The organism is Vibrio ouci, assembly GCF_004551525.1.
Classification (GTDB): Bacteria; Pseudomonadota; Gammaproteobacteria; order Enterobacterales; family Vibrionaceae; genus Vibrio; species Vibrio ouci.
This window is the reverse complement of record NZ_SATR01000016.1, coordinates 1-57671: the sequence shown is the minus strand read 5'-3', so window position 1 is coordinate 57671 and position 57671 is coordinate 1. Positions and strand designations below refer to the sequence as shown.

General features: G+C 45.4%; 52 protein-coding genes and 1 pseudogene (1 of these 53 running past the window's edge). 28 read left to right on the top strand and 25 right to left on the bottom strand.

Features of this window, described 5'->3' with window-relative positions:
• Positions 1–64: the 5' end (the start) of a TDT family transporter gene (locus tag ELS82_RS12080; protein ID WP_134835694.1), read on the bottom strand. Its footprint begins 905 nt before the window's first position; the window shows 64 of its 969 coding nt (coding positions 1–64); its start codon is at positions 62–64; its stop codon lies off the left edge, out of view.
• 105 nt (positions 65–169) lie between these two features.
• On the opposite strand from ELS82_RS12080, the gene ELS82_RS12075 reads away from it, so the two are divergent.
• The 8 genes from ELS82_RS12075 to ELS82_RS12040 all read left to right on the top strand — a co-directional run bounded on the left by ELS82_RS12075 (position 170) and on the right by ELS82_RS12040 (position 6653).
• Positions 170–1063 carry a LysR substrate-binding domain-containing protein gene (locus ELS82_RS12075; RefSeq protein ID WP_134835693.1) on the top strand — a complete coding sequence of 298 codons (894 nt, stop codon included), beginning with the start codon at positions 170–172 and terminating at the stop codon, positions 1061–1063.
• Between the two features lie 102 nt (positions 1064–1165).
• On the top strand, positions 1166–1468 hold the full coding sequence (locus tag ELS82_RS12070; RefSeq protein ID WP_134835692.1) for a YebG family protein: 303 nt from the start codon (positions 1166–1168) through the stop codon (positions 1466–1468).
• 145 nt (positions 1469–1613) lie between these two features.
• Positions 1614–2357 (top strand): copper homeostasis protein CutC, encoded by a 744-nt coding sequence (locus ELS82_RS12065; RefSeq protein WP_134835691.1) that lies wholly within the window; start codon positions 1614–1616, stop codon positions 2355–2357.
• A gap of 66 nt (positions 2358–2423) precedes the next feature.
• On the top strand, positions 2424–3371 hold the full coding sequence (locus ELS82_RS12060; RefSeq protein ID WP_134835690.1) for a LysR family transcriptional regulator: 948 nt from the start codon (positions 2424–2426) through the stop codon (positions 3369–3371).
• A gap of 245 nt (positions 3372–3616) precedes the next feature.
• Positions 3617–4669, top strand: coding sequence for a hypothetical protein (locus ELS82_RS26920; protein WP_244230783.1), 1053 nt, complete (start codon positions 3617–3619; stop codon positions 4667–4669).
• A gap of 50 nt (positions 4670–4719) precedes the next feature.
• Positions 4720–5394 (top strand): hypothetical protein, encoded by a 675-nt coding sequence (locus ELS82_RS12050; RefSeq protein WP_134835689.1) that lies wholly within the window; start codon positions 4720–4722, stop codon positions 5392–5394.
• Positions 5395–5533: 139 nt separating this feature from the next.
• Positions 5534–6073 (top strand): porin family protein, encoded by a 540-nt coding sequence (locus ELS82_RS12045; protein WP_134835688.1) that lies wholly within the window; start codon positions 5534–5536, stop codon positions 6071–6073.
• Between the two features lie 64 nt (positions 6074–6137).
• Entirely contained in the window at positions 6138–6653 is a 516-nt protein-coding gene (locus ELS82_RS12040) for a hypothetical protein (protein WP_370447460.1), read from the top strand.
• Here the strand turns inward: ELS82_RS12040 and phoU are convergent.
• From phoU to ELS82_RS12020, 4 genes are all read right to left on the bottom strand, one after another.
• Entirely contained in the window at positions 6650–7348 is a 699-nt protein-coding gene (phoU, locus tag ELS82_RS12035) for a phosphate signaling complex protein PhoU (RefSeq protein WP_004413083.1), read from the bottom strand. The two genes, ELS82_RS12040 and phoU, sit on opposite strands and share 4 nt — an antisense overlap.
• Before the next feature lie 195 nt (positions 7349–7543).
• Positions 7544–8362 carry a phosphate ABC transporter ATP-binding protein PstB gene (gene pstB / locus ELS82_RS12030; RefSeq protein ID WP_134835687.1) on the bottom strand — a complete coding sequence of 273 codons (819 nt, stop codon included), beginning with the start codon at positions 8360–8362 and terminating at the stop codon, positions 7544–7546.
• 2 nt (positions 8363–8364) lie between these two features.
• Positions 8365–10011: a phosphate ABC transporter permease PstA gene (pstA, locus tag ELS82_RS12025; RefSeq protein ID WP_134835686.1), complete on the bottom strand. Its 1647-nt coding sequence runs from the start codon at positions 10009–10011 to the stop codon at positions 8365–8367.
• Positions 10012–10034: 23 nt separating this feature from the next.
• The gene (locus ELS82_RS12020) at positions 10035–12218 is read right to left on the bottom strand and encodes an ABC transporter permease subunit (protein ID WP_134835685.1); all 2184 of its coding nucleotides are present in this window, start codon (positions 12216–12218) and stop codon (positions 10035–10037) included.
• Between the two features lie 172 nt (positions 12219–12390).
• Here ELS82_RS12020 and ELS82_RS12015 point away from each other — a divergent pair.
• A pseudogene (locus ELS82_RS12015) lies at positions 12391–13572 on the top strand (RNA degradosome polyphosphate kinase); the annotation flags it as partial.
• 38 nt (positions 13573–13610) lie between these two features.
• Here ELS82_RS12015 and ELS82_RS12010 read toward each other — a convergent pair.
• From ELS82_RS12010 to phoB, 3 genes are read right to left on the bottom strand one after another with little or no spacing between them, the layout of a single operon-like run.
• On the bottom strand, positions 13611–14570 hold the full coding sequence (locus tag ELS82_RS12010; protein ID WP_134835684.1) for a PstS family phosphate ABC transporter substrate-binding protein: 960 nt from the start codon (positions 14568–14570) through the stop codon (positions 13611–13613).
• Positions 14570–15868 carry a phosphate regulon sensor histidine kinase PhoR gene (gene phoR / locus ELS82_RS12005; RefSeq protein WP_134835683.1) on the bottom strand — a complete coding sequence of 433 codons (1299 nt, stop codon included), beginning with the start codon at positions 15866–15868 and terminating at the stop codon, positions 14570–14572. The genes ELS82_RS12010 and phoR overlap by 1 nt, the downstream gene beginning before the upstream one ends.
• A 25-nt stretch (positions 15869–15893) precedes the next feature.
• Positions 15894–16583, bottom strand: a complete 690-nt coding sequence (gene phoB, locus ELS82_RS12000) for a phosphate regulon transcriptional regulator PhoB (RefSeq protein ID WP_053440626.1) — start codon at positions 16581–16583, stop codon at positions 15894–15896.
• A gap of 208 nt (positions 16584–16791) precedes the next feature.
• Between phoB and rdgC the strand changes: the two genes are divergently transcribed.
• The 3 genes from rdgC (at position 16792) to ELS82_RS11985 (ending at position 19621) form a co-directional block, all read left to right on the top strand.
• Complete coding sequence (gene rdgC, locus ELS82_RS11995; RefSeq protein WP_004413074.1) at positions 16792–17706, top strand: recombination-associated protein RdgC; 915 nt, start codon at positions 16792–16794, stop codon at positions 17704–17706.
• Between the two features lie 260 nt (positions 17707–17966).
• Positions 17967–19364, top strand: coding sequence for a prephenate-dependent tRNA uridine(34) hydroxylase TrhP (gene trhP, locus ELS82_RS11990; RefSeq protein WP_004413073.1), 1398 nt, complete (start codon positions 17967–17969; stop codon positions 19362–19364).
• Positions 19365–19366: 2 nt separating this feature from the next.
• Positions 19367–19621 (top strand): YfhL family 4Fe-4S dicluster ferredoxin, encoded by a 255-nt coding sequence (locus tag ELS82_RS11985; RefSeq protein WP_004413072.1) that lies wholly within the window; start codon positions 19367–19369, stop codon positions 19619–19621.
• A 55-nt stretch (positions 19622–19676) separates the two neighbouring features.
• Here the strand turns inward: ELS82_RS11985 and mepA are convergent, their stop codons facing one another.
• The 8 genes from mepA to queA form a co-directional block, all read right to left on the bottom strand.
• The gene (gene mepA / locus ELS82_RS11980; protein WP_134835682.1) at positions 19677–20531 is read right to left on the bottom strand and encodes a penicillin-insensitive murein endopeptidase; all 855 of its coding nucleotides are present in this window, start codon (positions 20529–20531) and stop codon (positions 19677–19679) included.
• A 38-nt stretch (positions 20532–20569) separates the two neighbouring features.
• Positions 20570–20902: a DUF1904 domain-containing protein gene (locus ELS82_RS11975; RefSeq protein ID WP_134835681.1), complete on the bottom strand. Its 333-nt coding sequence runs from the start codon at positions 20900–20902 to the stop codon at positions 20570–20572.
• A gap of 117 nt (positions 20903–21019) precedes the next feature.
• Complete coding sequence (locus ELS82_RS11970; RefSeq protein WP_134835680.1) at positions 21020–21514, bottom strand: hypothetical protein; 495 nt, start codon at positions 21512–21514, stop codon at positions 21020–21022.
• Between the two features lie 70 nt (positions 21515–21584).
• Complete coding sequence (secF, locus tag ELS82_RS11965) at positions 21585–22532, bottom strand: protein translocase subunit SecF (protein ID WP_134835679.1); 948 nt, start codon at positions 22530–22532, stop codon at positions 21585–21587.
• A gap of 14 nt (positions 22533–22546) precedes the next feature.
• A complete protein-coding gene (gene secD, locus ELS82_RS11960) occupies positions 22547–24403 on the bottom strand; it encodes a protein translocase subunit SecD (protein WP_134835678.1) in 1857 nt (618 codons plus the stop codon).
• A 20-nt stretch (positions 24404–24423) separates the two neighbouring features.
• Positions 24424–24753 (bottom strand): preprotein translocase subunit YajC, encoded by a 330-nt coding sequence (gene yajC / locus ELS82_RS11955; RefSeq protein WP_134835677.1) that lies wholly within the window; start codon positions 24751–24753, stop codon positions 24424–24426.
• Between the two features lie 173 nt (positions 24754–24926).
• Entirely contained in the window at positions 24927–26063 is a 1137-nt protein-coding gene (gene tgt, locus ELS82_RS11950) for a tRNA guanosine(34) transglycosylase Tgt (RefSeq protein ID WP_004413064.1), read from the bottom strand.
• A gap of 310 nt (positions 26064–26373) precedes the next feature.
• Positions 26374–27426, bottom strand: coding sequence for a tRNA preQ1(34) S-adenosylmethionine ribosyltransferase-isomerase QueA (gene queA / locus ELS82_RS11945; RefSeq protein WP_134835676.1), 1053 nt, complete (start codon positions 27424–27426; stop codon positions 26374–26376).
• Positions 27427–27732: 306 nt separating this feature from the next.
• On the opposite strand from queA, the gene ELS82_RS11940 reads away from it, so the two are divergent.
• Entirely contained in the window at positions 27733–28173 is a 441-nt protein-coding gene (locus ELS82_RS11940) for a CBS domain-containing protein (protein WP_134835675.1), read from the top strand.
• A gap of 72 nt (positions 28174–28245) precedes the next feature.
• On the opposite strand, the gene ELS82_RS11935 is transcribed toward ELS82_RS11940, so the two are convergent.
• Entirely contained in the window at positions 28246–29241 is a 996-nt protein-coding gene (locus ELS82_RS11935) for a LacI family DNA-binding transcriptional regulator (RefSeq protein WP_134835674.1), read from the bottom strand.
• Positions 29242–29439: 198 nt separating this feature from the next.
• On the opposite strand from ELS82_RS11935, the gene ELS82_RS11930 reads away from it, so the two are divergent.
• The 4 genes from ELS82_RS11930 (at position 29440) to ELS82_RS11915 (ending at position 35453) form a co-directional block, all read left to right on the top strand.
• The gene (locus ELS82_RS11930; protein ID WP_134835673.1) at positions 29440–30888 is read left to right on the top strand and encodes a glycoside hydrolase family 32 protein; all 1449 of its coding nucleotides are present in this window, start codon (positions 29440–29442) and stop codon (positions 30886–30888) included.
• 16 nt (positions 30889–30904) lie between these two features.
• Positions 30905–32278, top strand: coding sequence for a PTS transporter subunit EIIC (locus tag ELS82_RS11925; RefSeq protein ID WP_134835672.1), 1374 nt, complete (start codon positions 30905–30907; stop codon positions 32276–32278).
• Between the two features lie 92 nt (positions 32279–32370).
• Positions 32371–33294, top strand: a complete 924-nt coding sequence (gene cscK, locus ELS82_RS11920; RefSeq protein WP_134835671.1) for a fructokinase — start codon at positions 32371–32373, stop codon at positions 33292–33294.
• 218 nt (positions 33295–33512) lie between these two features.
• Positions 33513–35453 carry a HAMP domain-containing methyl-accepting chemotaxis protein gene (locus ELS82_RS11915; RefSeq protein WP_134835670.1) on the top strand — a complete coding sequence of 647 codons (1941 nt, stop codon included), beginning with the start codon at positions 33513–33515 and terminating at the stop codon, positions 35451–35453.
• Positions 35454–35588: 135 nt separating this feature from the next.
• Here the strand turns inward: ELS82_RS11915 and aceA are convergent, their stop codons facing one another.
• From aceA to ELS82_RS11900, 3 genes are all read right to left on the bottom strand, one after another.
• Positions 35589–36902 (bottom strand): isocitrate lyase, encoded by a 1314-nt coding sequence (aceA, locus tag ELS82_RS11910; RefSeq protein WP_053440640.1) that lies wholly within the window; start codon positions 36900–36902, stop codon positions 35589–35591.
• A 152-nt stretch (positions 36903–37054) separates the two neighbouring features.
• Positions 37055–38701, bottom strand: a complete 1647-nt coding sequence (aceB, locus tag ELS82_RS11905) for a malate synthase A (RefSeq protein ID WP_134835669.1) — start codon at positions 38699–38701, stop codon at positions 37055–37057.
• A 621-nt stretch (positions 38702–39322) separates the two neighbouring features.
• Positions 39323–40228: a hydrogen peroxide-inducible genes activator gene (locus tag ELS82_RS11900; protein ID WP_134835668.1), complete on the bottom strand. Its 906-nt coding sequence runs from the start codon at positions 40226–40228 to the stop codon at positions 39323–39325.
• 199 nt (positions 40229–40427) lie between these two features.
• Between ELS82_RS11900 and ELS82_RS11895 the strand changes: the two genes are divergently transcribed.
• The 7 genes from ELS82_RS11895 to glpD all read left to right on the top strand — a co-directional run bounded on the left by ELS82_RS11895 (position 40428) and on the right by glpD (position 48738).
• A complete protein-coding gene (locus ELS82_RS11895; RefSeq protein WP_004413049.1) occupies positions 40428–41036 on the top strand; it encodes a peroxiredoxin C in 609 nt (202 codons plus the stop codon).
• 324 nt (positions 41037–41360) lie between these two features.
• Positions 41361–42002 carry a MarC family protein gene (locus ELS82_RS11890; RefSeq protein WP_134835667.1) on the top strand — a complete coding sequence of 214 codons (642 nt, stop codon included), beginning with the start codon at positions 41361–41363 and terminating at the stop codon, positions 42000–42002.
• A 208-nt stretch (positions 42003–42210) separates the two neighbouring features.
• A complete protein-coding gene (dapD, locus tag ELS82_RS11885) occupies positions 42211–43239 on the top strand; it encodes a 2,3,4,5-tetrahydropyridine-2,6-dicarboxylate N-succinyltransferase (RefSeq protein ID WP_134835666.1) in 1029 nt (342 codons plus the stop codon).
• 364 nt (positions 43240–43603) lie between these two features.
• Positions 43604–44458 (top strand): MIP/aquaporin family protein, encoded by an 855-nt coding sequence (locus ELS82_RS11880; RefSeq protein WP_134835665.1) that lies wholly within the window; start codon positions 43604–43606, stop codon positions 44456–44458.
• 56 nt (positions 44459–44514) lie between these two features.
• Complete coding sequence (gene glpK, locus ELS82_RS11875; RefSeq protein WP_134835664.1) at positions 44515–46032, top strand: glycerol kinase GlpK; 1518 nt, start codon at positions 44515–44517, stop codon at positions 46030–46032.
• A 185-nt stretch (positions 46033–46217) separates the two neighbouring features.
• Entirely contained in the window at positions 46218–46997 is a 780-nt protein-coding gene (locus ELS82_RS11870; protein ID WP_053440647.1) for a DeoR/GlpR family transcriptional regulator, read from the top strand.
• Positions 46998–47169: 172 nt separating this feature from the next.
• Entirely contained in the window at positions 47170–48738 is a 1569-nt protein-coding gene (gene glpD, locus ELS82_RS11865; RefSeq protein ID WP_134835663.1) for a glycerol-3-phosphate dehydrogenase, read from the top strand.
• A 59-nt stretch (positions 48739–48797) separates the two neighbouring features.
• Here the strand turns inward: glpD and ELS82_RS11860 are convergent, their stop codons facing one another.
• Positions 48798–49982, bottom strand: a complete 1185-nt coding sequence (locus ELS82_RS11860) for an NnrS family protein (protein ID WP_134835662.1) — start codon at positions 49980–49982, stop codon at positions 48798–48800.
• 249 nt (positions 49983–50231) lie between these two features.
• Between ELS82_RS11860 and ELS82_RS11855 the strand changes: the two genes are divergently transcribed.
• Positions 50232–50792 (top strand): gamma-glutamylcyclotransferase family protein, encoded by a 561-nt coding sequence (locus tag ELS82_RS11855; protein ID WP_134835661.1) that lies wholly within the window; start codon positions 50232–50234, stop codon positions 50790–50792.
• Positions 50793–50825: 33 nt separating this feature from the next.
• Here ELS82_RS11855 and ELS82_RS11850 read toward each other — a convergent pair whose 3' ends face one another.
• Complete coding sequence (locus ELS82_RS11850; protein WP_134835660.1) at positions 50826–51158, bottom strand: tRNA-binding protein; 333 nt, start codon at positions 51156–51158, stop codon at positions 50826–50828.
• 180 nt (positions 51159–51338) lie between these two features.
• Between ELS82_RS11850 and ELS82_RS11845 the strand changes: the two genes are divergently transcribed.
• Positions 51339–52343, top strand: coding sequence for a substrate-binding domain-containing protein (locus tag ELS82_RS11845; RefSeq protein ID WP_134835659.1), 1005 nt, complete (start codon positions 51339–51341; stop codon positions 52341–52343).
• 60 nt (positions 52344–52403) lie between these two features.
• Here ELS82_RS11845 and ELS82_RS11840 read toward each other — a convergent pair whose 3' ends face one another.
• Positions 52404–53285 (bottom strand): aldo/keto reductase, encoded by an 882-nt coding sequence (locus ELS82_RS11840; RefSeq protein WP_134835658.1) that lies wholly within the window; start codon positions 53283–53285, stop codon positions 52404–52406.
• A gap of 195 nt (positions 53286–53480) precedes the next feature.
• On the opposite strand from ELS82_RS11840, the gene ELS82_RS11835 reads away from it, so the two are divergent.
• Positions 53481–54374 carry a LysR family transcriptional regulator gene (locus ELS82_RS11835; RefSeq protein ID WP_134835657.1) on the top strand — a complete coding sequence of 298 codons (894 nt, stop codon included), beginning with the start codon at positions 53481–53483 and terminating at the stop codon, positions 54372–54374.
• 91 nt (positions 54375–54465) lie between these two features.
• Here the strand turns inward: ELS82_RS11835 and ahpF are convergent, their stop codons facing one another.
• Positions 54466–56058: an alkyl hydroperoxide reductase subunit F gene (gene ahpF, locus ELS82_RS11830; protein ID WP_134835656.1), complete on the bottom strand. Its 1593-nt coding sequence runs from the start codon at positions 56056–56058 to the stop codon at positions 54466–54468.
• A gap of 275 nt (positions 56059–56333) precedes the next feature.
• A complete protein-coding gene (gene ahpC / locus ELS82_RS11825; RefSeq protein ID WP_134835655.1) occupies positions 56334–56891 on the bottom strand; it encodes an alkyl hydroperoxide reductase subunit C in 558 nt (185 codons plus the stop codon).
• A gap of 254 nt (positions 56892–57145) precedes the next feature.
• Between ahpC and ELS82_RS11820 the strand changes: the two genes are divergently transcribed.
• The gene (locus ELS82_RS11820; RefSeq protein ID WP_134835726.1) at positions 57146–57490 is read left to right on the top strand and encodes a ribosome recycling factor family protein; all 345 of its coding nucleotides are present in this window, start codon (positions 57146–57148) and stop codon (positions 57488–57490) included.
• Positions 57491–57671 lie beyond the last annotated feature (181 nt).

Below are 57671 nucleotides of genomic sequence, written 5' to 3'. Positions count from 1 at the left end.
CTAGCGCTAAGCCTGCCATTGGAGTTGGAGCTCCCATCACTTTTGCTTTCGCTGCTTGAATCATTGTTGCCTCTCAATCTCTTTAGTACGAAGCCAGTTTACGCTTGCTAATTGTTCGATAATATCTAATTATTTAGAACAGGCGTTCAAACAAACTTAACGAAGGGTTATGGCTACCAATATCTCTCTCAAACAGCTCAAAGTGTTCATTACTATTACTCAGCACGAGACGCTAACTTCTGCCTCGGAAGCACTGTTTCTTTCCAAAGCCGCGGTGAGTATGGCGCTGTCTGAATTGGAAAAGCAGATTGGCCACTCTCTATTTGATCGGGTTAACAATCGCCTCATCCTCAATCAAGAGGGACAGAAGTTACTGCCATTAGCCGATGAGCTTATTGAGCGAGCGCAAGATATTGAGCAACTTTTCGATAATGACCAGACATTAACTGGTGAATTAAAGATTGGCGCCAGTGATACGATAGGCAATCAGGTCGCTCCATATCTGCTGCGAGACTTTCGCGCGGAAACGCAGCACACATCGCAAAGCTTATTGATCTCTAACTCGGCTTTAATCTGCGAAAAGCTGATCGATTACGAGCTCGATCTGGCTTTGATCGAAGGAAAAACTCTTCACCCTCAGTTGATCTCCACTCAATTTAGCGAAGATGAAATGTGCATCGTCTGTACGCCGAATGACCCGTTGGCTAGCAAACTACCATTGACGATTGGCGCGCTTGAAAGTAGTGACTGGATACTGCGCGAGCCCGGTTCTGGCTCAAGGGAGTTTTTCCTGCGTACAGTGGCGCCTCGCATAGAGCATTGGCAAGAGTCCTTTCAGCTCAACACAACTGAAGCGCTCATTAATAGTGTTTCAGCAGGACTGGGATTAGGTTGCCTGTCAAAACTCGCCGCAGAGCCCGCCATCAAAGATGGCCGCGTGGTTGAACTGAAGCTCCCCCTTGATATGAAGCGACGCTTTTGGCTACTAGTACATAAAGAAAAGTACCAAAGCCCATTACTCAAAACATTTATCGAGTACTGCCACCAATGGCGTAAAGACTGACCACTTAGATCCCATAATCAACTTATCGCCTAGACTTAATTGGTCAAAAACTGTATAAACAGACAGTAAATATTTTCAATAATTTGAGTTAGAGGACCAACCATGGCTGTAATCGTCAAGTACGTGGTAGAACGCAACGGAGAAGAGAAAATGACTTTTACCTCTAAAGCGGAAGCTGACGCATATGACAAGATGCTCGATATGGCTGATGAGCTTTTTGAGCTACTGGGTAAAAGTGAACTGCTAGAAGATGAAGGCAAGAAAGAAGACTTGGCTATGTTCCTAGCACAAAACAAAGAAGAAGTGCTTTATGCTCTTGGTGCTAAGCGTAAACCTACGCCGAAAAAGCCAAAGAAAGTAGAAGCCGTTGAAGATGCAGAAGAAGCGCAAGACGACGCTGCATAATTTCACTCTTGCTCAAACGATTCAAACCTCAGCCCTGTGCTGAGGTTTTTTATTTATAGGGAAATGAAAGCACTCATCTTTACCCTAATATCTTGCCCACAGACTGCTAGAATAAACCTTCACCTACCTAATAGAGTGCCCCTTGATGAAATACCATATTGAAGTCTGCATTGATAACCTCGAATCCTTACACTTAGCCATCGCTGGTGGTGCAACACGTATTGAACTGTGCTCCTCTCTCGCGCTTGGCGGACTGACACCGAGTTTTGGTTTTATGAAGAAAGCGGCACAAATCTCGACAATTCCTGTCTATGCGATGCTCAGGCCGAGACAAGGCGATTTTCTTTACGATCAAGATGATATTGACGCGATGTTACTCGATATTGAAGCCGCTGCTGAGGCAGGTCTACAAGGGGTAGTATTCGGTGTATTGACGGCTGATGGACTAATTGATGTGCCGCTCGCTCAACAACTGGCTGAACGCGCAAACCTGTATGGATTAGGCATCACCTTCCACCGCGCGATTGATCAAAGCAGTGACTGGCAGCAAGCCCTTGAGGATATTATTAGCCTCGGTGCTGAACGTGTACTAACGTCAGGTCTAGCGGCAAATGTTGAGCAAGGAATAGACACACTCAAACAGATGGTTGAACAGGCCGACGGGCGAGTTTCGATTATGGCTGGTGCAGGGCTCACGGCTGAAAATGTACAAACGATTGTCCATGCGACTGGCGTTAGAGAAGTTCACTTATCAGGAAAGAGCACTCGCCCGAGCCATATGCTCAATACCAGTGAAGACGCGAAGATGGGTAACCTAAACATTGATGACTTCATCGTTCCAGTGACCAGCAGTGCAGCGATTGAAAAAGTCGTCAAAGCGCTCAGTTAATGGTAAAAAGGAATAGATTCAGAGGGTAACGTGCCCTCTGTTGGTTGAATTAGAGTAGAGTGGAATATGGCAAAGGATTTGTTTTACAGCTTGGACTTAAATTTACTGCGCACTTTTCTTGTACTCTCTCAAGAACTCAATATGCGCAAAGCGTCTCAACGCCTGTTTGTCTCGCAACCTGCAATCAGCCAAGCACTGCAGAAGTTGCGCCACCACTTTGATGATGAGTTATTTGTTAAAGTCCCTTCAGGCTTAGAAGCCACCCACTTTGCCAATGAACTTGCCGAACGTATTACCCCACATTTAGATGGCTTAGCCAGTGCACTGAATACTTCCCAAGCATTCGACCCTAGCCTATATGATTCAAAAATCAAAATAGCTCTTTCGCCTATGGTACTCGCTTGTTTATCTGGAACCTTATTCCATCAATTGAGAGAACAAGCCCCTTTAGCTGAAATCGAGATGGTTGGTTGGACCCATAATACCCTTGATGAGATCAATAAAGGGGATGTGCTCTTAGGTGTAAACTACGATGTCAATGCCCCAAAAGGTATTTATCTAAACCATCTTATCGACCTAAAAGCTCGTGTTTTTGTCCGAAAAGATCACCCTATTCAGAAAAAAGTTGCCGAGCCAATTGATTTTGATGGCTATGAAATCGCCTCTTTCATCAATCCGGGCTGGAATGATAGACATAGTATTGCAGAACGAATCATGCTTTCTCAGGGCTTACAAACCCGAGTAGGATTTCGCTCTGAAATGATAATCGCCATTATTGATGTCGTTCAGCACACCGATATGTTCATGCCTCACTCAAATTTGTTCCCTATAGATCTCTACCCGCAACTACGCGCTATTGATATCATCGTTGATGATGAGAACTTTCAAAATGGAGTTTTTAGCCAATACCATCTTAAAAACCGCAATAACCCATTGATTCATTGGCTTAATAGCGAGATTCAATCCGCATTGGAATTCCAAGCTAATAAAGTCGATTCAACTCTAGCTATCTAATAAGTAAACCTTATCAAGAATGTAAGTAGTAGCCATTAGATAGCCGGCTGCTTATTAACCATACTAGCCACCAGCAGATTAACTCAGCTCAGGATGACGCTGACTCATAATGAGCTACGACTCTGATGGTGCGCTTTTCATATCGCTTTTACCTCAAAGTTCTAGCCAATCAGGCAAGGGAATGGACTGTTCAACGGTGGCTAATAGCAGTCACTAGAATTTTCTAAGACTTTAGGTAGTGGATTATGAAAAAATCACTTATCGCACTAATTGTTGCTGGCTCATTTGCATTGGCTGGCTGTTCTTCATCAGGCGGTTCTGATGTCAACGATCGTGATATCGATCCTGAATGGGGTGTCGCTCCACCACCAGTTCAGCCTCCTGTAGATAACTCTCCGGACAGACCTCAAGCTGATGGCACTCCTGATTGGGGTGTAGATACTACGCCTGATTGGGGCCTACAGCCATCGCAACCACCAGTAGATAACTCTCCTGAACGCCCTCAGCCAGATGTCGATCCAGATTTTGGAGTAGATACAACACCTGAATGGGGACTACAGCCTGCACAGCCTCCTATCGATAACTCCCCAGAACGTCCTCAACCTGACTTCGGAGATACTCCTGGGTGGGGTGGCGAAGTGGGTGATATCCATGTAGATGGCGATGGTGTAATTCGCTTTGAAGGTAAGGAATATCAAATCACAGGCTACAGTGATAGGGACAAAGAGTTCACTATCACAGACCCTGATGGCGTCACCTTATACGCACGAGTTCTTGACGATGGACGAATTGGTATCATATACAATCAAAAAGTGTATTTCTTAAACGGCCACCGCTTTGCCTTTGCTCCTGACTTTGACTTTGGTGTAGATACAACTCCTGATTGGGGAATAGTGCCGCCACCTGTGCAACCACCAGTAGATAATACTCCAGACAGACCTCAACCAGACTTTGGTGATACTCCTGACTGGGGAGTACCTGATACTGGGTACACTCCTGAGCGTCCACGTCCTGATTTTGGCAATACACCTGATTGGGGGGTAGAGCCACCTCTTGACCGCCCGCAACCAGACTTTGGTGAGACTCCTGACTGGGGGGTAGAAGTGGGTGAACGTCCAGAGAAGTTACCACCGACTTGGGGCGGTGAGTGTGGTTCACCAGACGGTGGTGCTAACTGTGACCCTATTCCACCAAAGCCACCAACAGGCATCAGCACTGCTCCAGAAGTGAGCCCTGCTATCAACAATATCGACCGTAACAAAGTTCGTGATGCAGTCCGCTCTCGCTTAAACGGCTAATTCTTATTTGAGCCCTTAGGATCCTAAGGGCTCTTTATCGAAGTGTAATAATGAAAAAACTTTCAATAGCTTGCTTAGCAGGACTACTCAGCCACTCCGCTATGGCAAACATAACCGTATCTATTGAAAAGGACTTCCTAGAACTTGGCGTTTACGCCCCACTTTTTGATGATGCCTACCTGTTTGTTGGAGCTGATACTGATGATTGGCTAGGTGTTGGTGTCGGCTATTACTATGACATCAACCCACAATGGAAATTGGGGGCTTACTACGAGTACGGCTTATACGACGACTGGTTGATGCATGAAATTGGAATCGATGGCGTCAAAACATCTAGCCACCAAGTTGATCTCTCTGCCACTCACTATTTTGGCCATAGCGCTGCGAAAATCGGTGTCACCGCAGAGCGTGTACGCAATGGATTCACTTGGCTCACAGTTGATGATGTAGACAAGTACTCACTCTACCTAAGTGCTTCACACTACTTTCAGCATGTCTATGTTACAGGCAAGTATGAACACTATTTGGCGGTAGATCAGTCGGATATGGAAAACTTCAACCAAGGCCATGCCAATGCATGGGAGTTGTCGCTCGGCTCAATGCACTCGCTGTTTAATTTCTATCCCTATGCGAAAGTTAGTGTTTTTGATCCGAATGGTACTTATTACGGCCAAAGCAATTCTGATGTCACCTTCTCTATTAACGGCACATTTTCGTTCAGATAACCATAGGGTGATAAGTAAAGGTTATCAATCAAATAAGAGCTATTGATTAGAGCTTATAAGAGCAGGCTCTTACTATACACACATCGGAACACAGTTATTTCTAGGAAGGAAAGCACATTAACTTTAAGAGAAATTTACAATGAAACTAGCCTTCACAACCCTTTTAACTGCATCTGTTTTATCTGCACCTGTTCTAGCAAATAACGAAGGCCATCGAGTAGGTATAGGCTTTAATAAAACATCGATAGAACAAGTCTTAAGCCCATCAATTGACTACTCAACCAGTGGGTTCAAACTGGAGTATGGTTATGAGTTTAACCATATTGTCGGTGTAAATATTTCATACAACAAAGGTTCAGGCGACTTCTTACCTTTTATAGATAGCGACAACTCAACCTTTAAGATCGATACAGATATTGGCTACACCTTTAACTTCGATGGTTTTTCAATCAAACCTTACGGGGTTATTGGCTGGGCTAAATTCGAAGAAGAACTTAGCGTAGTTGGAGAAAATCTTGGCTCTTGGGATGATTCATCACTCTTTATTGGTACAGGTGTTCGCAGCACATTCAATGAACACTTCTACGCTGATTTTCGCGCTGACTTTATCAACCTAAAAGACGAAGGCGATGATATTTTTGTTGATCAGTTTTCATTCACTGTCGGCTACAAATTCTAATCACTGTATCACTTTAATTTAACTTATACGCCATGGATGGCTGTATCTAATCCACTGAGTATCCATGATGAAAAAACACCTTCTTGCACTTGCACTCTTAACTCCCTTTACCGCGTCAGCTTCAGGCTTACATCTTTCACCAGAGATAAAAATGGGCCCTTATTTGGGTGCTGGAATTTCAGGTGCTGGATTACAACTTGGTGTCACTGATGTTTTGGGGCTTGATGCTCTCTACGTCAGCTATTCTCATACATCAGCAGAAATACTGCTCGATAAAGATAGACTCAAAACCTATCGAGTTGGTGGGCAGTACCAATTTTTAGATCACCCGATGAAGATGGCACTGCAACTAGAAGGTGGTGTTGTAGAATACGAAGGGAAACGTGACTACGTATTCTCTAGTACAACTCGCCATGAGGAAGGCACAGGTGCAAGTATTTCTGCATCATGGGTAGTATTCGTTAACGATAATGTGGGTTTTAGACTCGGTACCGATTTTAACTACATCGATAGAAGCAATACATTGTTCGAATCAAACTGGTCTGCCACTATCTCGTCAGGTGTAGTTTTTCACTTTTAACGAAGTGCATCATCGATACTCTGTTCGCCCAAGTGGCGAACATCTTTTCCTTTCACAAAGTAGATGATGTACTCACAAATATTCTGACAGCGGTCGCCTACTCGCTCAATTGCACGCGCAGACCACATCACCTGTAAGATGTTTGGAATGTTCTTCGGGTCTTCCATCATATAAGTCATCAACTGACGAATTACCGCTTCGTACTCAGCATCGATTTTATCATCGAGCTTATACACTTCTGCGGCAGCATCGACATCCATACGTGCAAATGCATCAAGTACTTGATGTAGCATGCTGATCGCTTGACGACATAATGGCTCTAAGGAAACTTGAAACTGACGCTCTTTAGAAGATGGGCTTTCGATAGCGACATAGGCGATTTTGGTCGCGACATCACCGATACGTTCAAGATCAGTAATGGTTTTGATAATAGCCATAATCAGACGGAGATCTTTCGCAGTTGGCTGGCGTTTAGCGATGATGCGCGTACATGCTTCATCAATCGAAACTTCCATTGAATTCACTTTATGATCATCTCGAACAACCTTTCGTGCTAGCTCAATGTCTTCTTTGTGTAGCGCTTGCATCGCAAACGACAACTGTTGCTCAACCAACCCGCCCATAGTTAATACATGAGTACGGATCGACTCTAGTTCGACATTAAATTGGCCTGAAATATGGCGCCCAAAATTCATAAATAAAATTAGTCTCTTTTGCTGGTTAATAGGAAAAGTCACATACTGGGTAAGTATCAAGCTGTGATTGTTGTAAATAGTTGGAACTGTAGCAAGGCAACAAGAGATTTCAGCCCTATGAGCATAGCTCGTCTATGTGATTAGGGGGAAATATCGCAGTTAACGCCGCTACGGTTTCAAATATGACCAACAAACCTAGCCGTATCTACCAGTAATGTAGTCTTCCGTTTGCTTTTTCAATGGCGAAGTAAAAATAGAATCCGTATCTGAGTACTCGATCAACTTACCCATATGAATAAATGCCGTGTGATCACTCACGCGAGCTGCTTGCTGCATGTTATGGGTGACAATAACTACTGTATATTTGGTCTTAAGATCGTTGATCAGTTCTTCAATCGTCAGTGTTGAGATCGGATCCAACGCCGAAGTTGGCTCATCCAACAGCAGCACCTCTGGCTCTATCGCAATCGCACGGGCAATTACTAAACGTTGCTGCTGACCACCAGACAGTCCAAATGCATTTTCATGGAGACGATCTTTTACCTCATCCCATAACGCCGATGCTCGAAGAGAACGCTCGACCGCATCATCAAGGGCACGACTGTTGTTGACCCCTTGAAGGCGCAAACCATAGACCACGTTTTCATAGATTGATTTAGGAAACGGGTTGGGTCTTTGAAACACCATGCCAACACGGCGTCGTAAGGTCGCGACGTCCACATCAGGATCATAAACGTTCTTGCCATGCAGTTTCACTTTGCCTTTAACGCGACAACCTTCAACCAGATCATTCATGCGATTGATACAGCGAAGCAAGGTCGATTTACCGCACCCCGATGGACCGATAAATGCCGTCACCTGCCCTTTAGGAATGCGCATAGAAATATCACTTAACGCCTGCGCAGTTTGATAGTGCAGGTCTAACCCCTCAATCGAGATAGCCGTTAAATCATCACTAAGATTATTCACGTCTAATGGGGTTGGGTAGCCAAGAGTTTGATTCACAGAAAACATGGTTAATCTTGTCCTAAGGTTCGGTATTTCTCGCGCAGGTTATTACGAATACTAATCGCAGTCAGGTTAAGACCGATGATCACTGTAACCAGCAATAATGAGGTGGCATAAACCAGCGGTCGGGCACTTTCAATATTAGTCGTTTGGAAGCCAACATCGTAAATATGGAAGCCTAAATGCATGAACTTACGTTCTAAATGCAAGAACGGGAACTGACTGTCTACCGGCAAGCTAGAGGCAAGTTTCACCACACCCACCAGCATCAAAGGCGCAACCTCACCCGCTGCGCGTGCTACCGCTAAAATCAGCCCAGTGATCATAGCTGGGCTTGCCATCGGTAAGACAATGCGCCACATGGTCTCAAACTGTGTCGCGCCGAGTGCCAAAGAACCGTGTCTTACGGAGTTGGGAATTCGGGTTAAGCCCTCTTCTGTTGCCACAATCACAACAGGTAGAGTCAGTACCGCTAACGTCAATGCTGACCATAATAGGCCTGGCGTGCCAAAGGTTGGAGCCGGCAAGCGCTCTTGATAGAACAATGAGTCGATTGAAGCACCTAAGGTATAAACAAAGAAACCTAAGCCAAATACGCCATAAACAATCGAAGGTACACCAGCAAGGTTAATAACCGCGACGCGAATCAAACGAGTGAAGGCATTGTTTTTGGCATACTCGTGCAGGTAAATTGCCGCAATCACACCTAATGGCATCACGATTACGGACATGATCAATACCATCAGCACGGTACCAAACATCGCCGGGAATACCCCGCCTTCGGAGTTCGATTCACGTGGGTCTTCAGATAAAAACTTCCACGCTTGCTTACCCCAGCGGATTAACTTCTCACCCATCGACATTTGGTTTGGATACCACAAGTCTAAAATATGACTAAGAGGAATCGTCACCCTTTCACCTGTCATATCCTCAACTAGCAGACCTTGGTTTTCTAACTTGCCACGTAAGTTATCCAGTTTGGCTTCGACCTTGGCTAAAGAGTCAAGGTACTGCTCATTTTGCCTCTGGTAGTAAGCGAGAAATTCATCATCTAAATTGTCATTCAAACTGCGCTTGCGCTTTTCCAGCCTTAAACGTTCCGCTTGGCCGCTAATCACACGCACTTCTTGTTGAATCAAACGGTAGATTTCTTTACGCAGTGTCTGTGCATAGGCAAGGCCAGAGGTAATATCTTGCGTGACGTCTGTGCTGACTCGACCATCTGGGTGTTGGTAACCGACCGGTTGACCGAAGAAGTCACCGCCCCGGGTACGCTCAATGACCGCCCAGTGCTGCGGCAATGTTGGAGGACTTAAATCGATTTCGAGCAAAGAAACAAAGTCAGCCGAATAGAGATCGCGATTGGCGACTTTGATATTCACCCGCTTCGCTAGGCCTTTTTCTTCAACACTGGCAGGTAAATCAATATCCATCTCGCGAAGGTGAGTAATTGGCACATACTCTTGCGAATAGATTTGTCCAACCAGAAGTTCGCCGTCTTTAGTTTGCCATTGATAGAGCGGCGCTGGCCAAAAATAAGAAAGACCTTTCCAACCAATAAGCAGTAATAGCCCCAACACAGACAACAGGCTGATACTTACTGCACCACCTGTTAACCATATCCACGGAGAGCCTGATTTTAACCACTTAAACACGTACAAGGTTTCCTAAATTCAAATTAGAGAGAACGATATTTTTCGCGCAGGCGCTGACGTACCCATTCCGCAAGAGAGTTAACCGCAAAGGTAAACATCAGCAGCAATAACGCCGCTAAGAACAAAATACGATAATGCGAGCTACCGACTTCAGATTCTGGCATTTCGACCGCAATGGTGGCCGATAATGTGCGCATCCCTTCGAGGATGTTCCAATCCATAATCGGTGTGTTACCCGTCGCCATCAGTACGATCATGGTTTCGCCTACCGCGCGACCTAGTCCCATCATAATCGCAGAAAAGATACCTGGACTTGCCGTCAATAGCACAACATGAGTTAAGGTCTGCCACTGCGTTGCTCCTAACGCCAATGATCCATCAGACAAATGCTTCGGCACTGAAAATATCGCGTCTTCAGCAATGGTAAAGATGGTAGGAATAACTGCAAAGCCCATAGCAAAGCCGACCACAAGCGCGTTACGTTGGTCGAAATTGATCCCTTTATCAGCCAGAAATACTCTGACATCACCATTAAACAACCAAGCTTCAATATTGCCACTTTGCGACAACACCACCACTGCAACAACCACCAGCGCGGGCATCAAAATAGCGGCATGCCAACCATTGGCAAAGCGCCCTGTCCAATGCTTTGGCAAGGCGTGCCACCCCATGCCAAGCAAAATCGTTGAAATAGGCAGAAACAGCATTAAGGTTACCACCGCAGCCAAGTGCGTTTCGACGATTGGCGCAAACCATAATCCGGCTAAGAAACCGATGATAACGGTTGGTAGCGCTTCCATCAGCTCGATAGAGGGCTTGACCACACGTCGCATTTTCGGCGTCATAAAGTAAGCGGTATAGATAGCGCCAAATACGGCAATAGGCACCGCAAACAGCATCGCAAAAGCAGCCGCCTTCAAAGTACCAAATGCGATAGGAACCAAACTAAACTTGGCTTCAAACTCATCACTTGCAGAGGTGGTTTGCCAAACAAACTGCGGCTCAGGGTAACTTTCATACCACACCTTTTGCCACAAAGATGACAGCGAGACCTCTGGGTACGGATTGTCGATTTCAGCAATGCTTAGCTCAGCATCTTTCACCGCCAATAGGTAGTTTTCGTTTTGCGACATCGCTGCTAGCTGTGGCGCTTGCTGATAAGCGCGTTTGAATATCACCAGCTTTTCACTGGTGGTGTAATGGCTTTGAACCGTGCCATTAATATAAAAACTGTAAAAGCCTTTCCGGTAGCTGTCTGGCAATAAAAACTGCAATTCCGAAGCAAGCTTAAACTGACGAATATGAGTTAGAGAACGCTGCCCATCAGCCAGTACATCAAACCACTGCGAGACCAAACCATCTTTATGAGTCACCAGTAGTGAATATGCGCCGGAAAGAAGATCTATGTCCGTTACTGCATGTTGTGGCTTGCCTTGGCTAAGATCGACGATTTCACGCACATTGAAACTATCGTCCTGCTTAGTTGCAATAACCAGTTCAGAGCCCGAGCGAAGATAGATGGTTCTCCCATCTGGTGTGACTAGGATTTGGTCTAGCTGCGTAATGGTCTCGTCAAATTCATAACTGCGTATCCCCTCATCACTTTTCCAACGAACCTTTACCGTATCGTCTTGATACCAGCCCACTAAGGTGAGCGGCTTTTGCGTCGAGAAAGCAAACTTCTTAAGCTCATTTCCTTCAAAATGCAAATCAAACGGCATCGATTTATTCAGCACATTCGGCGCAAACTCTCGGCTTTCTTTGGTCAGTTCTGAGTCCATTCTCGGCTTAAATAACCGAACCTCGCCTTGCTTACTGGCAAAACCATACCAACCGAGAGAACTTAAAGAATCAGCAAATAAGCTATTGGGCGCTGCAACTTGCTCGGAAAGAACTGGCTGAGCACTCTGGTTGTTCAGTGACCAGAAATTAATCCGACCATCTGCAGAAATGACAAATGCATTTTCCCCATACTCATCCACACCTGCCGCAATTGGCTGGGTAATGGTGACCGGAATACTTCTTACATTAGGGGTGATCTTAGCGTCGCTAAACAATGGTAGAACCATGATCGCAAGGTAGACAAAGATCAGAACTAAGGCTGCGAGTACACCAACACCACCTGCAGATACAGCAAATCGAACCAACCGATCTTTGATTAGTCGCTTTCGATCTAGCTCTCGCAATGAGAATTCTGCTTGGGTCATTCCTGTCTCTTACCTATTTTCGTCCGAGGGTATAATATTTCTATTAGGTGACAATTATATTACAGTTCGCATTAAACAACTGAAAACAATGCAATAAAATTTCGCAATAAAAGTGTCATATTAAGACCTTAAGTTGCTAACGCCCCCTCGTCACTCCGCAGAAGGTAAGATTATGAGTACAGAAAAACTGTATATCGAAAAGGAGCTCAGTTGGCTCTCTTTTAACGAGCGTGTCTTACAAGAAGCGGCAGACAAACAAGTCCCCTTAATCGAAAGAATTCGATTTCTTGGTATATTTTCCAATAACTTAGACGAGTTCTATAAAGTTAGATTCGCCGATGTAAAACGCCGAATCTTGATCAATCAAGAACGTGGCGGCAACGATAACTCCAAGCACCTGTTAACTAAGATGCAAACCAAAGCGCTCAAGCTAAATGATCGTTTTGACGAGCTTTACGCTGAGCTAATACGTGATATGGCTCGGCACGGCATCTTTTTAGTTAATGAGCAGCAACTCAGTCCCTCGCAGCAAAAGTGGGTAAAAAAGTACTTTCGCAAAAAGTTACTGCCGCACATTACGCCAATATTGTTACGAGAAGATATCGATGTTCTGCAGTTCCTCAAGGATGAATACGCCTATATTGCCGTCGAAATGCGTCAAGCAGATCGCAGTCAATACGCCTTAATCGAGATCCCAACCGATCACGTGCCTCGTTTTGTCATGGTACCAGAGCAAAAAGGCAAACCACGTAACACCATCATCTTGCTGGATAACATTATCCGTTACTGTCTCGATGAGCTGTTTAGCGGTTTTTTCGATTACGATCAGCTCAATGGCTATGCGATGAAAGTGACGCGCGACGCCGAGTACGACCTCAATTACGAAGTGGAACACAGCTTAATCGAGCAGATGTCTGAAGGCGTAAGTCAACGACTCACGGCTATGCCAGTACGTTTCGTCTACGAGCGAGAAATGCCAGAGCAGATGCTGAGTTTCCTCTGTAACAAACTCCAAATATCCAATTACGACAGTTTGATTCCCGGCGGACGTTACCACAATTTCAAAGACTTCATCGATTTCCCCAATGTGGGTAAGCAGTATCTAGAAAACAAGCCGCTGCCACCCATGCAATGCGCGGACTTTATCGGTTATGCCAACAAATTTGACGCGCTCAAAGCGCAAGATATCTTACTCTATTACCCCTACCACACCTTTGAGCACATTAGCGAATGGGTGCGGCAAGCGTCGTTTGATCCTAAAGTCACTAGCATAAAGATTAACATCTACCGCGTAGCGAAAGGCTCTCACTTAATGCGATCATTGGTTGATGCCGTGCACAATGGCAAGCAGGTTGGTCTTTGAGCTTCTAAGTAAAACGCAACACAAAGGACTTAATTGGTGATACCGACTTTTTCTAGCTCTCTGCGCGCAATCTCAGGGGAGATCGGTACATAACCATCTTTGGCGACTAGCTCCTGACCTTGGCGAGAGAAGATAAAACGAATGAACTCACGCTCTATTGGGCTCAGTGGTTTAAAAGGGTGCTTATTCGCGTATACATAGAGGTAGCGTGATAGTGGGTACTTACCTGATAAGATATTTTCTTGGCTTGCTTCTACGTATTGGTCGCCTGATTTAGCAATCGGTAGCAGCTTCACCCCAGAAACTTGATAACCCACACCTGAATAACCAATAGTGTTGATCGCCGAACCGACTGACTGCACTACTGAAGCTGAGCCCGGCTGCTCATTGACGCTACTCTTAAAATCACCGCCACACAGTGCGTTCTTTTTAAAGTAACCATAAGTACCCGATACCGAGTTACGACCAAACAGTTGCATTCCTCGTTTGGCCCATTGGTAGTCCAAACCTAGCTCAGACCAAGTGTTGATCGAGTCTGTCGAGCCACATCTTAATGTTGCTGAGAAAATGCGATCAAGCTCGGTAAAGTTCAAACCTTTAATCGGGTTGTCTCGGTGGACAAAGATACCAATCGCATCAATGGCAACACGTAGCACGGTTGGTTTATAGCCATGCTCACGTTCAAAAGCTTCTACTTCTCGGTTACGCATCGCGCGGCTCATTGGGCCAAACTGCGCCGTTCTTTCAGTCAAAGCAGGAGGAGCGGTAGAAGAACCCGATGCTTGCACCTGTCCATTAACACTTGGGTAGAGCTGCTTAAACTCTTCGACCCACAGGGTGGTCATCCCGGCTAATGTATCAGAGCCTACCGTTGTTAAATCACCCGTGATTCCGGCAACTTTACTGTAATTAGGTAAGCTCTCACCCTCAGCTAGACTTGGTGCTGATAGAGACAATGAAAGCATTAATGCACCGATGAGCTTTTTCATTAACTCACCACTAAACGGACAGGAAGCGTAAACGAGAACTTACTGCCTACTCCAACTTCACTGCTGATCTCTAGATGAGAGTCATGGTGAGTCAGGGCATGTTTTACAATCGCAAGACCGAGTCCGCTGCCACCCGTATCACGAGAACGCGCTTTATCAACTCGGTAAAAACGCTCAGTCAGTCGATGTAAGTGCTGTGGCTCGATACCATCACCACTGTCTTCCACTTCTAAATGCGCCCCTTGTGCAGATTGATACCAACGTACCATGATGTCTGCACCTGCTGGGGTATATTTCACCGCGTTGTACACTAGATTAGAGATCGCGCTGCGCAGTTGATCATCATCGCCTAGCACTCGCAAATTACTATCAACATTAAATGACAGCTTATGGCCTAAATCACCACTCAAACTCGCCGCTTCTTTCTCCAACACTTCAAGCATCGCTGGCACATTGACGACATCTTCTAGCTCATGCATCGGCGCAGCTTCGATTTTCGATAGCGTCAGCAACTGATTCACCAAGCTATTCATGCGATTAAGCTGTTCAGTCATCACTCCATGCGCTTTGGTCCACATAGGGCCAACCACCATATCTGGATCTTCAGTCATCTCCAGATAGCCTTGCAGCACCGTCATTGGCGTGCGCAGTTCATGGGATACATTGGCAAAGAAGTTACGGCGCATGCCTTCAAGCTGCTTAAGCTGAGAGACATCACGCACCACCATCAAGTGCTCACCTTCTGTGTAAGGTACGATACGTAGCTCAAGCATACGCTCAACATTAAGTGGCGAACGCATCTCTAGCGGCTCGGAGAAATCTTGCTTATTGAGATACTTGATAAAATCAGGGGTACGAATCAAATTGGAAATCGGCTGACCCGAATCATCTGGCCAACGGAAGCCCAATAGGTGCTGAGCAAGCTTGTTACACCAAACAATATTGCCTTCACTGCGAAATACCACGACAGCATCCGGGAGAGATTCGGCACCATTACGGAAACGGCGAATAAGGTTGGTTAACTCTTTACGCTTTTTACGCTGACGCTGCTGCAGACGGTAGATACCGTTAAACAGAGACTCCCAGTTACCACTGCCGGACGGTGGCGTTAGACGCTTCTCATCCCACAACCAGGTCGAAAGACGCATTTGATTGTGTAGATGCCATACAAGCTGCAAAACCGTGGCAGCTAACAGCAACCACGGCATATATCCGAAAATCCAGCCTACTATCACCCATGGGGTGTAAAAAAAAGCCAGCTCCCAGGCTAGCTTTTTCCAAGTTAACCGTTCGACCACTTACCTCTCCAAATGGTAAAACCCATTACGCCTTAGTTGAGAAACGATAGCCCGCGCCGCGAACCGTCTGAATCAACTTATCATGACCTGCCGCTTCTAACGCTTTACGTAGGCGACGAATATGTACGTCTACCGTACGGTCTTCCACATACACGTTGGTGCCCCAAACATTGTTGAGTAGCTGTTCACGGCTGTAAACACGCTCTTGGTGAGTCATGAAGAAGTGCAGCATTTTGAATTCCGTTGGCCCCATATCTAATGGCGCATCGTTTGCTGTCACTCGGTGCGAAACCGGGTCAAGTTTAAGTCCTTGAACATCAATTACGTCTTCTAGTGCGGTTGGTGTCACTCGGCGAATAACCGCTTTAAGACGAGCAACCAACTCTTTTGGTGAGAATGGCTTGGTGATGTAGTCATCTGCGCCTACTTCAAGGCCGCGTACTTTATCTTCTTCTTCACCACGTGCCGTTAGCATCACAACGGGAATGTTGCGTGTCAGCTCTTCACGCTTCATGTGTTTAATGAAGTTGATACCGCTACCACCAGGTAACATCCAATCTAGCAACACTAGATCAGGGAAGGGTTCAGCCAGTTTAGTTACCGCGCTGTCGTAATCTTCTGCTTCTACTGCTTGGTAACCTTTTTGTTCAAGTACAAAGCAAAGCATTTCGCGAATTGGTGCTTCGTCTTCAACAACCAGAATCCTTCTAGACATAATTGAATAACCTTATGTTAGTTAGTTTATTTGAGCTTGTTCAGCTCTTGGCAACGCTAAGCATTATCACTAGCAATTATGACACTTTTGTGACCTTTGAAAACAAATTTTCATATAACTTTCATCCCACTATTGTGTGTTTGCAGTAAGACAAGACGTGCAAAAGTCTTTATTATTGGCAGATCGGATAAAGGTATAGAGAAAGAATATGTGGTTTAAAAACTGTCTGGTTTATCGCTTCAACCGCGAAATCGAATTCAACGCTGACCAACTAGAAAAACAACTGGCTGAGTTTCGTTTTACGCCTTGTGGTAGCCAAGATAAGCAAAAATTTGGCTGGGTTACAGCGATGGGTAAACATGGCGACATGATGACTCACGTGTCTGAAAACCGCATTCTAGTTTGTGCAAAGAAAGAAGAAAAAATGCTTCCTGCATCAGTGATTAAAGACTCATTGAACGCAAAAATTGAAGCAATGGAAGCACAAGAAGGTCGCCCTCTTAAAAAGAAAGAGAAAGACAATCTGAAAGATGACATCGTGATGGATCTTCTACCACGTGCATTTAGCCGTAGCAGCCATACTTACGTGCTGATCCTACCAAAAGAAGGCTTCATTTTAGTCGATGCCAGCAGCTCGAAAAAAGCTGAAGATGTACTAGCGCTACTGCGTAAAACTATGGGTAGCCTACCAGTTGTTCCAGCAATCCCTGAAAAGCCAATTGAAACCACATTAACCGAATGGGTGAAAACGGGTGAAACGCCTGTTGGTATCCAGATGCTTGATGAAGCAGAGCTTAAGTCAGTACTTGAAGAAGGCGGCGTGATCCGTTGTAAGAAGCAAGAACTGACAGCCGATGAAATTCGTAGCCATATTGAAGCAGACAAGATGGTGACTAAGCTTGCGGTTTGGTGGCAAGAGCGCATCGAATGTATTCTAGCTGAAGATGGCAGCATCAAACGCCTCAAGTTCTCTGATGAGCTAAAAGATCAAAACGATGATATCCCACGTGAAGACCAAGCTGCTCGCTTTGATGCAGACTTCTCTTTAATGTGTGGTGAATTCAGTGCATTCCTGCCAAATCTATACGAATGCCTTGGCGGTCTGCCTCATCCAAACGCATAAAGCTGTGCTACAGGGCATTTAAGAATGACCTGTTTAGCTATTGCGGCAAGTATGCGCAGACATTGCTCTGCGCATCATTTCAAATATACCACTCACCTCTAGCGACTTGGAAAGCAATAGCTATTCTGGTCATTCATGCCTTGAACAAATTTCGTGTACATTCTGTTCTGGTCACAAGTCACGTTTTGACGTAAAATTTGCGCCCCCGATCCCATGTGGTGGAATCGGCCTGACTTGAGATCAGATTAAGAGAATTACACATGACTGAGAAAGCATTCGTACCAGAGCTACTGTCACCTGCAGGTAGCCTTAAAAACATGCGTTACGCATTTGCCTACGGCGCAGACGCGGTATACGCTGGCCAACCTCGTTACAGCCTTCGCGTACGTAACAACGAGTTCAACCACGAGAACCTACAAATCGGTATCGATGAAGCTCATGCCCAAGGCAAAAAGCTTTACGTGGTATGTAACATCCAACCGCACAACTCTAAGCTAAAAACTTTCATCCGCGACCTTAAGCCGGTTGTAGAGATGGGCCCTGACGCACTGATCATGTCTGACCCAGGTCTAATCATGATGGTTCGTGAAGCGTTCCCTGAGATGCCTATTCACCTGTCTGTACAGGCTAACGCTGTAAACTGGGCAACCGTTAAGTTCTGGGCTGCTAACGGCGTTGAGCGTGTGATTGTATCTCGTGAGCTTTCTCTAGAAGAGATCGAAGAGATTCGTGAGCACTGTCCTGAAACTGAACTAGAAGTGTTCGTTCACGGTGCTCTATGTATGGCTTACTCTGGCCGCTGCCTACTTTCTGGTTACATCAACAAACGTGACCCTAACCAAGGTACATGTACTAACGCATGTCGTTGGGAATACAAAGTTGAAGAAGGCAAAGAAAACGACACTGGCGACATCGTAGAGAAGTTTGACCCGGCAGAAGCGCAAGCGGTTGAAGTTCAAGACGAGCGTCCTGAAACGACTATCGGTCGTGGCAAACCAACTGATGAAGTGGTTCTACTTTCTGAAGCGCACCGTCCAGAAGAAAAGATGGCGGCTTACGAAGATGAGCACGGCACTTACATCATGAACTCGAAAGACCTACGCGCTATCCAGCACGTTGAGCGTCTGACTAAGATGGGTGTTCACTCACTGAAGATCGAAGGTCGTACTAAATCTTTCTACTACTGTGCTCGTACTGCTCAGGTTTACCGTAAAGCGATTGATGATGCTGTTGCAGGCAAACCATTTGATGAGAGCCTAATGGGTACACTAGAGAGCCTAGCACACCGTGGTTACACTGAAGGCTTCCTACGTCGTCACACGCACGATGCTTACCAAAACTACGACTACGGTTACTCTGTATCTGACGCTCAGCAATTTGTGGGTGAATTCACAGGCAAACGCCGTGGTGACCTAGCGGAAGTTGAAGTGAAGAACAAATTCATTGTCGGTGACAGCCTTGAGCTAATGACACCAAAAGGCAATGTAATCTTCACGCTTGAAGCGATGGAAAACCGCAAGTCAGAAGTTATCGATGACGCAAAAGGAAACGGCCACTTCGTATTCATTCCTGTTCCACAAGATATGGATCTAGAATACGGCCTATTAATGCGTAACTTAAACGATGGTCAGGATACCCGTAACCCAACAGGTAAATAAGCATGGCTTTACTGATCACTGATAAGTGCATTAACTGTGACATGTGTGACCCTGAGTGTCCAAATGGCGCGATCACTATGGGCGACTCAATCTTTGAGATCGATCCTGACCTATGTACTGAGTGCAAAGGTCACTATGAAAAGCCAACATGTCAATCAGTCTGCCCGATCACTAAGTGCATCATCACCGATCCAGACCATGTTGAGACCGAAGAAGAACTGTTAGAGAAGTTCGTTATTATTCAGGGCTTAGCCTAATATTGGTTAATAAAAACGCCGCTCAGTGAGCGGCGTTTTTTTATTCAAAGTCGTATTAGCTGTTATCTAACAACTGCTGGCACTGAACCGGTATCACTTTCAACTTTTTCTTTTTAGGCTTTGTTGAAGCCACCTTTGGTGCAGCTGGCTTGGGCTGTGGTTTCCAGCTTGCTAGCTCTGCCCCACAACCATCCCCTTTAGGCGGCTCAGCTTGAGGTTTGCAGTTCTGACTCCCTTCTGGGCAGTTCAAACGCACATGCATATGGTAATGATGCCCCCACCAAGGACGCACTTTTCGCAGCCACTCTCGATCGCTGCTTTGTTCCGTTGCACACAGTTTCTCTTTGATCACAGGATGAACGAAAATACGTGCAACCTGCTCATCGTTGGCGGCAAATTTCACTAACTCGAAATGACGTTCATCCCAGTTGTTTTTGAGTAGCTGGTACTGCTTTAAGTTGACCACACTATGAGGCGTCGGCTTTGCTAATTGAGGTTCGGAAAGCGGCATGTCCGCTAACTTAAGCCAAATATCGATATCTAACCCCGTTTGGTGGCTAGAATGCCCTGATGAAAAGCGCCCACCTTGCGGCAAAGATATATCACCAATCAAGATATTGGTTTTTAGCTCGTTACGTGACAGGTCAGCTAAACGCTCAATAAAACCGATCGCATTAGGGTGGCCATAGTAACGCTCACGTTGACTACGGATAACTTGATAGCCCTCCCCTTCGAGCGGTAAAGCGGCACCACCGGACAAGCAGCCATTTGCGTAGCTGCCAATCGCTTGGGGTGAACCATTTGAAGGGGTGTCTATTTTCTCCCACGGAGTCGCTGCTACCGCGGAAGCAAACAATAAAGAAGAGCATAACAAAGGCAGCTTACGCCATGTATCTAGACTAGCCCGCATTGCTTTCTCCTCTTACTTAAAATGATTAACTGAGCTAATTAGTAATGCTCGCCATTATCGTAATAGCCTTTTGCGTCAAGCGCTGTAAAAATCACCGCGACATCAACATCTTCACCAATCACACCGCGAATCTGCGACGTCACGACCTTAGCGACGGCATCCTGAACTTCTTGGCCACGATCAAACCACAACACCTCAACAAACGGATAAGCACTGCTCACCTCCCCTTCGTGGAAGAATGTTGAATAGATATATTCAAAGGTAAAGTCTTCACGAGGGCAGTCCATCAAAGGCTGAAGCTCATCAATTAGCGGCTTAGATAGCGTTTGTACTGTCTGCGGCTCTACTGCTCGAAAACGTAAATGTGGCATAACTTGCTTCCTATTTATTATTTTCATTCATCATAGCAAGTTATCACTCAAAGTCTGTAGCCTCTATTTAAGTGTGCGACAAGATCGCACAATATTCACCCAACACATTCACTCTGCTCAATCACGAGACATAAAGCGTAATGAAATGATCTCACCATCACTGATTAACTCAGCGTCCCAAAGTTCAGATTGCCATGCCAGTTGCCTAGCTACGGTCTGAGGGTAGCGATTGATAAATTGAACTAACGATGCGTTGATCTCGCTAACTGAATGTTGAGAGCTCTGCTGTGAGATATCAAAACGTTCGCCCATAACTTCTACGCTCTGCAAAGAAAAACCATCACTGCGCAGATTGAGTTGCAGCTGAGATAGTTGGTGAGTAGAGAACTCACTCAATAACTCTATCTCAAGCGAAGACTGCGATATTGTCGCCTCGGCAACGTAGCTCCCTCGATAATAAGCGAGCTTATCCTCACACCACGTCTGCTCATCACACTCTTGCCATGAGCTGCGAATGTTTTGCGCAAGGGTATCGGGATGACTGGATAGAGTTAAAGTATTTGCTGATACATTAAAAGCAACCAAGGCAATAAACGCCGTAAACCATCGCATGAATAACTCCTTTAAAACAACAAAGCCGCTGAAGAACAGCGGCTTTGATTAAGGTCTTTGACTCAATACCTTATGGCATCTCATCAAATTCAGCACCTTCTTTTTCTACTTGAGGTGGCATTAGGTGTTCTTTAGTAATACCCAGTTTCAATGCTAGTGCCGAAGCAACGTAGATTGAAGAGTATGTACCAACCGTAATACCAAGTAGAAGTGCGGTAGCAAAACCGTGAATCATCGCACCACCTTGAGTAAACAGTGCGATAACTACAAACAAGGTTGTACCCGATGTAATCAATGTACGGCTCAATGTTTGTGTGATTGAGCTATTCATTACCTCAGATGCCTCACCCTTACGCATCTTACGGAAGTTCTCACGAATACGGTCGAATACAACGATGGTATCGTTGAGCGAGTAACCGACAACCGTTAGTAGTGCTGCGACAATGGTCAAGTCCACTTCGATTTGCATCAAAGAGAACACGCCCAATGTGATGATAACGTCGTGTGCCAGTGCTAATACCGCACCCGCAGCTAGACGCCACTCAAATCGAACCGATACATAGATCAGGATACAGATAAGAGACACAAGAATCGCAAGGCCACCCGCTTCAGTAAGCTCATCACCTACGTTAGGGCCAACGAACTCAATACGGCGCATTTCAACGCTTTCACCCGTACCGTCCTTGATAGCGTTAAGAATCTGGTTACCCAGCGTCTCACCCGCCATGTCATCACGAGGACGCAGACGAACCATTACGTCACGCGCACTACCGAAGTTCTGTACCGTTGCGTCACCAAAGCCTTTTGCTTCAAGCGCACCACGAATATCTTCAAGATTTGCTGGCTGTTCAAAACCGACTTCAATCAAGGTACCGCCAGTAAAATCTAGACCCCAGTTCAACCACTTAGTTGATAGAGTAAAGATTGACGCACCAATCATTAGGATTGAGAACACAAATGCCAGCTTCGACCAACGCATAAAGTCGATCGTATTTTCTGCTTTTAGAATCTGAAACATACTAATTCCTAGCCTTAGATCGACAGTTTGTTGATTCGCTTACCACCGTATGCAAGGTTCACGATACAACGTGTACCTACAATAGCGGTAAACATAGAAGTTAAGATACCGATAGACAGTGTCACGGCGAAACCTTTGATTGCACCAGTACCGACTGCAAATAGGATAATCGCAGTGATTAGCGTAGTGATGTTCGCATCGGCAATGGTACTAAACGCGTTCGCATAACCTTGGTGAATCGCTTGCTGAGGGCTGCGGCCATCACGAAGCTCTTCACGGATACGCTCAAAGATCAGTACGTTGGCATCAACCGCCATACCGACTGTCAGTACAATACCTGCAATACCTGGCAAGGTCATCGTCGCGCCCGGGATCATCGACATAACACCAATGATCAACACTAGGTTCGCCATTAGTGCGACGTTAGCGATCATACCGAACTTGCGGTAGTACATCAGCGTAAACAGCATTACCGCAACCATACCCCAAATCATCGCTTGGATACCCATATCGATGTTCTGCTGACCCATAGATGGACCAATGGTACGCTCTTCGACAATCGAGATAGGCGCAATTAGAGCACCAGCGCGAAGTAGAAGTGCTAGGTTGTGCGCTTCTGCAGCTGAGTCGATACCAGTAATACGGAAGTTACGTCCAAGAGCCGATTGAATCGTTGCTTGGTTAATCACTTCTTCATGCTTGTTCAGAATCACGCGGCCTTCAGGAGTACGGCGACCGCTGTCTTTGTATTCTGCGAAAACCGTTGCCATTAGCTTGCCGATGTTCTGGCGTGAGAACGCAGCCATCTTGTTACCACCTTCGCTATCTAGCGAGATGTTAACTTGTGGACGACCATATTCATCAACACTTGAACTTGCATCAGTAATGCTTTGACCACCTAGAATGACGCGCTTCTTAAGCACAACTGGGCGACCATCACGGTCTTGCTTGATTTCGCTGCCTGCTGGCGCACGCCCGTTTGCCGCTGCAGCTAGGTCTGCTTTTGAGTCCACTTCACGGAACTCTAGCGTTGCAGTTGCACCAAGAATTTCTTTCGCGCGAGCGGTGTCTTGAACACCAGGCAGCTCAACTACGATACGGCTTGCACCTTGACGCTGAACAAGAGGCTCAGCAACTCCCAATTCGTTTACACGGTTACGTAGAATCGTAATGTTCTGCTCTACCGCATAATTGCGAATTTCAGTTAGACGTTGCTCAGTAAAGGTTGCGGTCAATGCAAAGCGACCATTCGACTCAGAATCAACAAAGATCATGTCCGGATGGTTTTTCTTTAGTAGTGCTTCTGCTTCAGCAAGTTGCTCTGCGTTACGTAGCAGAACTTCAACACCATCTTTACCTGCAGGGCGAATTGCGCGGTAACGAATTTTTGCTTCACGTAGTTCACTACGGAATGCTTCTTCCTGTTGGCCAACCAGTTTTTCCATTGCAGCGTCCATATCCACTTCCATTAAGAAGTGAACACCACCACGTAGGTCAAGACCTAGCTTCATTGGTGCAGCACCAATAGATTCAAGCCAATCCGGAGTCGCAGGAGCTAGGTTCAGAGCAACAATTTTGTCTTTGCCAAGCGCTTCGTTGATGATATCGCGAGCACTGATTTGAGTGTCAGTGTCATTGAAACGAACAAGAATAGATCCATTCTCTAGAGCAATGGATTTATGAGATAAGCCCTGGTCATCGAGAGCTTTAGTGACAGAATCCAGCGTTGACATATCTACAGAGGCGCCACGCGCCCCTGTAACTTGAATAGCCGGATCTTCACCGTAGAGATTTGGAAGTGCATACAATGCTGCGATAGCGATGGTAAACACCACCATCAGATACTTCCATATTGGATAGCGGTTTAGCACAGCGGAGATCCTTTAGCTGTTTATAGTGACTTTAGCGTACCTTTTGGTAGCACTGCAGTAACGAAGTCTTTCTTGATAACGACTTCGTTATTTGTGTTCAACTCGATAGAGATGTAGTCGTTGTCTTCTGCGATTTTAGTGATTTTACCCACTAGACCACCGCTAGTTAGCACTTCATCACCTTTACCCATAGAGCTCATTAGGTTCTTGTGCTCTTTAACACGCTTAGCTTGTGGACGGTAGATCATGAAGTAGAAGATCACCGCGAACATACCTAGCATGATTAGCATTTCAAAACCGCCGCCTGCTGGTGCGCCTTCTGCTGCTGCGTGAGCTTGAGAAATAAACATTAAAATATCCTCTATTATTTTTTATTAATGTCCAAGTTGGGCATTCGCCAATTAGTTTCAAGTCTGAGAGTGACCAATAGAGATCGCTCTCTCAAAAATAGCGTGCGTTTGCCTACTTTATTAGCAAAAGCCTCTGGCGTAATGCCAAAGGCTCTAATTCTTAAATTTGTCGATTATTGCTCTTTTGCCAGTGGCGGAACTTCACGGCCACGACGCTCATAGAACTCTTGCACGAACTCATCAAAACGATCTTCATCAATTGCCGTACGAATGCTTTCCATCAGACGCTGGTAGTAACGTAGGTTGTGAATCGTATTTAGACGAGCACCTAGAATTTCGTTACAACGCTCTAGGTGGTGAAGGTACGACTTAGAGTAGTTTTGACAAGTGTAACAGTCACAGTGCGGATCTAATGCAGTTGTATCTGTTTTGTGTTTCGCATTACGGATCTTGATCACACCGCCAGTCACAAATAGGTGACCATTACGTGCGTTACGCGTTGGCATTACACAGTCAAACATATCGATACCACGACGAACACCTTCAACTAGGTCTTCAGGCTTACCTACACCCATTAGGTAACGAGGCTTGTCTTCTGGTAACTGAGGACATGTGTGCTCGAGAATACGGTGCATGTCTTCTTTTGGCTCGCCTACTGCTAGGCCACCGACTGCATAGCCGTCAAAACCGATCTCAGTTAGGCCTTTTACAGATACATCACGTAGGTCTTCGTAAACACCACCTTGAACGATACCAAATAGGTTGTTCGGGTTTTCTAGCTTGTCGAAGTGATCACGTGAGCGCTGTGCCCAACGTAGTGACATTTCCATCGATTTTTTCGCTTCGTTGTGTGTCGCAGGGTATGGCGTACACTCATCGAAAATCATTACGATGTCAGAACCTAGGTCTTTTTGGATTTCCATCGACTTTTCAGCGTCCATGAAGATCTTGTCACCGTTTACAGGGTTACGGAAGTGTACACCTTGCTCAGTGATAGTACGCATCTTACCTAAGCTGAATACTTGGAAACCGCCTGAATCAGTAAGGATAGGACCGTGCCAGTTCATAAAATCGTGCAGGTCACCGTGCATTTTCATCACTTCTTGACCTGGGCGTAGCCATAGGTGGAAAGTGTTACCAAGAAGAATTTCAGCACCAGTGCCTTTTACTTCTTCAGGTGTCATACCTTTAACAGTACCGTAAGTACCTACTGGCATGAATGCTGGTGTTTGAACTGTGCCACGTTCAAAGGTCAGTTGACCACGACGCGCAACACCGTCTTTTTTCTTAAGATCGAATTTTAACTTCACGAAGCCTCCGGTTGTCAGAGAAACAGTCTGACATTAAGTTCAGAGCTTTAAGCTCTATGAGGAGCGGTCGCCTTCCATGCGAGATGCAGAATAACCGATTATTCTGCTTCCTAGCTTACTGCTAGCACTCGTAAATTGTTTGCGTTCAGCTCAATGCTGAACATAAGAGATTCCCTACTCGCTCGTCCCTCACTCTATGGAATGACGGAGTTTCAGTGCCTCACTCATCGAATGACATATTAGGCTCTCAAAGCCAACGTTTGTCATTCCTGAATCGAGGTACGAGATGTCAGGAATCTCTCAAAGTAATCTATACCGTTTTCTTTTTGATGAACATTGAATCGCCATACGAGAAGAAGCGGTACTTGTTCTCTACAGCGTGCTTATACGCGTTCATCGTATTTTCATAACCTGCAAAGGCGCTCACAAGCATGATCAGCGTTGACTCTGGCAGGTGGAAGTTAGTGATTAGACAATCCACTAACTGATATTCGTAACCAGGGAAAATGAAGATCTCGGTGTCACCGAAGAACGGAACCAGCTCAGTGCCCTTCTTAATCGCATCTTGCGCTGCACTTTCTAGTGAACGTACCGATGTTGTACCGACAGTAATGATACGACCACCACGCGCTTTCGTCGCATTGATTGCATCGACGACTTCTTGCGGTACTTCAACGTACTCAGCGTGCATGTGGTGCTCATGGATATCATCCACTTTTACTGGCTGGAAAGTACCTGCACCTACGTGCAAAGTAACATACGCAAATTCAGCGCCTTTTGCTTTGATCTTCTCAAGCAAAGGTTCATCAAAATGAAGACCTGCTGTTGGCGCGGCTACTGCACCCGGCTTTTCATTATAAACCGTTTGGTAACGCTCTTTATCAGAGTCTTCATCTGGGCGGTCAATGTAAGGTGGAAGTGGCATGTGGCCGATCTCTTCCAGTACCGCTAATACGTTTTGCTCTGCGTTAAACTTCAGCTCGAATAGTGCATCATGACGAGCCACCATTTCCGCTGAATATTCGTCGTTCTCACCAATAAAAATAGTCGAACCTGGCTTTGGAGATTTAGAGCAGCGAACGTGCGCTAGAATACTCTTCTCATCAAGTACTCGTTCTACAAGAACTTCAAGCTTACCGCCTGACTCTTTACGGCCGAACATGCGCGCAGGAATCACTCGAGTATTGTTGAATACCACTAAGTCACCCGGTTGTACTTGCTCTAGTACATCGGTAAACGTGCCATCTGTTAGCTCACCGCTGTTGCCATCCATTTGCAGTAAACGGCTTGCAGTGCGCTCTGGCTGAGGGTAGCGAGCTATAAGCTCATCCGGTAAGTCAAAGTGAAAATCTGATACTTGCATGTTACTAATCTTTTGTCGTGGTTTTACTGTGAGTCGAACTGATTCTGTCACAAACAGACGACGAGTTTTTCGCAGCCGACTAGTATATTGTGCATGAGAGCAATATCAAGAAAAGAGATGTGAATTATTGTAATCATTTGCCTTAATTGGCTCTAAAGCCCATCCATTTCCCTGCTGAATTATTCGCCAGTTGATTTACCACAAAAAAGTCGTGGTTATAGCAGTAAAAACAGGTTTAGCTCTCAAACTCAGTTGAAGAAAATTACTATATTTAAAGAGCAAAGAATAATAACTCAGGAGGCAGCCATGATTAAGGTAGAAGAAATGATGACGCGTAGCCCTCATACGCTTCTTCGCTCTCACAATCTCGCCGATGCAAAAAGCATGATGGAAGCGCTCGATATTCGCCACATTCCAATCATTGATGCAGATAGAAAACTGCTTGGCGTCGTATCTCAACGAGATGTACTCTCAGCTCAAGAATCTAGCTTACAAAAGCTCCCAGAAAGTCAGTCTTATACGCTCAACACGCCACTTTTCGATGTGATGAAAACCAGCGTTATGTCAGTTTCACCACAAGCTGGTTTAAAGGAAAGTGCGATTTATATGCAAAAGCATAAAGTCGGCTGCCTGCCTGTGGTAGAGAAAGGTCACTTAGTTGGCATCATTACTGATAGCGATTTTGTCGCAATTGCAATTAACTTACTTGAGCTTCAAGAAGAAGTTGAGCCAGAGGAAGTTGATTAACCACATCGATGTCATCACGCTAAATTAGCAGCTCCTATAAATATGTAGCTCTTTATAGCGTGATGATACTTGCTAATCATTGCGCAAGATTTCAGGTCGACGAGACACCGCTCGCAATGATGGGTGGCTTCTAACCGAAAGCGTTGGCTCTAGTAGCACCAAACGCTGCGCTAACTCACCTTGCTGAATCGCTTCAATCATCATATCAAAACCCAATAACGCAATTTTTCTAATTGGCTGTTTAATACTAGAAAAACCAAGTGACTGAGCAATAAAGGTGTCATCAAAACCAATGATGTCGACCCTATGACTCACCCTTTGCTCTTGTAATGCATTGTGCAAATGGCTGGCGGAAATATCATCAGAACAGAACACCGCCTCGATAGGCTGAGAATTTTGCGTGATCCATTTTTCAATGTAATCACGTAAAGAGTCAGAGTCATAAGGCGCAAGAACAGACTCTATTGGCATTTCTTTGCCTAGCCTAAACAACTCGTTTTGATAACCGATCAGTCGATCAGACTTGGTATCACTGGCTCCGATGTAACCCAGCTTCCGATAGCCCTGCTGAACAAAGTGTTTCGCAGCTAGCTCGCCGCCATGCTGATGATGAGTACCAATACTAATGGTGCCGGGTGCGGTTGCTGTCAGCAATACCACAGGAAAAGGCAACGCTTTCAATGGCGCTAAGTGCTCCTCTTTTAGTGAGCGCGGGACAAGAAATACCCCATCCACTTTGTGATTAATACACTCAGACAAAAAGGTCTTTTCTAGCTGAAGGTTATTGCGGCTATTAAACAACAATAAGCTGCGGCCATGCTTGTACGCCTCTTCTTCCAATACATCGACCAATTGTGAAAAAAACGGGTTAGACATATTGCGCACAATGACGGCAAACAGCTTGGTTGGCTTCTTGCGTTTCTGCGGAGGCTTTTGATAATTCAGCTCTGTCATCGCCAGCTCTACTGCTTGCTTAGCTTCAACAGAGACACACTCATTACCATTGAGCACTCTAGATACCGTGGCAATAGAGACTCCTGCCTTTTTGGCTACATCACGAATCGTCATTGCACTCCCATCCAACATTTCTATCAATCAACGTCATATATTAACTCTCACCATGTAACAAGACTTTGTGTTACATCACAACCTGTTCTCTATTTGTTCAAAACGCCGTCAAATTGAGTGAATAAAAGTGCGGCGCTATTTTCACCCTTTATCAAGCTCTCTATGATTTCTTCAACCCAAGGTTATTAGGTAAGTAACGTGCAACAACAAAAATATAAAACCATCAACACGGCAACGGAATTAGATAATAAAAATTTTGAGGAAATAAAATTAAAAACTTTATTTCGCCCATTATTTCATATTAGTCCACCGCATGGGTTATTAAATGATCCGAATGGTTTTTGTTATTTTAATAACCAATATCATTTATTTTACCAATGGTTTCCATTTGATACTTATCATGGAATGAAACATTGGATGCACTTGAGCTCTAATGATTTATTAACTTGGTCTGAACATGGTTCAAAAATAACCCCGTTAGAAAGTTATGAGTCTCACGGTGCTTATTCAGGTGGTGCCGTAGTTGAAAATGATCGTAGTTACCTATTCTACACCGGCAATGTTAAACGTGGTGATGAACGCGATGCCAACCAGTGTTTAGCGATCTTAGATAAAAACAATCAAGTGACTAAACACGCTCTCAACCCGGTGATTGAGTCAGTACCACAAGGCTACACCGGCCATGTACGCGATCCAAAAATCGTTAAACGTGGTAGTCACTACTTTATGTTGCTAGGCGCTCAGCGAGAAGCCGATTTAAGCGGTGAGATCATCGTGTACCAATCGCCTGACTTACTCGACTGGGAGTTCAAAGGGACGCTGGACATTCAAGTCAATGGCGACTTTCTTGATGCCTACATGTATGAGTGCCCTGACCTGCTAGAAGTCGATGGTCATGACGTGCTGATCTTTTCTCCACAAGGCGTGACTGCTGATGGAACTCGCTTCCACAATAAATTCAACGTTATTTACTGCTTGGGCCAAGTGAATTTCGAGCAGCTTACGTTCACTGTTAGCCATTGGGACGAGCTTGACCGTGGCTTTGATTTCTACGCGCCACAAACCATGGCTAATGCACCAGAGAAACAAACACTGATTGCATGGGCAGGGACTGATGAACACTTGCCTAGCGAACAACAGGGTTGGATTAACTGCTTGACGCTGACTAGAGAACTAACCGTTGAAAATAATCGACTTATTCAACGACCAAACATTATTAATTCCGATTCATTAATAAAACAACATGGATATCAATTAAATCATCAAGGAGTTGAACTGGAAAGTTTATCGTTTTCTTTAGAGGTTAATAACTTATCTAATGAGAAAAATATAACCATTTCATTGCAAACACAAAGTGGTAAAGAGTTAACGCTGACTATCAATAATAATACCATTACTTTAGATAGAGCGTTATATGACCATCATACCCAAGATTGGGAGTATGGAAATAAACGTCAACACCAAACAGACTACGACATTAATAATATTCACTTCATTTGCGATCAAAGCATAATTGAAATTTATATAAATGATGGCCGAGATGTATTTACCTGCCTTTTCTTCCCTGAGCAAGAAAACCACCAGCTAACTATATCGACTGAAAAAGGTGCAGACCTCGATACCCAGCTAACCTACCTTACAATATAATAAAGTGGTGAACAGAATGAATTATGACGCTACCGTAACCGAGATACTGGATAGTATCGGGGGCCTAGACAACATCCGCAACGCTGAGCATTGTGCTACGCGCCTGCGCCTCATCCTTAAAGACAATGACAAGGTCAATACTGATAAAGCAAAAGAGATTAACCAAATCAGCGGTTACTTTTACCAGTCAGGCCAACACCAATTCATCATTGGTACTGGTAAGGTTTCTCATGTCTATGATTCGCTTAAGCGCGCCTTGGGTGGTGAGTTTGAAACGAACGACTTCAAACAAGATGCATTTGCCGATATGACGGCAAGCCACAAAGTCGTTCGTACGCTTGCTGATATTTTGATTCCGCTTATCCCAGCGCTAGTAACGACCGGCTTATTGATGGGGTTACGCGGTATGATGCTGCACTCAGGCGTCGATTTCTCACCAGAGACATTAGCCTTATTTAGTATGCTGACCGATACCGCTTTTGCCTTCTTACCCGTTTTAATCGCTTATTCTGCGGCAAAGAAATTTGGTGGCAATGCCATTATCGCCATTGTTGTGGGCTTGATGATGGTTGCTCCGCAACTGCCTAATGCTTGGGTGGTTGCTAATGGTGGCGCAGAGCCAATGATGGTCAATCTGCTTGGTATCAACTTCCCACTGGTGGGCTACCAAGGTACGGTACTGCCTGCAATCTTTGCCGGTTGGTTTGTCTCTTACTTAGAGCGTAACCTGCGACGCTTTATTCCAGCCAGTATGGACTTAGTCTTTACGCCATTTTTGACCATCACCATTGCGGTATTCGTCATCCTGTTCGGCTTTGGCCCAATCCTACAAACCATTGAGCACGGCTGTACATCATTGGTACGCATAGCACTCGACCTGCCACTTGGTCTAGGTTACATCCTATATGGTGCTGTACAGCAGATGATCGTTATCACTGGTCTGCACCACGCATTAGGCGTGATTGAAATCGGCCTGCTTAATGAAACAGGGGTAAACCCACTTCAGCCACTAGGTACGGCTTCAATGGCTGGTCAATTTGGCGCTGCAATCGCGGTTGCAACGCTATTAAAAGATAAGATTAAGAAAGGTAATGCTTACAGCGCCTCAATGTCGACACTGTTTGGTATCACTGAGCCGCTACTGTTTGGTGTAAACCTTCAATACGGCAAAGTGTTTATGTTTGGTATGGTCGGTGGCGCCGTGGGTGGATTAGTGACTTACGTGCTAAACATCAGTGCAACTGGTATGGGCATCACCTTTATTCCGGGTATCTTACTTTACTCACAATCATTAACGGCAGTTCTAGGCTATCTAACGGTTATTGCTAGTGCATTTGCGACCGCTTTTGTCTTGACCCATATCTACAACCCAATAAAAAATAGTCAATAACCATAAATTCGTTGGTGCACCGCCCCCTAGGTGCACCAATGATCTAGCCCATCTTGCTATGCTCCGATGGGCGCCTTTGCAAGGAACGAATCATGAACAAAGTTTGGCTCACCGGTGATGCAGTGGTGGATCTGATTCCAGATAGCGACAATAGCTACTTAAAATGTCCGGGCGGCGCACCGGCGAACGTTGCGGTCGGGATTGCTCGCCTTGGTGGTGACTGTGCCTTTTTTGGCCGAGTTGGAGATGATCCTCTGGGCCGATTTATGGCGAATGTGCTTAACAAAGAAAATGTTGATACAACAAGCCTCAAACTCGACCCTGAGCAACGAACCTCTACCGTGATTGTTGATCTTGACGACCAAGGTGAGCGTTCGTTTACCTTTATGGTTAAGCCTAGCGCTGACCAATTCACTCAGCTCTCTGATATCCCTTCGTTTATAGCTAACCAATGGCTTCACTGCTGTTCGATTGCCTTAGCGAATGAACCGAGCCGTTCAACGACCTTAGCAGCAATGAAAGCGATGAAAGAGGCAAATGGCTTTGTCAGCTTTGATCCCAACCTACGTGATGAAGTATGGCAGCAGCCGCAAGAGATTCGTCCCGTTGTGATGAGTGCGATTGAAATGGCAGACGTGGTTAAGTTTTCAGAAGAAGAGCTACTCTATTTAACGGAGACTTGCTCTCTTGATGAGGGATTAACAGAGCTATCTCACTACTCGATTCCTCTGGTGCTCATCACCCTAGGAGAAAATGGCGCACTGGCGATCGTTAACGGTCAGCAACACCAAGTCGATTCAATATCCGTCAACGTTGTCGATACGACAGGAGCTGGAGACGCATTTGTCAGTGGCTTACTTGCCTACCTCTCCCAGCATGATGATTGGCAGCATGAAGCTAAAGTGATTGAAGCCGTTCGCTGGGGCAATATCTGCGGCGCATTAGCAACCACGAAAAAAGGCGCAATGAGTGCATTACCCGATCGCTCACGACTGCTCTCTTATCTTCGCCATTAACGCCCCAAAATTGCTGACATCTACGATGTTAATGTCAGCAATTTTCCTAAACCTTCAGCCATTTAAGTTCTACCTTATCAGCTTATTTAGATTTCCTTGTTTCAAAATCAGCAGAATCCAAATATCCCCATTATAATTTACTTATAATTATATCAATCAAATTGTACATATCGTCAGTTCAAACCTATTCCTCACTAACGCCAAACAGGGACATTGGTATGAGCCTTAAAAAACTATTAACTCTAGGGTTTGGGGTAATCCTAGGCCTTATTTTGATCATTTCAGTCGTTGCTTCACTGCGTTTTTATCAGTCAAGTGACGGTTTTAACACCTATCGAGCTCTTGCGTTAACCAGTGTTTCCACCGGTAGAATTCAAGCAAATATTCTAGAGGCTCGCCTCGCTGCGCTTAAGTACATTAAAAATCATGACACCGCGAATATTGCAGAGCTAGATAAGCGAGTCACCACCTCTATCAGCTTAATTGAAGGCGTCCTTGACTCACACCTAGACGATTTACATAAATCAGATTTCGTCTCGATTGAAAATCAGCTCAAGCAATATAAAGACGGCTTTAATCAGGTCATCCAGTTGGTCAACCAACGCAATGCACTAGTTAAGGATCAACTCGACCCAACTGGCCTAAATATGCGTAAGTCGGTAACGGAGATTATGAACCGAGCGGCAACTGAAGATGATTTAGACGTGGCAATCAGCGCAGGTACTTTACAACAACACTTATTGCTGTCTCGCCTCTACGCATCTAAGTTTCTAACCAGTAATTCGCAAAGTGATGCTGAGCGAGCAGAGAAAGAGTTTTCACGGGTTGCCGAGTTATCCGATAAAGTTGAGTCTCAACTGATATCAGCGCAACAAGTGTCGAATCTAAAAGCATTCCAGCAAGCTTTCGACCAGTATCGAAGCACTTTTGCCGAAGTGGTCCAAACCATCAACTCCCGCAATCAGATCATCTCGGGAACCTTGGATGTGATGGGGGCCTCAGCTGCAAGGACGATAGAAGAGATAAAACTCGCCACCAAGGATAAGCAGGACTCCGTCGGCCCTGAAATGGTTGAACGCTTTGCCAGCGCTCAAATAACCTTGATTGTTCTTTCTATCATCGTGGTCATCAGTGCAATGGGTATCGCTGTCGCCATCTATCGTAGCGTGCTGAAAGTTGTCGGTGGTGAACCTAGTCAGATCCAAGAGATGGTTGCTGAAGTGGCCTCAGGTAATCTTTCTACTCAAATCACTACGTCTGGTAACGAAACGGGCATCTACGCCAATATTCTACAGATGCGCCAAGAGCTACGCCGTATCATCGAGGGCTTCCATCAAATCTCTGATAACGTTTCCTCTTCATCGATGTCATTAACAGGCATCATGACTGAAACAGAAAATAACGCTCAACAAGAGCTAAGCCAAGTTGAACAGATCGCAACCGCCATCAATGAGCTATCAAGCACCGCGTCTGAAGTGAGCCAAAACGCGGCAAACGCAGAAACAGCCGCTAGCGATGCCACCAATAATGTGGTTGAAGGTGGCCGTATACTCGATTCTTCCGACGAGGTTTCGCAGAAAGTAGACAGCTCCATCGAAGAAACCTCTAAGATCGTTAATCAATTGCAAGAGTACTCGGTCGAGATCGGCACCGTAGTTGAAGTAATTAACTCCATTTCGGAGCAGACTAACCTACTCGCACTGAACGCAGCAATCGAGGCAGCGCGTGCTGGCGAGCAAGGTCGAGGCTTTGCAGTAGTAGCAGATGAAGTCCGCTCATTAGCGGCGAAAACGCAACAATCGACGGTTGATATTCAAGAGATCATTTCGCGCTTACAAGCTCAAGCGAAAGACGCGAATCAATATATGCAGTCTAACTTAACCCTTGCTGAAGATTCTCGTAAATACAGCGAACAGCTTCGCTCCGCGTTTTCTTCAATTACCGATTCCGTGTCACTGATTTCAGATATGAACACGCAAGTAGCAACAGCATCAGAAGAGCAGTCAGGCGTGACTCAAGACATCTCAGAAAATGTATCTCAAGCGTTTGATCTGGTGAACAAAAACGTATCAGGTATCGAAGACAGTAAACGAGCCAGTGATGAGCTATCGAATCTGGCAGTGAAACAAAAAGAACTGTTGAGCTTCTTTAAGCTTTAAATAAAAAAGAGCGGCGAAAGCCGCTCAAAAGCATGTCAAAGTTTATGCCTAAACAGAATATCCATACCCAAAGTCTAGTGAGCCAAAGCCTGCGTATTATGGCTCACTAGATGCGGTACTAATGGCTAGGGATTCTTAGAATTGGTCTTCTTCGGTTGACCCCGTCAATGCAGTGACTGAAGAGTTACCACCTTGAATCGTGTTAGTCATCTTATCGAAGTAACCTGTACCCACTTCTTGTTGGTGAGCTACGAAGGTGTAACCTTTTTCTGCCGCTTGGAACTCAGGACGCTGAACTTTCTCAACGTAGTGGCGCATACCTTCACCTTGTGCGTAATCATGCGCAAGTTCGAACATGTTGAACCACATGTTGTGAATACCCGCTAGCGTGATGAACTGGTACTTGTAACCCATGTCCGACAGTTCTTGCTGGAACTTAGCAATCGTCTCTGCATCGAGGTTTTTCTCCCAGTTGAACGAAGGTGAACAGTTGTAAGCCAACAATTGTCCTGGGTATTCCGCATGAATCGCTTCAGCAAACTTACGCGCTTCTTCTAGACACGGCGTTGCTGTTTCACACCAGATTAGGTCAGCGTATGGCGCGTAAGCTAGACCGCGAGAGATCGCTTGGTCAATGCCAGCACGAACACGGTAGAAACCTTCTTGGGTACGTTCACCTTCAATGAAGTCCGCATCGTATGAATCACAATCAGAAGTAATCAGGTCAGCTGCGTTTGCATCGGTACGAGCGATAACCAGTGTTGTCGTTCCTGAAACGTCTGCCGCTAGGCGAGCAGCGACTAGCTTTTGCACTGCTTCTTGAGTTGGAACCAGTACTTTACCGCCCATGTGGCCACACTTCTTCACTGACGCTAATTGGTCTTCAAAGTGAACACCAGCTGCGCCCGCATCAATCATCGACTTCATTAGTTCGTAAGCGTTAAGTACACCACCAAAGCCTGCTTCAGCATCCGCTACGATTGGTAGGAAGTAATCAATACCACCTTCTGATTCTGGCGACTTACCATTTGACCACTGAATTTGGTCAGCGCGGCGGAATGAGTTATTGATGCGCTTAACCACTGAAGGAACAGAGTCTACTGGGTACAGTGATTGGTCAGGGTACATAGTTGAAGCCGTGTTGTTATCTGCTGCTACCTGCCAGCCAGAAAGGTAAATCGCTTCGATGCCTGCTTTCGCTTGCTGTACAGCCTGACCACCCGTTAGAGCACCAAGACAGTTCACATAGCCTTTTTTCGCATCACCGTTGACCAGTGACCACAGCTTGTCAGCACCACGTTGGGCGATGGTGTTAGCAGGCACCATTGAGCCACGTAGTTCTACTACTTCTTCAGCCGTATAAGGACGCTTAACGTTCTTCCAGCGTGGGTTAGTTGCCCAGTCTTTTTCCAGAGCTTCGATTTGTTGGCGGCGAGTTAAGTTAGTCATCGGTTTATCCCTCTTTTGATGAGCGCTTCTTATGTTGTGTAACGGGCGCTATGTTTCCTTGTTCCTTGGCAGTACTTCCTGCTCTGCCGCAGACGATTCACGTTATTGTTTGAATATGTTGTCATTCCCTATAGTGAGGATGACAGAGTCCTTTAGTCCAAGTAGTCGTAACCCGGAATAGTTAAGAAATTGGTTAATTCATCACTGGTGGTCAGTTTCGCCATCAGCACTGCGGCTTCTTCAAAGCGTCCAGATTCGTAGCGCTCTTGCCCTACTTCCTCTTTCACTACTTCAATTTCTTCTGCAAGGTAGAGCTCAAACAGTTCATTAGTGACCGTTTGGCCGTTATCGAGCGCCTTGCCATGTTGAATCCATTGCCAGATTGAGGCGCGGGAAATTTCTGCGGTTGCCGCATCTTCCATCAAGCCGTAAATCGGTACACACCCATTGCCAGAGATCCACGCTTCGATGTATTGCAGCGCAACACGAATGTTATGACGCATGCCTTGTTCAGTGATCTCACCATCACAAGGCGCGAGAAGATCTTCTGCTGTAACTGGCGCATCTTGATGTCGTGAGACGTTTAGCTGGTTAATGCGCTCTCCTAATGCCAAGTCAAATACAGCCAGAGCAGTATCCGCTAAGCCTGGGTGAGCAACCCATGTTCCGTCATGTCCATTGTTTGCTTCTAGCGACTTATCGTTATGGACCTTATCGAGCACCTGCTGATTGGTTTGTGGGTCTTTCGCTGGGATAAAGGCGGCCATCCCTCCCATAGCGAAAGCACCACGTTTGTGACAAGTACGAACAAGTAAACGCGAGTAGGCATTCAGGAACGGCTTATCCATTGTCACCACCTGACGATCCGGCAGCACGCGGTCAGGGTGTTTCTTCAAAGTTTTAATGTAGCTAAAGATGTAGTCCCAACGGCCACAGTTAAGGCCAACGATGTGCTCTTTGAGTGAGAACAAAATTTCATCCATCTCAAACACTGCAGGCAAAGTTTCAATCAGAACAGTTGCCTTTATCGTGCCAGTATCTAGGCCAAAGTAGTCCTCAGTGAAGTGGAATACTTGGCTCCACCACTGCGCTTCTTTGTGAGACTGCAACTTAGGAATATAAAAGTAGGGACCGCTGCCTTTTTTCAACAATTTGGCGTAGTTGTTGTAAAAGTAAAGCGCAAAGTCAAACAGCGCCCCTGGGATAATCTGACCGTTGAATGTCACGTGTTTTTCTTTTAGATGTAGACCACGTACTCGGCAGATTAAAACCGCTGGATCGGACTCCAGCGCATAGTGCTTGCCATTAACCGGATTGGTATAGCTGATGTCGCCGTTAACTGCATCGCGCAAGTTAATCTGTCCATCCAGCACCTTACTCCAAGCGGGTGCCATCGAGTCTTCAAAGTCCGCCATGAATACTTTTACATTGGCATTCAGTGCATTAATCACCATTTTGCGGTCTGTAGGACCTGTGATTTCTACTCGGCGATCTTGTAGATCTTGTGGAATCCCTTGGATCTTCCAGCTTCCTTCACGGATATCTTGCGTATCCTCTAGGAAATCCGGCAGCTCACCAGCATCGATCTTTGCTTGCTTCTCTTCACGAGCAGTAAGCAGTTGTTCAACCTGACTAGCGAACTTATCACACAGCAGAGATAAAAAAGTTTGGGCTTCAACAGGGAAAATCGCTTGGTGCTCTGGTGAAAGGGTACCAGTGACACTAAGCATGCCTTCGTTTAGTAGGGGTTCTTGGGCTTCTACTGTTGTTTTGTCTCTATCTGGTGTATTAGCAAGCATAATCTTTTTCCTTTATGAACCTTTCGATAAACACATCGAGCGGAACGTCACCTTAATTACATTTGTAACTATCAAACAACAATCAAACATCCTTACTGATTGTCACCTGACTAGGTTTCTTGTTGTCTTGCCAGTTAGATTGACCGACTCGAATGAGCTTTTCAATCTAGACATAAGTCTTACTGGGCTTACATTTAAGCTATACCAAACCACACTAGAGTAAAAGTACTAAAGTAAACAAAACGTTAAATTCGAAGTTTTATTCCGCGCCACGCAAACCATTGATTTCGATCACCAAAACGTAACTACTTACGTAATTTAATTACAGTGAAATTAGGAGTGTAAAACCGTTTCAAACAGGCGTTTGATTTTAATAATCCGAAGGGAAACATAGATGAGACTGGGCTTAACGGTGATATGCAACCGCCTCATCAAACAAGAAGAAAATTATGAGTTGTAAAATTCACACTGTGAAATTTCACAATTTAATGAAAGCTTCATCAAGATTCTGTTGTGAAATTTTACAAGTCAAAGTTCACCAACAGAATAAAATGCTAAAAAGCACACTAAAACCAGTGTGCTTTTTATGGGTTTACGGGATATTTGGACTACTACTTATCGCTAAAGTAGCTCAGAAACAACATCTGCTAATTGATCAAATGTACTCACACGCGATGAACTTGGACGCCAAACTAGGCCAATATGGCGATGTGCTTGCTGTCCTGGTGCATCTACTACGACTAAGTTTTGGTTCTCTATCAGACCATGGTCGATGGCCATTTGCGGAATAAAGGTGGTGCCCATACCGTTGGCAACCATTTGTACTAAGGTGTGCAAACTGGTGGCGGAGAATGGGTTAATCTTCTCTTTATCAGTTAGCTTACATGCAGAAACGGCGTGTTCTGTTAGACAGTGCTCTTTCTCTAATAAGAAGACAAACTCATTCGGCAAGTCGGCGTACTTGATTGGGGTTCGGATTGCGTCCGCTTGATTTTGACTGATGATCATTCTGAACGGGTCATTGCCGACTATGCGGCTATCCATACCGTCAATCTCAACTGGCAAGGCTAAGATCAACACATCTAGCTCACCATGGCGCAGTGCATCAAGAAGGTTAGTTGTGGTATCTTCTCTTAGTAATAAGTTCAGTTGAGGAAAACGTTGATTGACCTCTTGGACTAAATCACACAATAAAAAAGGCGCGATCGTTGGAATACAACCCACGCGCAGCTGCCCTTCCATCTCATCCCCTTGGCACAAGCGACCAAGCTCGACAAGATCTTGGCCTTTAGCCAGCAACTCACGACCTTGCTGGACCACCAGCTCACCTGCTTGGGTAAAGACCAATGGGCTTTTCTTATCTTTCTTTTCATAAAGAGGGCAGCCAATCAGTTCTTCAAGGTTTTGGATACCTTTACTTAAGGTCGACTGGCTGACAAAACACTTTTCAGCCGCTTCACTAAAGTGACGAGTTTCATGCAGGGTGATGAGATAATGTAATTGTTTGAGACTAGGCCACTTATTCATAGATATATCGATAAAATCTGACTGGATATTGACCAAGTTAATAAAAAACGGCTTATCGCTTTTTTCGATTAACTTAATCTATTTAATTCGCTTTTTTACATACTACAATTTGTACTATAGTTTGTCGCGTACAAACACGGACCAAACCAATCATACTTATCTTGGTTTGGAACTAACCATATATTTTAGGAGCAAAAAAATGGTACTAGTAGGTCGTCAAGCCCCAGATTTTACTGCTGCAGCTGTTCTAGGTAACGGTGAGATCGTTGATAACTTCAACTTTGCAGAGTTCACTAAAGGTAAGAAAGCAGTAGTTTTCTTCTACCCACTAGATTTCACTTTCGTTTGCCCATCTGAGCTAATCGCTTTCGACAACCGTCTAGCTGATTTCCAAGCTAAAGGTGTTGAAGTAATCGGTGTTTCAATCGATTCTCAGTTCTCTCACAACGCATGGCGTAACACTGCTATCGAAGATGGCGGTATCGGTCAAGTTAAGTACCCACTAGTAGCTGACGTTAAGCACGAAATCTGTAAAGCTTACGACGTTGAGCACCCAGAAGCAGGCGTTGCTTTCCGTGGTTCTTTCCTAATCGACGAAGACGGCCTAGTACGTCACCAAGTTGTTAACGACCTACCACTAGGCCGTAACATCGACGAAATGCTACGCATGGTTGACGCTCTTAACTTCCACCAGAAGCACGGCGAAGTATGTCCTGCACAATGGGAAGAAGGTAAAGCAGGTATGGACGCATCTCCAAAAGGTGTTGCAGCGTTCCTATCTGAGCACGCAGAAGACCTAAGCAAGTAATCACTTGCTTACCATACCCATGCTCAACGGGTATGACGGTTGGTAGATATAAAGCTAAAAAGCACTAAGCGCGAAAAGCGCAAACGCCAATCAGTTCTAAGTAAAGTCTTAAATCGAAACCCAAAGCTCCGCTTTGGGTTTTCTTTTTGCTCAAATATAGATAAATCGCACACCTGCACTCGCGCTTATTTCTTATCGTTCTGCACTTTGAGAACACCTTGTAACCCTTCTGATAAATTGGCTGTTTTTTGTCCAGCGTTGATTTAATATCTAGCCTACACAAATAGCAAAGTGACACCTCTCAACCTCTATTAAAGGAATAATATGAAAGAGCTGATCATTCACACCATAACGGTCTTTATGGGCTTTTTTGCGATCATGAACCCTGTCGCGAATACACCTATCTTTCTTAGCTTAACCAATGGCAACGACCGAGAAACGACTAAGTCAGTGGCCTTTCGCTCGGTATTGATCGCATTCTTGATTGTGTCGACATTTGCCATTTCAGGAAAAGTCATTTTCGATCTCTTTGGCATCACCCTTTACGCCCTGCGTATCACCGGCGGAATACTGGTCTTTTTGATTGGTTTCCATATGCTGCAAGGAGACTCGACACACAGTACAACCAAAGAGAAGGTGAACTCAGACGCACAAAAAGATGCCGCCTTGAGTATTGCTGTCTCACCGTTAGCAATGCCAATCTTAGCTGGCCCAGGCACTATCGCGACCGCAATGAACTTTGCAACAACGGGGGGAGTGTATGAAACCGTCATTACCATTATTGCTTTCGGCCTATTGTGTGCGCTGACCTACGTTCTTTTTGTTTTCGGTGAACGTTTCGTAAAAGCGGTAGGGCCAAGTGCGTTAAACGTGATTACTCGAATGATGGGGTTAATTCTTGCGGTGATAGGAATGCAAATGCTCATCGAAGGGATAGAGCAAGCTTACAAAGCCCTATTTATCTGATGTTCTTAGGTTTTAACGAGCACAAGCTCAAGAAACCCCGACATTTCTTAACAGACAAACATATCTCTAAAGAGACAAAAAATATCGGCTTACAGACTTTCTCTAGCTCTGCTCTTTAAAGTCAAATCGCCTCTCTTTATGATGACTCTAACTTAATTTGAAAGAGCAAAGACGCTCTCACAACCAATTCAAAACATGGAGATTCAACATGGCTTACTTTTCTCTAGCCTTTGGTACGGCAACGAAAAACCGTGACGGAAAAATCATTGAAGCATTTTTCCCTAACCCAGTTCTAAATCCAGCTGACGCGCTTGTTGAAGCAGTAGCGAAAGTTGCTGGTTACGAGCAAGGCAACCAAGCTATCGAGATCTCAGCAGCGCAAAGCGCAGATCTAGCGGCAGCATTTGAAGCAAATGGCGACGCTGCAAACGCATCTTTCGCAGCAAAAGCGGCGCAATCTTCACAACCGCTAGTACTTGTTGTACTTGCTACAGACGAGAAACCAACATCGGTTGCTGAAGGTTTCCTTAAGCTACAACTTATCTCTAACCGTCTAGTTCAGCCACACGGCACTGTTCTTGATGGTATCTTCGGTCTACTGCACAACATTGCATGGACTAATGAAGGCCCTATCGATCTGCCTGAGCTTGCTGATCGTCAAATCGAAGCTCGCCTAGCAGGTCGCGCACTGTCGGTAGATTGTGTAGACAAGTTCCCTAAAATGGTTGATTACGTGGTTCCAACTGGCGTTCGTATCGCTGACACTTCACGCGTTCGTCTTGGTGCGCACGTGGGTGAAGGCACAACGGTTATGCACGAAGGCTTCATCAACTTCAACGCAGGTACAACAGGCGTAAGCATGGTTGAAGGTCGTATCTCTGCTGGTGTTGTTGTTGGTAACGGTTCAGACATCGGTGGTGGCGCTTCTATCATGGGCACACTATCTGGTGGCGGTACAGTGGTTGTTTCTATCGGTGAAAACTCACTGCTAGGCGCTAACGCAGGTCTTGGTTTCCCACTAGGTGACCGTTGTACGGTTGAGTCTGGTTTGTACGTAACAGCAGGTTCTAAAGTTCGTATGATTGCTGAAGGCAAAGAAGTTGAAGTGGTTAAGGCTCGCGACCTTGCTGGTGTTTCTGACCTACTATTCCGTCGCAACTCAGTAACGGGTCAAATCGAATGTCTAGCAAACAAAACCGCTGTTGAACTAAACTCTGAGCTTCACAGCAACAACTAAGCGAAAACGAATAAACCTAAGGCTGGCATGAAAGTGCCAGCCTTTTTTTTGGCTCTTGTTTGGCTGGATAACTATTCACCAATTCCGCACCACCTTCACACTTCCCGCTTGCAGACTCATCTTACCAGTTGTGATATGCGTGATTCAGCGTTAATTTAGCCACTTCTAATTTCCTCTTCGAGCAATTACGTTCATATCAGTTTCACTTTTGTTCTAAAAGCTGCGTTATTTAACAAATAAAGTGGGGTTGATTAACAATTTTATGCTCAAACGCTCACTTTTAATGTTCGTTTATTTTCGAACTCGCTTAAATATGCACAATGTCACCGTGCTAGATAAGCACAAACGACAAAGGACTTTAAAAATGACAACGAACAAACAACCTACCCTACTAGGTGAATGCTTGGCCGAGTTTATCGGTACCGGACTACTGATCTTTTTTGGCGTTGGCTGTGTGGCTGCTTTGGTATTAACTGGAGCGACATTTGGACAATGGGAAATTAGTATCATGTGGGGCTTCGGCGTCGCCATCGCTATTTATTGTACTGCCGGTGTGTCAGGAGCGCACATTAACCCAGCAGTAACCATCGCCCTTGCGGCATTCCATGGTTTTGATAAAGCGAAAGTCATCCCTTACATCCTCTCACAGCTATTAGGGGCATTCTGTTCTGCGGCACTGGTTTACGCCCTATACAGCAACCTATTTACTGACTACGAAATTGCTCATGGCTTTGCTCGTGACAGCAAAGATGCCTTAGCAACAGCAGGTATTTTCTCAACATACCCACACGCTTCACTCTCTTTCTTCGGCGCTTTTGCTGTGGAGTTTGTTATTACTGCTGTGCTGATGTTCGTTATTTTGGCTCTGGGTGATGAAAGTAATGGTGCTTCTCGCGGTGCAATGAACCCACTGCTGATCGGTATTCTTATCGCCGTGATTGGTGGTTCTTTAGGCCCACTAACTGGTTTCGCGATGAACCCTGCTCGTGACTTTGGTCCGAAACTATTCGCTTACTTTGCTGGCTGGGAATACGCGCTAACTGGTGCTAAAGATATTCCATACTTCATCGTTCCGATTCTTGCTCCTATTGCTGGTGCTTGTTTCGGTGGTTGGTTATACCCGAAAGCAATCGCGGCTTACTTACCTCAACAAGGTCAAGGCTGCACAATTCCAAACCAGTGCGACCAAGAAGACGAAGCTCAAGAAGCACGCGCATAACTTTTCAACCCTGTATTAACTAAAATATAAATAACGAAACAAAAAGGATTCTTACCATGACTGAGCAAAAGTACATTGTCGCCCTAGATCAAGGCACAACAAGCTCTCGCGCCGTAATCCTAGACCACGATGCGAATATCGTTAGCGCAGCGCAGCGTGAGTTCACGCAAATTTATCCTAAAGCAGGCTGGGTTGAACACGATCCTCTGGAAATCTGGGCAACGCAAAGCTCAACACTGGTTGAGGCATTAGGCAAGTCGGGCATTCGCAGCGACCAATTAGCGGGTATTGGGATCACTAACCAACGTGAAACCACAGTCGTTTGGAACAAAGAAACCGGTAAACCGGTGTACAACGCGATTGTTTGGCAATGTCGTCGTACTGCGGATATCTGTGAAGACTTGAAAGCGCGCGGCCTTGAAGATTACGTACGTGATAACACAGGTTTAGTGTTAGACCCTTACTTCTCAGGCACTAAAGTAAAGTGGATTCTTGATAACGTAGAAGGCGCTCGTGAAGATGCTGAAGCAGGTAAACTGCTGTTTGGTACCGTGGATACTTGGCTTGTTTGGAAGATGACCCAAGGTCGTGTTCATGTGACTGATTACACTAACGCATCTCGTACTATGCTGTTCAACATCAATGACCTTTGCTGGGATCAGAAAATGTTGGATGAGCTTGGCATTCCAGCGTCTATGATGCCTGAAGTGAAACGCTCATCGGAAGTTTACGGCCAAACCAACATTGGTGGTAAAGGCGGTACGCGTATTCCTATTGCTGGTATTGCTGGTGACCAACAAGCGGCGCTTTACGGTCAAATGTGTGTTGAAGCAGGACAAGCGAAAAACACTTACGGTACGGGTTGTTTCTTGCTAATGAACACGGGCCAAGAGAAAGTCACTTCGAAAAATGGCCTACTGACAACTCTAGCTTGTGGTCCAACAGGTGAGCCTGCTTACGCTCTTGAAGGTGCAGTCTTTATGGGCGGCGCTTCAATCCAGTGGCTACGTGATGAAATGAAACTTCTTGCCGACGCAAAAGATTCAGAGTACTTCGCGACTAAAGTTGACTCTTCAAACGGTGTGTACGTCGTTCCTGCCTTTACGGGTCTTGGCGCACCATATTGGGATGCATACGCTCGTGGCACAATCGTTGGTCTAACTCGTGGTGTTAACTCTAACCACATTATCCGAGCAACACTGGAAGGCATTGCTTACCAAACACGTGACGTTCTTGATGCAATGCAAGCTGACTCGGGTATTAAGCTAGCAAACCTGCGTGTTGATGGCGGCGCTGTGGCGAATAACTTCCTAATGCAGTTCCAATCCGATGTACTAGATACTGAAGTTCACCGCCCTGAAGTGACCGAAGTAACCGCTCTCGGTGCTGCTTACCTGGCGGGTTTAGCGGTAGGCTACTGGAACAATATCGATGAGCTACAAGGTAAAGCGGTATTGGATCGTACTTTCCTTCCTCACCATGACGAAGAAAAACGCAGCCGTCGCTATAAAGGTTGGAAACGCGCGGTGAAATGTGCGCAGTCCTGGGCTGAGATGCACAACGAAGAAGATTAATTTCTCGTTGAATGAATAAGTTAAGGGCGCTATTTTGCGCCCTTTTTGCGTCTTATCCCCTATTCCTTATGACTTCCCCTTCTCTCTATGCGCAAATTCGAGCACAATAGCCGCAGTAAAATTATCGAGTGCGGCTTTTCGAAATCACCAATTCGAAAGTTTCGACCTCGGTCAGGGAGTAATAAGTGAAGCAAATACCAAGACACCAGCAGATCATTGAGCTGGTTCAAAAGCAGGGCTACGTCAGCACGGATGAACTGGTAGAGAAGTTTAATGTTAGCCCGCAAACCATCCGCCGCGATCTCAACGAGCTTGCCGATGACAATAAAATTCGTCGATACCACGGCGGCGCAACGATTCCACTGAGCTCAGAAAACACCAGCTACACAACTCGTAAGTCAATGAACTTTAATGAAAAAGATCTTATTGCCGAAGAGTTGGTTAAGCATATTCCAGATGGCGCCACACTGTTTATTGATATCGGTACCACGCCTGAAGCGGTGGCGCGCGCACTGAATAAAAGCCACAAGCAGCTACGCGTTGTGACCAACAATATTAACGTAGCCACTATTTTGCTGCCTAACCCGGAATTCAAAGTCATTTTGGCTGGCGGTGAAGTTCGTAATCGCGACGGTGGTATCGTAGGTGAAGCAACACTCGATTTTGTTAAGCAGTTCCGTTTAGATTTCGGTATTCTCGGTATCAGTGGCATCGACTTTGACGGCTCACTGCTCGATTTCGATTACCATGAAGTAAGAGTTAAGCAAGCGATTATAGAGAACAGTCGCAGCGTCTTCTTAGCCGTTGACCACACCAAATTTGGCCGCAATGCCATGGTTAAGCTCGGTAATATCTCCCAACTGCATATGCTGTTTACCAACCGACAGCCACCAAAAGAAATTCAAACCATTCTCAAAGAGCACTCGATTCCATTGGAAGTTATCGAAAGTTATTCAGCCGAATAACAATCAAATTTGCTCATCACACGAAACCTTCTACACTTTGTAGAAGGTTTTTTTATGCCTAAATCACACAAAACGCTCATAAACGAAAATAAAAGATGATCAGGAACGAAACCTAAGCTACGATAATTTCATGTTCTAAAATGCTCGTTCGCTCACCAAGAGGTCAAATTTTATGAGTATCCAACACAATGCGACTGCATCGAATGCATCAGAAATTCTCGACTTGATCGTTATCGGTGGTGGCATTAATGGCGCAGGCATCGCAGCAGACGCTGCCGGTCGTGGTCTTTCTGTCGGCTTATATGAAGCCAATGATTTTGCTTCGGCAACATCTTCTGCAAGCTCAAAACTGATCCATGGTGGATTACGTTATCTTGAGCACTATGAGTTTCGCTTAGTATCAGAAGCACTTGCAGAGCGTGAAGTGCTATTAAGAAAAGCACCTCATGTCGCTAGACCTATGCGTTTTCGTTTACCCCATCGCCCATTTTTACGCCCAGCATGGATGATTCGCTGCGGCTTATTCCTTTACGATAATTTGGGGAAACGCACCACCTTACCAGCAAGTAAAGGGGTGGATTTATCTAAGTCTGGCCTACTGAAACCAGAAATGAAGAAAGGCTTTGAGTACTCAGATTGCTGGGTGGACGATGCTCGTTTAGTGCTACTCAACGTCCTGGCGGCAAAAGAAACCAACGCTGAAATTCGCAACTATTGCCGAGTAGAAAAAGCGCGCCGAGAGAGCGGTATTTGGCATGTCACGGTACACGATGTGATGACCGATCAGCGTTTTGAGCGTAAAGCTAAAACCTTAGTTAACGCCGCAGGCCCTTGGGTGAAGCAATTCTTCGATGATGGTTTAGAGCAAGCTTCTCCACGTAATATTCGCCTCATTAAAGGCTCACACATTGTTGTGCCGCGTATCCATGACGAGCCACAAGCTTACATCCTACAAAACAAAGATAATCGTATCGTGTTTATGATCCCTTATCTGGATAAGTTTTCGATCATCGGCACCACTGATGTTGAGTACAAGGGCGATCCTAGAGAAGTAGCGATTTCTGATGATGAAGTGGATTACTTGATTGATATCGTCAACCAGCACTTCGTTAAACAACTAGAGCGTGACGATGTAGTTTGGACGTACAGTGGTGTTCGACCACTGTGTGATGATGAATCAGACTCACCGCAAGCGATCACTCGCGACTACACCTTGGAACTGGATGCAGAACTCGATCAAGCTCCGCTCTTATCAGTATTCGGCGGCAAGCTCACCACCTACCGTAAACTGGGTGAAGCTGCGCTGAAAAAGCTTGAGCCTTATTTATCGAATATGGGCAGTCCTTGGACAGCGAATCAAACCTTACCAGGTGGTAACTTTAGCTGTAGCCGAGAGCAGCTCGCTCAAACGATCCAAGCCAAATACTCATGGTTGCCTGAAGCCTTGATCCTACGTTACGTGACTCAATTTGGTACCTATACATGGAAACTGCTTGATGGAAAAACCAGTCTTGCCGATATGGGAACCGAGTTCTCGCAAGGGGCTCAAGGCGTTTATCAGCTCGAAATTGATTACTTGATCAATCACGAACTGGCGGTCACTCAAGAGGACATCTTGTGGCGCCGAACTAAACTGGGCCTCTATCTATCTGAGGATGAACAGAGCGCCATTGCCGACTACATTCAGCAATCACTGCAAGACAAAGTAGTGACCATAAATGAAGTCAATAAAGCAGGCTAATCCCAAACAAAAAAGGCTTGGTAGATACCAAGCCTTTTCGTTTCTACAGTGCAATATAGTTAACCCGGATGCCCATCGACGCGGGCATTAATCAACATCTTGCCAAATCTCGCCACATACAAAGCAAACGCTAGCACCCACAACAGGGCACTGATATTGACTGCTTCAATTAAGTAAACCGGGAAGAAAGCAGCACCAACACTACGTACAATTGCCGCTAAAACGATCGCTGCAAAAGCAATGCTCATATTCGGCCCTTGATAGATAGCGCGGCCAGTATGGCCCATGGTGACACGAGCGATCATCGCTAAGATCACTCCACCAATCGCACCAATGGCAAATAGGTGTAGCATATTGTGACTCATAAACGGATTGCTCAATAAACCCCGCAATAACAAGCTAACCGGAATACACAGATACGTAGCGTGCAATGACCAAACCAAAGGCTCACTCAATGTGCGCCAAGGCTGCCAACGCATCACTCTTACCAAATGAGCCAAGCCAGAGATCACCATCAGCGGTTGACCAAGCTGAGCAAACGTCATCGGGAAGAAGCTCAAAATAAACAGACCCGCTAGAGGTAAGTTCGCAGCCCAATCTAACCAAACAATTGGCTGCGGCTTTTCAAAGTTGAAGCGTCGCGCCGTAAAAAATGGAATCACACGGCTCCCCATAATAGATAGCAGCATGGTGAACCACCACAGCATCGCATGCCAAACCGCTGAAGAAGGAAATGGTGGCATCCCTTTAATCGTCGCGTAGCTAGCAAAGTTAGCCGCGATTGCTAAAACGAACAGAGGAACAAAGAATAGATTGCGCCACCCTTTTGCTTTCACTACCCGAGTGCCCACTTCATAAGCGGTAAACGCGAGGAACAGAGCTTCGATTGACGAAATCAGCCATAGCGGAGCTGGCGTCCAAAATAGCACTCTTGGGATCACCCACAGCATCACTAATATCGCTAAGCGATGATGTTTAGTGCCATTAACTCCAGTCCAGTTTTGCACTGCGGTCAATACAAAGCCTGCCACTATCGCCATCGCAAAGCCAAACAGCATCTCATGTACGTGCCACCATAGGGCTGGTACGTTTAGCGCTGATGGCTGTCCGGTTTGAAACATCCATACCCACAACGCAATGGCAATCACCGCGTATATAGAACCCAATAAGAAAAATGGTCTAAAGCCTAGACGCAATACGGGCGGAATCGCTTCTTCAACTTTTTTGTCAGTAATATTAAGCACTGAACAACTCCCAGCTATTAACTATGATTTTGTAAACTTGTTTAACTATTTTGACTATCGCAAGAAGTGTTCCAACTGTGAAAGACTTTAAAAACAAGGGACTTCTCATAGGTTACGCCTGTAAAGCAGTCATAACGACACATAAAAATTGAGTCATTATGACTCTGTCATGTTTAAAATATTGATTTATTTTCTGGTCAAAAATGCTAGCTTAGATTGTTCAAGTGTCGCTGTAAGTTGGAGGGATGAATGACGCACTACATTTTTGGCTACGGAAGCTTAATGAATTCAGCTTCTCGTCAGTTGACCGGACAAACATCGCAAGCCGAACCCGCAACGGTGACTGGCCTTAAACGTTATTGGGGTAAAGTTGATGACAGCTATATCCTCTCTCCCCTTGTCGTCGATAAGGGCCATGGAAAGGTCAATGGTGTTTTATTGGCTGTCAGTGATCAAGGATTAGCGGAATTTGATATTCGCGAGCGCGGTTATCATCGTATTCAGATAGAACTCAACAACATTGAATCATCACTTAGCTTTGCTCAGCAAGATCAAATCTGGGTCTACGTTAAAGATAGCCCTGAACCGCCCTGCTCATTGAGTCCAATCATGCAAACTTACGTCGATACCGTACTTGCAGGCTGTCTAGAAATCTCAGAGCAATTTGCTAAAGAGTTCGTTGAACATACCATCGGTTGGAACTTCCCATTAGAAAACGATCGTCATCAACCGAAATATGGCAACTTGGCGGGCGTAAAATCAGAGCACCATAATGTTATTGATGCTCTGGTGGCTGAAGCAAGAGCCTGAACAACCCTCAGCCGAATAGAGAGACAGTTCTAGTTAAACGATACGAACCCCAGCAGGCATTGATCGCTCTGGGGTAAGTAGCACACTTTCCGATTCATCATCCGTTTCTGCACAGAGCAACATGCACTCAGACGTTTCACCACGCATTTTCGCTTTCGCTAGGTTACACAGCACGACGACTTCTTTGCCCATCAATTGTTCTTCAGTGTAGTAAGGCACAAGACTTGTCACCGTCTGCAGCGTTTTTTCACCTATATCAATTTGCACAATGTAGAGCTTATCCGCGTTTTCGTGGCGAGCCACTTCAATGATTTTTCCGGTACGCATTTCCAATTTAGCGAAGTCAGTATAAGCGATCGTTTCCATGATAAACCTCAGTGCTTGTTGATTTGGTAAAAGTTTACTAAAAGACAACGTTTACACTATCAGCAATCCTATGTATTACAAGTGGTAAAGATCTCATTTTTTTAATCTTAAATGTAATCAGATTGCGTTATTTACACGCTCAAGGTTAAATGGTCACAGTGAAATTTATTGAGGTCTAAAATGGCGACCATTAAAGATGTAGCACGAGAGGCCGGCGTCTCAATTGCTACTGTATCAAGAGTGATCAACAAGTCTCCCAAAGCAAGCAAAGCATCAGTTGAGTCTGTCACCAAAGCGATGACGCAATTAGGCTATCGACCAAATGCCGCAGCCAAAGCACTCGTCAGTCAAAGCAGTAATACTGTTGGTGTTCTGGTGTCAGACGTATCAGATCCTTTCTTCGGTACACTGGTAAAATCGGTAGATAGCGTCGCGCATGAGCACGGCAAACATATCTTGATCGGCAATGGCTACCACGACCCAGAGCAAGAACGAAAAGCGATCGAGCTTTTGATCAACAATCGCTGTGAGGCGCTAGTCATTCACTCAAAAGGATTATCCGATGAAGAACTACTCGGCTACGCCAAAGAAGTGAAAGGCTTGGTGGTGATCAATCGACACATCCCAGAAATCGCCGAGCGCTGTATCTCGCTGGATAACTACAAAGGCGCCTATCTTGCGACAGAATATTTGATTCGACACGGCCACAAAAAAATTGCTTGTGTCGCCTCTTCGCACAACATTGAAGACTCCAACCAACGAGTTGAAGGTTATTTAGCCGCGCTGCGTGAAAACAATATCTCGCTGCCGGATAACTACATTGAATATGGTGAGCCAGACAGTGACGGCGGTGAAGTGGCGATGACTAACCTACTGACTAAGTCGGTCGATATCACCGCGGTTGTTGCCTATAACGACTACATGGCGGCTGGCGCGTTATCCGTGTTGGATGAAAATGGTCTTAAAGTCCCAGAGCAGATTTCAATGATGGGCTTTGATGATGGCTTGATTGCCCGCTACGTGAGCCCACGCTTAACAACTATCCGTTACCCAATCGCCATGATGGCTGAACGTGCCGCGCACTTAGCCTTAAACCTTGCTAAGGCCGAGCAAACAAGTACGGATGCTATGGTGTTCACACCAACTTTAGTCAGACGAAACTCGGTCGAGAAAGTCTCCAACTGATTAAAAAAGCACAAAGGGCATCACTTTCCAGCGATGCCCTTTAATTATCTCAAAACCAGATTACGCGACGCCGTGACCTTTCGATGCTACCCAAACTCGATACCATTGCTCTTGAGTCAGAGTCAGCTCCAATGCACCAACTGCCGTTTTAACGCGCTCAATGTTACCGCTACCAATAATCGGTACTGGCTTTGACGGCATCTTAATTACCCAAGCAAACAGCACTTGATCGATAGATGCAGCGCCAATTTCTTCAGCAATGTCAGTCAATGTGTCACGCAAACGAACCATTTGCTCACTGTTGTCCGTGAAGATGCCACCACCAGCTAAACAAGACCAAGCCATCGGCTGAACGCGGTGGCGTTGTAGTTGATCTAAGGTACCGTCTTCTGTGACCTGTAGGTTAACTGGGTTAATCTCCACTTGGTTAGTGATCAGTGGCGTATCTAGACGTGATTGCAGTAACTCAAACTGAGATGGCGTAAAGTTCGATACACCAAAGTGTTTCACTTTACCCGCCGCTTTTAATTGGGCAAAAGCCTCAGCCGCTTCATCCGCATCCATCAATAAATCAGGACGGTGCAGCAATAACACATCCAATTGATCTGTCTTTAGGCGTGAAAGTGACGCTTCAGCCGAGGCAATGATCGCCGCTTTGCTGCTATCGTAATGGTTAACTTGCTTACCTTCGCCGCGATAAATACCGCATTTGGAGACAATTTCAATCTGGTCACGCAGACTAGGGTCAAGCGATAAAACATCACCAAACATGCGCTCACATGCTGACTCAGGACCATATACAGGCGCATGGTCGACTGTGGTAATCCCCAGCTCAATATGCTGCTTAACAAAAGCGTGTTGCTGTTGAGTGGTCATGTTCCACTCGGCCATACGCCAGTAACCTTGAATCAGTGGTGAAAATACCGGATGCGTCTTCTGCATGTTATATACCCTTATTTTGGTTTGCTACATAGCCGTGCTACGCGCTGTGCTGCACCCAGTATACTGACTGCGCCAACTGCGATTAAACCACTTAACCAGAAAAGGTAATTCGATATAACGCACAATAGACTTACTTTAATTTCTTATATAGCACGATATAATCACCATCATTCGCGGCTATTAAGAGATCTAACCATGCACAAGATGCACAAACGCTTTGAACGCTACGCTCTATTTAGTGAAGTAGCCAAGCAGTTAAGCTTTTCGAAAGCCGCAGAGTCACTAGGTATTTCTCGCAGCTACTTATCCTCTCAAATCAACCAACTCGAACAAGAGCTTGCCACCAGCTTATTGATCCGATCGACGCGCAGTGTGCGACTCACCGCGGCGGGTGAGAAAATATTAGCCAAAATGCATGGCATTAACGCTTCAATCCTTGAGCTAGAAAAAGAGCTCGACCATACCAAGTCTGAGGTGAGTGGCCTACTGCGTATTACTGCACCAACCATTTTTAGCCACCGGTTCTTAGTCGATATTTGCCATCAATTTCAGCAGTTACATCCTGACATCGAGTTTGACCTCGACATCGGCTATAACCGACAAGATTTGGCTAACAGCCATTTTGATTTAGCCATTCGCGCCACCACTGCACCACCCGATAATATGGTGGCGAAGAAGCTGATGCCATACCAACATATTTGCTGCGCTTCACCGGACTATTTAGCCCGTAAAGGAACACCACTGACACCGAGTGATTTGATTGAACACAACTGCATGTCCGATCCAAACTTGCGCCAGTGGCAGTTTTCAAAACAAGGTAAAAGTGAGCAAGTCAGTACGCATGGTGATATGTTGATCAGCGACAATCAGTTATTGCTCTCTGCGGCGGAAAAAGGCAAAGGCATCATTAAAATGCCCTGTTACTTAGTTCAACCTGCACTCGATAACGGCTCTCTGGTTCAACTGCTGCAAGGTTACGTGATTGCTGAAAGCGCTATTTACCTGATCTATCCACCGCAACTAAGAAGCAGCGCCAAGCTGTCCGCTTTTACCGACTTTATGCAGCTGTGGTTTGAAAATCGCGCCTAGCTCCAGACATAAAAAAACCACTTCCAATCGCTTAGAAGTGGTGTCGGATAGTCGACTAAATGTTTGCAAATGTATATGGACAATAAATCTACTACGCTGGCTCAGCGACCTTAGCTCGAGCCGGAGTACGAATTAGGTAATCAAACGCACCTAAACTTGCTTTAGCACCTTCACCCATCGCAATAATTATCTGCTTGTAAGGAACTGTTGTTACATCACCTGCAGCAAATACACCTTTCATTGATGTCGCGCCGTGAGCGTCAATCACAATCTCACCACGAGGAGAGAGTTCAACCTTCGTTCCTTTCAGCCATTCGCTGTTTGGCATCAAACCAATTTGAACAAAGATACCCGCAAGTTCAATCTGCTTAAGCTCATCTGTGTTACGGTCTTTGTACTCTAGACCTGTCACGCGGTTACCATCACCAAGCACTTGAGTCGTTTGCGCCATTTTGATGATTTCAATGTTTGGCGTTGCGTTAGCTTTGTCGATAAGGACTTGGTCAGCGCGCAGTGTGTCAGCAAACTCAAGAACCGTTACGTGCTCAACAATACCAGCAAGGTCAATCGCCGCTTCAATACCTGAGTTACCACCACCGATAACCGCCGTTTTCTTACCTTTGAATAGTGGACCGTCACAGTGTGGGCAGTAAGCGACACCTTTGTTGCGGTACTCTTGCTCACCCGGCACGTTCATTTCACGCCAGCGTGCACCAGTGCTAGTAATAACAGAGCGCGCTCGTAATACTGCGCCGCTTTCAAGCTCAACGTGAATATAACCATCTTCGCTATCTTCAGCGTCGATAATGTTCGCAGCGCGCTGCTCAGTCATTACTTCTACGCCGTACTCTTTTACGTGCTCTTCTAGACTCGCGACTAACTTAGGACCGGTTGTCGCTTTAACTGAGATAAAGTTTTCAATCGCCATAGTATCCATCACTTGGCCACCAAAACGGTCTGCGACCACACCAGTGCGAATACCTTTACGTGCAGCGTAGATTGCCGCTGAAGAACCAGCTGGACCACCACCGACAACCAGAACATCAAATGGCGCTTGTTCATTTAAGCTCGCCGCTTTTTTCTCGGCTGCGCCTGAGTCTACTTTGTTTAGGATCTCAGCCAGTGACATACGACCTTGGCCAAATAGCTCACCGTTAACAAACACACTTGGTACTGCCATGATGTCGCGTGATTTCACTTCATCTTGGAATGCCGCACCATCAATCATAGTGGTTTTAATTAGCGGGTTAATTGCCGACATCATATTGAATGCCTGAACCACCTCTGGACAGTTTTGGCACGATAGCGAGATAAAGATTTCAACATTCAGCTCTTTATCTAACTGTTTAATCTGCTCGATTACGTCCGCTTCCAATTTAATTGGGTGGCCACCGCTATGAAGCAGAGCAAGTACTAGAGAAGTAAACTCATGACCCATTGGCAGGCCAGCAAAACCAATCGCAGTACCTTTATCTTGGTTCACAACCTGCATGATTGACTTACGTGCACTTGCGCTGTCATCACGTGATACTTGAACTTTATCAGTCAGTGACGCGATATCGTCAGCAAGCGCTTGTAGCTTAGTTGCGGTTTCGCTGCCATCAAGGCTAAGAACAAGTTGAACGTCTGTTTTTAGGTTTTCTAGGTATGCTTTAAGCTGCTGCTTCATCGCTTGGTCTAACATAATCGTGCCTTCCCGAATTTGTATAAAATCTGTTTCGTGATGCGCTCTTTTGCGCTGATGGAGTTAGTTTGCCGTGATCGCTAAGATTGGTAAATTCGAACGTTTCTATCACTTTGGTAGGCAAAACCTATCAGAAAATAAATAAGCCTAGACCTAGGGATAAAAACAAAAAGCCACACCGAATAACGATGTGGCTTCACAGTTAGGGCGGTACATCGAGCCCTTTAGGAGCGCGGACTCAATGTACCTTTAACTAGGTTCTAATTAATTAGAGCTTAGATTTTACCTACTAGGTCTAGAGATGGTGCTAATGTCTCTTCACCTTCTTTCCATTTAGCTGGACAAACTTCACCTGGGTTGTTTGCAACGTACTGTGCAGCTTTTACTTTGCGTAGTACGTCTTCAGCGTCACGGCCGATACCTTCAGCAGTGATTTCCATTGCTTGGATAACACCTTGTGGGTCGATTAGGAACGTAGCACGGTCTGCTAGACCTTGACCTTCACGCATTACGTTGAAGTTGTTAGTGATAGTGCCTGTTTGGTCGCCTACCATGAAGTATTCAATAGTGCCGATCTTGTCTGAAGTATCGTGCCATGCTTTGTGTGAGAAGTGAGTATCTGTTGATACTGAGTAAACTTCTACGCCGCGAGACTGAAGTTCTGCGTATTTTTCTTGTAGGTCAACAAGTTCAGTAGGACATACGAAAGTAAAATCAGCTGGGTAGAAGAAGAATACTGCCCACTTACCTTTCACATCTTGCTCTGTGATTTCTACGAATTCGCCGTTTTTGAATGCTGTTGCGTTGAATGGTTTGATTTCTGTGTTGATCATGATTTTACTCTCTTTCTAATCTAGTGTTTGTGAACGCTGCCTTGCGTCGATGGAGATATATTGCCCCGAGAGAATTAATAGGTAAATTTGAACGTTTCTATTGCTCTGATAGGGAATAACTATCGAAGCTAATAGGAAGTAGTTATCAAACAGGAAAAGAGCAATTGTGTATTAGAGAAGCGCTGTAGCAGTTTAAACAAGGTTGCGCTAAAGTGAGTCCCACTCTTGACCGCAACCTCCCTACTCCAACAGTTATGATTTCGGTTCCGCTAAACAGCTTTGTTCACCGCGTCGCAGATAAAGCGCAAGTCATTCAGCTTATGACAGAGCAAGGCTGCCAGATGAAGCGTATTCGACGTTCACGCAATTGGTTGCTAAGTGGAGAAGAAGCATCGTTACGGCAACTAAAGAGCCAGTTAACCACCGAAGATACGCGATGGATTGTAACCGCGATCGATAAAACACTGCCGACACCTGTGGTTGACCTTGCGGCTCTGATTGCGGATTCACCCAATATCACTATCAATCAATTGGTCGCCCATTCTGGCTGCACGGTTTCTGAGGCAAGGCTAGCCATCGACAAGTTCGAAGATTTGTAGTTTTCAAGCATAAAAAACGCCAGTCACTCGACTTAATGCCGATCGGTTTAGAGACTTGAATGATCTTCGGGACGTATGATAATCCCCACTAACAAAGTTAGTGGGGATTTTTTATGTTGGCTCAAGAATTAGTACTGGCTCATGAAACGATTGAAGATGCTACAGACTATGAGTCTGTCGT

Bases quoted from the DNA above. Each gene is read 5' to 3' on its own strand.
- ELS82_RS12075 (WP_134835693.1), top strand. From the start codon at position 170: ATGGCTACCAATATCTCTCTCAAACAGCTCAAAGTGTTCATTACTATT.
- ELS82_RS12070 (WP_134835692.1), top strand. From the start codon at position 1,166: ATGGCTGTAATCGTCAAGTACGTGGTAGAACGCAACGGAGAAGAGAAA.
- ELS82_RS12065 (WP_134835691.1), top strand. From the start codon at position 1,614: ATGAAATACCATATTGAAGTCTGCATTGATAACCTCGAATCCTTACAC.
- ELS82_RS12060 (WP_134835690.1), top strand. From the start codon at position 2,424: ATGGCAAAGGATTTGTTTTACAGCTTGGACTTAAATTTACTGCGCACT.
- ELS82_RS26920 (WP_244230783.1), top strand. From the start codon at position 3,617: ATGAAAAAATCACTTATCGCACTAATTGTTGCTGGCTCATTTGCATTG.
- ELS82_RS12050 (WP_134835689.1), top strand. From the start codon at position 4,720: ATGAAAAAACTTTCAATAGCTTGCTTAGCAGGACTACTCAGCCACTCC.
- ELS82_RS12045 (WP_134835688.1), top strand. From the start codon at position 5,534: ATGAAACTAGCCTTCACAACCCTTTTAACTGCATCTGTTTTATCTGCA.
- ELS82_RS12040 (WP_370447460.1), top strand. From the start codon at position 6,138: ATGATGAAAAAACACCTTCTTGCACTTGCACTCTTAACTCCCTTTACC.
- phoU (WP_004413083.1), bottom strand. From the start codon at position 7,348: ATGAATTTTGGGCGCCATATTTCAGGCCAATTTAATGTCGAACTAGAG.
- pstB (WP_134835687.1), bottom strand. From the start codon at position 8,362: ATGTTTTCTGTGAATCAAACTCTTGGCTACCCAACCCCATTAGACGTG.
- ELS82_RS12020 (WP_134835685.1), bottom strand. From the start codon at position 12,218: ATGACCCAAGCAGAATTCTCATTGCGAGAGCTAGATCGAAAGCGACTA.
- ELS82_RS12010 (WP_134835684.1), bottom strand. From the start codon at position 14,570: ATGAAAAAGCTCATCGGTGCATTAATGCTTTCATTGTCTCTATCAGCA.
- phoB (WP_053440626.1), bottom strand. From the start codon at position 16,583: ATGTCTAGAAGGATTCTGGTTGTTGAAGACGAAGCACCAATTCGCGAA.
- rdgC (WP_004413074.1), top strand. From the start codon at position 16,792: ATGTGGTTTAAAAACTGTCTGGTTTATCGCTTCAACCGCGAAATCGAA.
- trhP (WP_004413073.1), top strand. From the start codon at position 17,967: ATGACTGAGAAAGCATTCGTACCAGAGCTACTGTCACCTGCAGGTAGC.
- ELS82_RS11985 (WP_004413072.1), top strand. From the start codon at position 19,367: ATGGCTTTACTGATCACTGATAAGTGCATTAACTGTGACATGTGTGAC.
- mepA (WP_134835682.1), bottom strand. From the start codon at position 20,531: ATGCGGGCTAGTCTAGATACATGGCGTAAGCTGCCTTTGTTATGCTCT.
- ELS82_RS11975 (WP_134835681.1), bottom strand. From the start codon at position 20,902: ATGCCACATTTACGTTTTCGAGCAGTAGAGCCGCAGACAGTACAAACG.
- ELS82_RS11970 (WP_134835680.1), bottom strand. From the start codon at position 21,514: ATGCGATGGTTTACGGCGTTTATTGCCTTGGTTGCTTTTAATGTATCA.
- secF (WP_134835679.1), bottom strand. From the start codon at position 22,532: ATGTTTCAGATTCTAAAAGCAGAAAATACGATCGACTTTATGCGTTGG.
- yajC (WP_134835677.1), bottom strand. From the start codon at position 24,753: ATGTTTATTTCTCAAGCTCACGCAGCAGCAGAAGGCGCACCAGCAGGC.
- queA (WP_134835676.1), bottom strand. From the start codon at position 27,426: ATGCAAGTATCAGATTTTCACTTTGACTTACCGGATGAGCTTATAGCT.
- ELS82_RS11940 (WP_134835675.1), top strand. From the start codon at position 27,733: ATGATTAAGGTAGAAGAAATGATGACGCGTAGCCCTCATACGCTTCTT.
- ELS82_RS11935 (WP_134835674.1), bottom strand. From the start codon at position 29,241: ATGACGATTCGTGATGTAGCCAAAAAGGCAGGAGTCTCTATTGCCACG.
- ELS82_RS11925 (WP_134835672.1), top strand. From the start codon at position 30,905: ATGAATTATGACGCTACCGTAACCGAGATACTGGATAGTATCGGGGGC.
- cscK (WP_134835671.1), top strand. From the start codon at position 32,371: ATGAACAAAGTTTGGCTCACCGGTGATGCAGTGGTGGATCTGATTCCA.
- ELS82_RS11915 (WP_134835670.1), top strand. From the start codon at position 33,513: ATGAGCCTTAAAAAACTATTAACTCTAGGGTTTGGGGTAATCCTAGGC.
- aceA (WP_053440640.1), bottom strand. From the start codon at position 36,902: ATGACTAACTTAACTCGCCGCCAACAAATCGAAGCTCTGGAAAAAGAC.
- aceB (WP_134835669.1), bottom strand. From the start codon at position 38,701: ATGCTTGCTAATACACCAGATAGAGACAAAACAACAGTAGAAGCCCAA.
- ELS82_RS11900 (WP_134835668.1), bottom strand. From the start codon at position 40,228: ATGAATAAGTGGCCTAGTCTCAAACAATTACATTATCTCATCACCCTG.
- ELS82_RS11895 (WP_004413049.1), top strand. From the start codon at position 40,428: ATGGTACTAGTAGGTCGTCAAGCCCCAGATTTTACTGCTGCAGCTGTT.
- ELS82_RS11890 (WP_134835667.1), top strand. From the start codon at position 41,361: ATGAAAGAGCTGATCATTCACACCATAACGGTCTTTATGGGCTTTTTT.
- dapD (WP_134835666.1), top strand. From the start codon at position 42,211: ATGGCTTACTTTTCTCTAGCCTTTGGTACGGCAACGAAAAACCGTGAC.
- ELS82_RS11880 (WP_134835665.1), top strand. From the start codon at position 43,604: ATGACAACGAACAAACAACCTACCCTACTAGGTGAATGCTTGGCCGAG.
- glpK (WP_134835664.1), top strand. From the start codon at position 44,515: ATGACTGAGCAAAAGTACATTGTCGCCCTAGATCAAGGCACAACAAGC.
- glpD (WP_134835663.1), top strand. From the start codon at position 47,170: ATGAGTATCCAACACAATGCGACTGCATCGAATGCATCAGAAATTCTC.
- ELS82_RS11855 (WP_134835661.1), top strand. From the start codon at position 50,232: ATGACGCACTACATTTTTGGCTACGGAAGCTTAATGAATTCAGCTTCT.
- ELS82_RS11850 (WP_134835660.1), bottom strand. From the start codon at position 51,158: ATGGAAACGATCGCTTATACTGACTTCGCTAAATTGGAAATGCGTACC.
- ELS82_RS11845 (WP_134835659.1), top strand. From the start codon at position 51,339: ATGGCGACCATTAAAGATGTAGCACGAGAGGCCGGCGTCTCAATTGCT.
- ELS82_RS11840 (WP_134835658.1), bottom strand. From the start codon at position 53,285: ATGCAGAAGACGCATCCGGTATTTTCACCACTGATTCAAGGTTACTGG.
- ELS82_RS11835 (WP_134835657.1), top strand. From the start codon at position 53,481: ATGCACAAGATGCACAAACGCTTTGAACGCTACGCTCTATTTAGTGAA.
- ahpF (WP_134835656.1), bottom strand. From the start codon at position 56,058: ATGTTAGACCAAGCGATGAAGCAGCAGCTTAAAGCATACCTAGAAAAC.
- ahpC (WP_134835655.1), bottom strand. From the start codon at position 56,891: ATGATCAACACAGAAATCAAACCATTCAACGCAACAGCATTCAAAAAC.
- ELS82_RS11820 (WP_134835726.1), top strand. From the start codon at position 57,146: ATGATTTCGGTTCCGCTAAACAGCTTTGTTCACCGCGTCGCAGATAAA.